Consider the following 54,993-nt stretch of genomic DNA (forward strand, 5'->3'; position numbering starts at 1 on the left):
GCCCGGGCGTTTCCGCCCGGGCCCGCGTCGCAGGGTGGATCAGTCGTGCAGGGCGACCCCCGAGCGGGTCACTCGATCGTCGTCGGGACCGTGATGGTGCCGTCGATGATCTGCTGGGCGTAGCCGTCGATGTCCTGCTGGATGTCGTCGATGTAGCCGCCCGACGTGGACAGGCCGACACCCTCGCCCTCCAGGTCGTAGCGGACGTCGGCAGCGCCCTCCGCGGTGCCCTCGGAGAACTCGTTGATGAAGGCCTCCACCGCGTTGTCGACCCGCTTGAGCATCGAGGTCATGATCACGGCCTGGAGCGCCGGGTCGTCGACCGTCTGGTACTGGTCGGAGTCGACGCCGATGGCGCGCTTGCCGGCGCTGGCGGCGGCCTGGAAGACGCCGACGCCCGAGCCACCGGCCGCGTGGTAGACGATGTCGGCCCCGGCGTCGTACATGCCCTGGGCGACGATCTGGCCGCGGGCCGGGTCGTTGAAGCCGCTGAAGTCACCGGCCGGCGAGATGTACTGCCGGTCGATGACGATCTGCGGGTTGACCGCCTGGGCACCGGCCACGAAGCCGGCCTCGAACTTCTCGATCAGCGGGCTCTCCACGCCGCCGACGAAGCCGATGTGGGCGCTCTCGCTCTTCAGCGCGGCGGCGACGCCGGCCAGGAACGACCCCTGCTCCTCGGCGAAGACGAGCCCGGTGACGTTGTCGCCCTTGGCGCCGTCCTCGTTGGACCCGTCGACCTGCGCGAACGTGGTGTCGGGGAACTGCGGCGCGACCTCGGCGATGACGTCGTCGTAGTTGAAGCCGACGGCGATGACCGGGTTGAAGCCCTGCTCGGCCAGCTGGGTGAGCAGCTCGGCGCGGTTGGACGCGTCGTCGTTGGGGCTGAGCTCCTGCAGCTCGCCGCCGAGGGCCTCGACGGCCGCCGACGCACCGGCGTAGGCGGAGTCGTTGAACGACCGGTCACCGCGGCCACCGGTGTCGTAGGCGAGGCCGACGCGCAGCTCCTCGGCGCTGCCGCCGCCCTCGCCGCCCCCGCCGCCGGCGGCGGGCTCGTCGCTGGCACAGGCCGCCAGGGCCATGCTGCCGGCCAGCAGCAGGGCTGCGGCCTTCATCTTCCGCGCTCGGCGCAAGACGATCTCCTCTCTGGAGGGAGCTGCCCGCGAAGGACGCGGAGGGCGCTCCCGTGGGTCCTGGTCGCGGCCACCCGCAGGCGGCCGCCCGGACGTGGACGACGTCGGCACGCTAACCGCGCTCTCCGGGCAGGTCGCCATGCCTGCGGCGGACCGAGACGGGATCGTTGTGAAGCGGCCGGGATCCCGTGGCCCCCGCCACTGCGCCCGGTCCCCGCAGGTGGCGCCGCCGGGGCTAGCGTCCCCCCGTGCATCGACGACGGGGTGCGCTCGCGGCCGTCCTGGCCGCGCTGGCCGTCCTCCTCGGGGGCGGCCCGGCGGTGGCCGCTCCCGATCCCGCGCGGCCCACCGCCGACCTCGCCGCCCCGACCCCGACCGCGCCGCTGCCCGGCGGCCCGCCGCAGGGCGAGGGCCCCGGTGGGGTCACCGTGGGCGGGGAGGGGCTGGACACCCGCGGCACGGTCGTCGTCGACGGCGCGCCGCCGCTGCCGGCCGACGTCGTCGCGGCCGGGTGGCTGGTGGCCGACGCCGGCACCGGCGACGTCCTGGCCGCCCGCGACCCGCACGGCCGCTACTACCCGGCGAGCACGCTCAAGACGCTGACGCTGCTCACCCTGGCGCACCGGCTGGACCCGGCGGCGGTGGTCGCCGGCACCGTCGAGGACGAGGCGATGGAGGGCAGCAAGGTCGGGATCGTGGCCGGCGGCCACTACCCGGTCGGGCTGCTGTTGCAGGCGCTGGTCATGCAGTCGGGCAACGACGCGGCCAACGCGCTGGCCCGGGCGTTCGGCGGGACGGAGGCGACCGTGGCCGCGATGAACGCCACCGCCCTGGAGCTCGGCGCCTTCGACACGGTGGCGGGCTCGGCGTCGGGCCTCGACGTCGCCGGGCAGTCCGCCTCGCCCTACGACCTGGCGCTGGTCTTCCGGGCGCTGGTCGCCGACCCGCTCACCGCCGGGATCCTGATGACGCCGACGGCGCAGATGCCCGCCGTCGAGGGCCGCTCGCCCGGCTTCCAGATCCAGAACCAGAACCCGCTGGCCGGCTACCCGGGGACGCTGGGCGGCAAGACCGGCTTCACCGACGCCGCCCGGCACACCTTCGTCACCGCCGCCGAGCGCGACGGGCGGCGGCTGGTGGTCAGCGTCATGGGCACCGAGAACGTGCCGCGCCGCGCCGCCGACCAGGCCGCGCTGCTGCTCGACTGGGGGTTCACGGTGCCGCCGTCGCTGGGCGGGGTCGGCACGCTGGTCGACTCCGCCGCCGACGTCGTCCCTCCCGAGCTGACGACCACCGCCGCCCCCTCCCCCGCGGGGCCGGCCGAGGTCGCCGCCGGCCCGGCCGAGCCGGCTCCCCCCGCGGACGACGGCCCGCCGGCCCTGGGCGCGGTGGCGCTCGGCGCGGCGGCGGTCGCGGTGGTGGCCGCGACGCTCATCGGCCGGCGGCGGGCGGTGCGCCGGGCTCCGCGGGCACCGGCGGGTCCTCCGGGTCGGGGCGCCCGGGACCGGCAGGGTCCTCCGGGGCGGTCGGGACCGTCCGCTCCAGGGCCGGGAGGGTCGCCGTCCACGCCGCGGTGAAGAACGCGAACCGGGCCACGAGGTTGATCCACACGAGGATGCCGACGGCGCCGCCGAACGCCGACGAGGTGACGCTGCCGGAGATCAGCGACAGGTAGAGGCTGCCGGCCAGCTTCATCAGCTCGAACCCGGCCGCGCCGAAGACCGCGCCGGGCAGGAGCAGCCGCAGCGGGTGCGACGTCGAGGGCACCACCCGCAGCAGCCACAGGAAGACCACGACGTCGCCGCCGAAGGCGAGCACGATGCCGAGCACGCTGCTGACGGCGCCCCAGCCGGGCGCGTCCTCGACACCGAAGGCCGTCAGGACGCCGTTGGTGGCCTGGGTGGCGAACCCGGTCAGGCCGATGGAGGCCAGGCCGGCCCCGCCGAGGGCGACCAGCGCGACGAGGTCGGCGAGGTTGTCCCGCCAGAACTCGGGCTCGTCGACGTGACCCTTCCAGATGCGCTCCATGCCGATCCGCAGCTTGTCCATCGCGCGCAGCCCGGCGTAGAGGAAGCCCGCGACGCCGATCAGGCCGGTGATGCCGGCCGCGCTGACGGCCGAGCGCAGCTCCCGGACGATCTGCTCCCCGGTCGAGCCGGGGAACGCCTCGCGGATGGCGTCGTAGAGCTCCTGCTGCAGCAGCGCGTCGCCGGAGAGGACCAGCGCGATGACCGACGCGACCAGCAGCAGCACCGGGAACAGCCCGAGGAACACGAAGTAGGTGACGCCGGCGGCCATGAGGTCGCCCTGGGTGCGGGTGTAGCGGCCCCCGGCCCGCGCCAGGTGGTCGAACCAGGGCCGGCGGCGGCGCTGGCCGTCGACGACGGCGGTGATACGGGAGCCGACCCCGGCGACGCGGGACAGAGGCGCGCGGACGACGTCGGCGGCGCGCGACCGTCCGTCCCGGGGTGCACCCACCGGTCCGAGTCTGGTCCCTCGACGGGGGTGCCGCGCGGGGGTCTAGTGCGGCGGGCCGGTGAGGGGGTACTCGCGGGCGACCGCCCAGGTGCCCTCCGGGGTCTGCTCGAACTCGGTGAACGAGGTGACGCGGAACTCCGCGGAGAGGTCGCCGAGGCCGGTGTAGGCCAGCTCGAGCATGTCGCGCGGGACGTCGTGCGCCACGGTCACGTGCGGGTGGTACGGGTAGCTCAGCGAGCGGGCCAGGGGGCCGGACCGGACGTCGGTGGCCAGCAGCTCGCAGTTGCCGATGCCGCGCGCGACGGCGACGAACACGACCTCCGAGACGGGCGTGAACGTGCCGGTGCCCGACAGGTGCATGTCGAAGGACGGGTGCGCCGCGGCGACGCGCACCAGGTGCTCGGTGATGGCCGCCCGGTCGGCGCAGGCCACCTCGGTGGGCGGCAGGAGCGTGACGTGCGGCGGCACGAAGCCCGCCTGCGGGTCGCCCACCTTGGCGCGCCAGTCGGTCAGCAGCTGCGCCCACGGCTCGGGGATCGGCACCAGGACCCCGACGACGGCGGTCTCCGGGGGCGCCAGCCGGCTGCGCGGGACGAACGTGTCGTCGTTCACGACCCCGCCACCGGCGCGAGGAAGCCGACCCGCTCGTAGGCCGTGCGGACGGTCTCCCCGGCCACCTCGCGCGCCCGGGCCGCGCCGGCGGCCAGCAGCCGCTCGAGCTCGGCGCGGTCGTCGAGCAGCTCGTGGGTGCGCTCGCGGACCGGCGTCACGAACTCGGCGACGACCTCGGCGAGCTCCTTCTTGAGGTCGCCGTAGCCGCGGCCGGCGAAGCGCTCCTCCAGCTCCGCGACCGGGGTGCCCGACAGCGCGCTGTGGATGGTCAGCAGGTTGGTGACGCCGGGCTTGGCCACCGGGTCGGCCACGACCTCGCGGCCGGTGTCGGTGACCGCCGAGCGGATCTTCTTCGCCGTCACCTTCGGGTCGTCGAGCAGGAACACGCAGCCGGCCGGCGGCAGGCTCTTGCTCATCTTCTTGTCCGGCGACTGCAGGTCCATGATCCGTGCGCCGCCGGCGGGGACGAGGGTCTCCGGCAGCGTGAAGGTCTCGCCGAAGCGGCCGTTGAAGCGGGTGGCGAGGTCCCGGGTCAGCTCCAGGTGCTGGCGCTGGTCCTCACCGACCGGCACCTGGTCGGCCTGGTAGACGAGGATGTCGGCGGCCTGGAGCACCGGGTAGGTGAACAGCCCGACCGAGGCCGAGGCGGTGCCCTCCCGCTGGCTCTTGTCCTTGAACTGCGTCATCCGGCCGGCCTCGCCGAAGCCCGTGAGGCACTCGAGCACCCACGACAGCTGCAGGTGCTCGGGCACGTGGCTCTGCACGAACAGCGTGCTGCGCTGCGGGTCCACGCCGAGGGCCAGCAGCTGGGCGGCCGAGACCAGGGTGTTCCGGCGCAGCTCCGCGGGGTCCTGCGGCAGCGTGATCGCGTGCAGGTCGACGACGCAGTAGAAGGCCTCGGTCGTCTCCTGCAGCGCGACCCACTGGCGGAGCGCACCGAGGTGGTTGCCGAGGTGGAAGGAGCCCGCCGTCGGCTGGATGCCGGACAGGACACGGGGAAGAGGCACGACGGCCATCAAACCAGCCGCGCGCTAGGCGACCGGCGCGCCGGGGCGCACCGTGTCGGGGGTCGTGGCGGCGAGCACGTCGTCGAGCGCGGCGAGGAACAGGTCGTCCTCCTCGGGCGTGCCGACGGTCACCCGGATGCCCTCGCCGGCGAACGGCCGGGTGATGACGCCGCGGGCCTCCAGCGCCGCGGCGGTCGCGGCGGACGGCTCCCCCAGCGGCAGCCACACGAAGTTGGCCTGGCTGTCGGGCACCTCCAGGCCGCGCCCGCGCAGGGCGGCGGTGAGCCGGTCGCGCTCGGTGACGACGGCGGCGACGCGGCGGCGGACCTCGTCCTGGCTGCCGAGCGCGGCGACGGCGGCGGCCTGGGCGAGCATCGACACGCTGAACGGCACGTGCGTGCGGCGGACGGCGTCGGCGACGGCGGGGTCCTCGGCGACCAGGTAGCCGACCCGCAGGCCGGCCAGGCCCCAGGCCTTGGAGAACGTGCGCAGCACCGCGACGCTCGGGCGCCCCCGCATCAGCTCCAGGCCGTCGGGGACGTCGGGGTCGGTGACGAACTCGCGGTAGGCCTCGTCCAGCACGACCAGCACCGTCGCGGGCACCCGGTCGAGGAAGCGCTCGAGCTCCGCCCGCCGGACCGCGGTACCGGTCGGGTTGTTGGGGTTGCACACGAACAGCAGCCGGGTGTCGTCGTCGACCGCGGCGGCCAGCGCGTCGAGGTCGTGGGTGTCGGGGGCGCCGCCGGGGACCGAGGGCACCAGCGGCACCTGGACGCTGCGCGCGCCGGCGACCTGCGCCAGCAGCGGGTACATCTCGAACGAGCGCCAGGCGAAGGCGATCGCCGTCCCGGGGTCGTTGAAGGCCTGGGCGAGCTGCTGGCAGAGCATGACCGCGCCGCAGCCGGGGACCACCTGCGCCGGGTCGACGCCGTAGTGCTCGGCGAGCGCGGCGGTGAGGACGGCGGCCCCGTTGTCCGGGTAGCGGTAGGTCTCCCCCGCCGTCTCCGCCAGCGCCCGCACGACGGCCGGCAGCGGCGGGAAGGGCACCTCGTTGCTGGCCAGCTTCACCGCGCGGTCGACGCCGAGCTCGCGCGCCAGGTCGGCCGGGTTGCGCCCGGGCTTGTAGGCCGGCAGCGCCTGGACGGCCGGACGGGCAGTGACCACGGGGCTCGACCTCCGCGCGCCCGGTGCTCCCGGGCGCCGACTCCTAGGGTGGCCCCATGCGCGTTCTCGTCGCCGGTGGGGCCGGCTACATCGGCAGCGTAGTCACCGCTGCCCTCCTCGAGGGTGGCCACGAGGTCACCGTGCTCGACGACCTGTCGACCGGGCACGCCGACGCCGTGCCCGAGGGCGCCCGGTTCGTGCAGGCCACGCTGCAGGACTCGGCGCCGGTGCTGGCCGAGGTGCGGCCGGAGGCGGTGCTGCACTTCGCGGCGAAGAGCCTGGTCGGCGAGTCGCAGGTGAGGCCGGAGATCTACTGGGAGCACAACGTCGGCGGGTCGCTGGCGCTGCTCGAGGCGATGCGCGCGGTCGGCTGCCGGCGGATCGTGTTCTCCTCCACCGCCGCCACCTACGGCGAGCCCGAGCAGGTGCCGATCCGCGAGGACGCGCAGACCCGGCCGACCAACACCTACGGCGCCACGAAGCTCGCCGTCGACGCGATGCTCACCTCGTACGCGACCGCGTACGACTTCGCCGCGGTGAGCCTGCGGTACTTCAACGTGGCCGGCGCCGCGTACGGCCTGGGGGAGCGGCACACCACCGAGACCCACCTCATCCCGATCGCGCTGCAGGTCGCGGCCGGGAAGCGCGAGGCGATGACGATCTACGGCGAGGACTACCCGACGCCGGACGGCACCTGCATCCGCGACTACATCCACGTCTCCGACCTCGCCGACGCGCACCTGCTCGCGCTGACCGCCCCGGAGCCGGGTGAGCACCGGATCTACAACCTAGGCAACGGCACCGGGTTCTCCGTGCAGCAGGTGGTCGACGCCGTCCGCGAGGTCACCGGGCACCCGGTGCCGGTGCAGGTGGGCGACCGGCGGGCCGGCGACCCGGCGCAGCTGGTGGCCTCCAGCGACCGCATCCGCGCGGACCTGGGCTGGACGCCGCGGCACCCCGACCTGGCCGGCATCGTGCGCGACGCGTGGGAGGTCGCGAGGAACCGGAGCTGATCGTCGTCGTCGCGCAGAAGCGCGGCTGAGCGGCCTCAGCCGGCCGGGGTGTCCTCCCCGGCCGGCTCGACGTCCGGCGCCCGGGTGACCGAGAGCCGGGCGATCCGGCGCCCGTCGAGCTCGAGGACGGTGAGCGTGCGGCCCTCCACCTCGACGGCGTCGCCGACGTCCGGCAGCCGGCCGAGCTCGGCGAGCACGTAGCCGGCGACCGTCTCGTACGGGCCCTCGGGCAGCCGCAGGCCGGTGACCTGCGCGAAGTCGTCGAGGTTGAGCAGCCCGTCGACGTCGTGCGGCCCGCCGGGCTCCTCGCCGTCCTCGGGGGCGACCCCCTCGTCGTACTCGTCGTAGATCTCCCCGATGACCTCCTCGATGAGGTCCTCGAGGGTGACGATCCCGTCGGTGCCGCCGTACTCGTCGACGACGATCGCCAGGTGCTGGTTCTCCCGGCGCATCTGCGACAGCGCCGTCAGCACGCCCGCGGTGCCGGGCAGCCGCTTCACCTCGCGGGCCATGTCGCCCACGGTCGCCGCGCGCCCGGCCGGGTGGGTGGGCAGCAGCAGGTCCCGGACGTGCACGAACCCGACGACGTCGTCCTGGTCGCGGCCGGTGACCGGGTAGCGCGACCAGCCGGACTCGGCGACCTGCCGGGCGGCGCGGCTGACCGTCGTCGTCGCGTCGAGGAACTCGACCTCGGTGCGCGGGGTCATGACCTCACGCACCTCGCGGTCGCCGGCGCGGAACACCTCGTCGATGAGCCGCCGCTCGTCGCTGGACAGGGACTCGTGCGCGGCGACGAGGTCGCGCAGCTCCTCCTGGCTGATCGCCTCGCCGCTGGCCCTGGGGTCGCCGCCGAGCAGCCGGACCAGCACGTTCGTCGACGCCGAGAGCAGCCAGATGACCGGGCGGGACAGCCGGGCGATGGTGTTGAGCGGCCGGGCGACGAGCAGCGAGAAGCCCTCGGCGCGCTGCAGCGCGAGCCGCTTGGGGGTCAGCTCCCCCACGACCAGGGACACGTAGCTGATCGCGACGGTGACCAGCACGAGGGCCAGCGGGTCGGCGACGCCCTCGCGGAGGCCGCGGCGGACCAGCCAGTCGCTGAAGGGCTCGGCCAGGGTGCTGGCGCCGAAGGCGGCGGACAGGAAGCCGGCGAGGGTGACGCCGACCTGGACGGCGGCGAGGAACCGGTTGGGGTCGCCGAGCAGCCGGGCCAGCGCGCGGCCGCGGCGCCCCCGCTCCGACAGCACCCGGACCTGGGCCTCGCGCAGGGACACGAGCGCGATCTCCGCGCCGGCGAACACGCCGCCGATCAGCACGAAGACGACGACCATGACGATGTCGAGCCAGACGTCGCTCACCGGCGGCGTGCTCCTCGCGTCTCGGGGTGGTGGTCCGTCCATGCTGCCCGGAGGGGGACCCGAAACCCACCGTGCGCCGGGGAGACGTCTCCCACGGCCCTTCCTGTGACCTCGGTCACGTCACCCTCCCGGGTGACCTCCGGCTACGGCTACTCTCCACGAAGTCACAGAAAGCGACTTGTCGACTTCGTGAGGTAGTCAACCCGTGCGCCACCGTTCCTCCCCGCCGTCCGCCCGCCACGCCGCTCCGGTGGCTCCCCATCGCCCGTCGCGGCGCCGGGCCCGCGCGCGTCGCCTGCTGCCGGTCCTGCTGGTCGTCCTCGTCGTGGGCGGCACCGCGCTGCTCGTGCCGCTGATGGCCGCCGGCCGGGGCGCGCTGTCGACGGCGGAGTCCGCGGCGACCTCCGCGGCGGACGCGGTGGAGGACGGTGCCGACGACGGCGCCGAGCGCACCGGCGTGGTCACGATGGGCGTCGACGGCTCCCCGACCACCGCCCCGGGGACGACGGCCGGCGCGCCGGGCTCGTCGGCACCGGGCTCGTCGGCACCGGGCTCGTCGGCACCGGGCTCGTCGGCTGCGGGCTCCCCCGCGCCGGGCTCGTCCGCGGCGGACACCTCCGCGCCGGGGACCTCGTCGTCGGCCGGCCGCTCCACCGCTGCCGGCGGGGACCCGTCGCCGGCGCCCTCGTCGTCGGCCGGGTCCTCGTCCGGGTCCTCGTCCGGGTCCTCGTCCGGGTCCTCCTCGTCCGCGTCCCCGGCGGGCACGTCGTCGGCTCTGCCCGGCTCCGCGGCCCCCTCGTCCGCTGGGTCCTCGTCGGCCGGGTCGTCGGCCGGGGCCTCGTCCGCGTCGGCGGCGGGTGCGGAGACGCCGACCCCGTCGTCGGAGCCGGCGCCCGCGCCGGTGGCCCGCACCGCCGCCCCGGCCGACCCGTCGGCGGAGGCCGCGGTGCTGACCCTGGTCAACCAGGAGCGCGCCGCCGCCGGGTGTGCGCCGGTGGTCGCGGACGCGGCGCTGGCCGCCGTCGCCCGGGCGCACAGCGCGGACATGCGCGACCGCCGCTACTTCTCGCACGACACCCCCGAGGGGCTCGACCCGTTCGACCGGGCCCGGGCCGCGGGCGTCGGCAACGCGCGGGCGGAGAACATCGCCCAGGGCCAGCGCGACCCGGCCGCGGTGATGGCGGCGTGGATGGACAGCCCCGGCCACCGGGCGAACATCCTGAACTGCTCGCTGACGAAGCTGGGCGTGGGCGTGGCCGAGGGCTCCGGCGGGCCCTGGTGGACCCAGCTCTTCGGCGCCTGAGCCCTCACCGCGCGAGCGCCTCGACGACGCGGGCGACCACGGCCTCCGGGGCGCGCAGGTCAGCAGCGGTCACGAAGACCACCCGCCATCCGGCGGCGGTGAGTCCGTTCAGCCTGCGCCGGTCTCGCCTCAGCTGACCGGGCTCCCCGTGCCAGGCGCCGTCGTACTCGACCGCCAGGCGGTGTTCGGGGAAGGCGAGGTCCACTCGCGCGACGAAGCCCCCGTCGTCGTCGCGGACGGTGTACTGCGGCACGGCGGCCAGGCCGGCGAGGGCGAGGAGCACACGCACCCGGGACTCCTGCGGGGACTCGGCGCGCGGATCGGCCAGCTCCACCGCCCGTCTCGCCCGCCTCGCCCCTCGGGAGGACGGCGACGTCTCCAGCGACCGGCGGAGAGCGGCACGGTCCACCACACCCCGCGCGAGCAGCACGTCCAGGGCCGCCACCGCCTCCCCGAGCGGCTCGCCGCGAGCGATGTCGATGGCCGTCCGTGCTCCGCTGGTGCACGGACGGCGGCGCACCTGGACGACGTCGACGGGTGGGAGCACCGTCCGACGGACCCGCAGGCCGGCGACCGGTCCGAACCGCACGTCGTCCGGGACCGACACCTCGACCGGCATCGTCGCGTCCGCGAGCCCCGTGGCGCCGTGGAGGTGAGCCGCCGTCCGGCCGCTGAACACGGCCGTGGGAGGGACGAGCAGGCACGCGCCACTGATGCGGACGTCGACATCGTCCGGCAGGACGGCGTCTGCGTAGACACCGCGGTAGAGCCGACGCCAGGAACGGCTCCGGAGGGCGGACGGGGTCAGCAGCCCTGCGGCGACGACGTCCCGTGCCCGGAACACACGGCCGCGGAGGACGGTGGGTCGCTGGGGCCGTGGCACCGGGCGAGCCTGCCGTGGATCGGCACCTCGACGCTCACGCCGTCCACAGGCCCGCGACTGCGGGGAAGTCGTCGTTCCTGAGCCGCCGCGGACGACGACTTCCCCGCACCTGCGAGGGCCACGTCGACCCCCGAGACGCGAGCGGCCCCCTCACCCGGGGGTGAGGGGGCCGCCGCGGCGACTACGTCAGGCCATGGCCTTCTGCAGGTTGGTGTCGATGGCCGCCAGGAAGTCCTGGGTGGTCAGCCACGGCTGCTCCTTGCTGATCAGCAGCGCGAGGTCCTTGGTCATCTGACCGCCCTCGACGGTGTCGATGCAGACCTTCTCGAGGGTCTCGGCGAACCGGGTGACCTCGGGGGTGCCGTCCAGCTTGCCGCGGTGGGCCAGGCCCCGCGTCCAGGCGAAGATCGACGCGATCGGGTTGGTCGAGGTCTCCTTGCCCTGCTGGTGCTGGCGGTAGTGCCGGGTCACCGTGCCGTGGGCGGCCTCGGCCTCGACGGTGCGGCCGTCGGGGGTCATGAGCACCGAGGTCATGAGGCCCAGCGAGCCGAAGCCCTGCGCGACGGTGTCGGACTGGACGTCGCCGTCGTAGTTCTTGCACGCCCAGACGTAGCCGCCCTCCCACTTGAGGGACGCGGCGACCATGTCGTCGATCAGCCGGTGCTCGTAGGTGATGCCGGCCTGCTCGAACTGGTCCTTGAACTCGGTCTCGAAGACCTCGGCGAAGATGTCCTTGAACCGGCCGTCGTAGGCCTTGAGGATCGTGTTCTTCGTCGACAGGTACACCGGGTAGCCGCGCTGCAGGCCGTAGTTCATCGAGGCCCGGGCGAAGTCGCGGATGGACTCGTCGAGGTTGTACATCGCCAGCGCGACGCCGGCGCCGGGCGCCTGGAAGACCTCGTGCTCGATGGGCGCGGAGCCGTCCTTGGGCGTGAAGGTCACCGTCAGGGTGCCCTCGCCGGGGAAGCGGAAGTCGGTGGCGCGGTACTGGTCGCCGAAGGCGTGACGGCCGACGATGATCGGCTTGGTCCAGCCCGGCACCAGCCGCGGCACGTTCTGCATGATGATCGGCTCGCGGAAGATGACGCCGCCGAGGATGTTGCGGATCGTCCCGTTCGGGGAGCGCCACATCTTCTTGAGGCCGAACTCCTCGACCCGCGCCTCGTCCGGGGTGATGGTGGCGCACTTGACGCCCACGCCGTGCTTCTTGATCGCGTTGGCGGAGTCGACGGTGACCTGGTCGTCGGTGGCGTCGCGGTGCTCGATGCCCAGGTCGTAGTACTCCAGGTTGACGTCGAGGTACGGCAGGATCAGCTGGTCCTTGATGAACTGCCAGATGATCCGGGTCATCTCGTCGCCGTCGAGTTCGACGACGGTGCCCTCGACCTTGATCTTGCTCACGTCAGACATTCCCTCTCTGCAGCCCCGGCCCGTCGGGCCGGGAGTCGGTCAGGTCGCGGTGCAGTCGCTCTACAGCTCCGCGACGTCGGCCTGCTTGGCGCGCACGGCCTCGGCCGCCTCGCGCAGCCCGGCCAGCTCGCTCTCGGTGAGGTCCCCCTCGACCACCCGGCGCACACCCGCACGCCCGATCTCGGCCTCGACGCCCAGGTAGACGCCGGAGATGCCGTACTCGCCGTCGACCCAGGCGCACACCGGCATCACGGCGCCGGAGTCCTCCATGACGGCGCGCGCCATCCGGGCCGCGGCCGCCGACGGCGCGTAGTACGCCGACCCGGTCTTGAGCAGCGCGACCACCTCGGCGCCGCCGTTGCGGGTGCGCTGCACGAGGTGCTCGACGCGGTCGGGGGCCAGGACGTCGGCCAGCGGCTTGCCGTCGACGGTGCAGCGAGAGGGCACCGGCACCATCGTGTCGCCGTGCGAGCCGAGGGTCAGGGTGCGCACCGAGGACACCGGGACGCCGAGCTCCTCGGCGACGTTGTTGGTGAACCGGGCGGTGTCGAGCATCCCGGCCTGGCCCATCACCCGCTCCTTCGGGAAGCCGGTGGCCAGCTGCGCCAGGGCGGTCATCTCGTCCAGCGGGTTGGACACGACGATGACGACGGCGTCCGGCGAGGTCCGGGCGACGTTCTCCGACACGTCCCGGACGATCTTCGCGTTGGTCTCGATGAGGTCCATGCGGCTCATGCCGGGCTTGCGTGGGAGGCCCGCGGTGATCACGACGACGTCGGACCCCTCGGTGCCCTCGTACGAGCCGCCGCCGACACCGACGACCCTCGTCTCGAAGCCCTCGATCGGGCGGGACTGGTTGATGTCGAGAGCCAGGCCCTCGGGCTTGCCCTCGACGATGTCGGTGAGGACGACGGTCCCGAAGACGTCGTACTCCGCGAGCCGGAGGGCGGTGGTGGAGCCGTAGAAGCCGGCACCGACGACGGTGACCTTGCCGTTCCTGGGCTGCTCTGCCATGGCCGTCAACCTAGACCCGGGACCCCGGTCGCCGCGCCCGCGGGCCGACCCGCTCAACTGCCCGGGACGACGAGGGTCAGCGCCGACAGCGCGACCCCCGTCCCGGCCATGAGGACGACGTCGACCGGCCGGCTGCGGACGGCGAGGAAGCCGACCCGGCGGACGGGGAGCACCAGCCGCAGCACGGCCGCGCCGACGAGCGCCAGCCCGACCACCAGCAGGCCGCGCCGCCAGTGCTCCAGCGCCACCATCCCGAGCCCCACCGCGACCACGACCAGCACCGCGAACAGCGGCAGCTGGCGCAGCAGCCCGGCCAGGAACGGCCGGCGCAGGTACAGCGGCGGGCGGGTCACGCGTCCTCCTCGCCGGCGCTCGTCGACCACGTGCCCAGGGGTGCTCTGCTCCCGCGTGACCTCGCGACCTCGGTCACGATGCCGTGAGCACCTCGTCCGCGGCGGCCCGCTCGGCGGCCAGCACCACGTTCTGCAGCAGCATCGCCCGGGTCATCGGGCCGACCCCGCCGGGGTTGGGCGCCACGTGCCCGGCCACCTCGACGACGTCCTTGGCGACGTCCCCGGCGATCTTCCCGTCGACCCGGCTGACGCCGACGTCGAGCACCGCGGCGCCCGGCTTGACGACGTCGGCCGTGACGAGCCCGGGCACGCCCGCGGCGGCGACGACGACGTCGGCGGTGCGCAGGTGGGCCGCCAGGTCCCGGGTGCCGGTGTGGCACAGCGTCACCGTGGCGTTCTCGGTGCGCCGGGTGAGCAGCAGCCCAAGCGGGCGCCCGACGGTGATCCCGCGCCCGACGACGACCACCTCCGCGCCGGCCACCGGGACGTCGTAGCGGCGCAGCAGCTCGACGATGCCGACCGGCGTGCACGGCAGCGGCCCGTCGACGCCGAGCACCAGCCGGCCGAGGTTGACCGGGTGCAGGCCGTCGGCGTCCTTGGCCGGGTCCATCGCCTCGAGGACGGCGTACTCGTCGACCTGGCGGGGCAGCGGCAGCTGGACGATGTAGCCGGTGCACGCCGGGTCGGCGTTGAGCTCCTCGACGACGGCGAGGACGTCGGCGAGCGTGGCGGTGGCGGGCAGCTCGCGCTGGATGCTGGCGATGCCGACCTGCGCGCAGTCGGAGTGCTTGGCGTTGACGTACCAGCGGCTGCCCGGGTCGTCGCCGACCAGCAGCGTGCCGAGGCCCGGCCGGTGGCCGGCCGCCGTCAGGGCCGCGACCCGGGCGGTGAGCTCCTGCCGGATGGTGGCTGCGGTCGCCTTGCCGTCGAGGATCGTCGCGGGCACCCCGACAGTGTGCCGGAGGCGCCTCCCGGCCGACCGCCGCGGCCCTACGCTTCGGGGCGAGCCCCCGCACGGCCGGATCCCTCGAGGAGAGCTGATGACCGAGCGCGACCCGTCCACCCGGCAGCTCGGCGCCGACTGGCGGGAGCAGACCACGCCCGGTCTGGCGCCCGTGGCCGGCTCGTCCGCAGTGGGCCCCGGCGCGTACGGCCAGGCGGCCCCGAACCCGTACACGACGCCCAGCTACTCCGACCGGCCGGTGCCGGTGCGCGGGCCGGACTCGCTCGGCGGGCTGCTGCTCATCCTGGCCGGCATCGCCGCCGCGGTGAGCCTGCCGCTGCGCTGGCTGGCGCGGGGCGACACCGGCTGGGGGCTCGTCCGGCGTGGCTTCGACGAGGCGGGCGCCGGCTTCGGCTCGCTGGTGGACTCCGGCTTCTGGCAGCCGCTCGCCGTCGTCCTGGGCGGGGGCGTGCTGTTCCTGCTCGGGATCCTGCTGTGGCTGCCCGCGCGGACGCACCGCCTCCTCGGCGTCCTCGCGCTGCTCGTCAGCGCGCTGGCGATCGCCGCGGTGCTCGTGCCGTTCGCCGCGGAGGACTGGGACCCGTCGGCGTTCGGTCTGGGCTTCTGGTTCGCCTGCGCCGTCGGCGTCCTCGGCCTGCTCGGCGCGCTCAAGGCGATGCTCACCGGCCCGCGCTACCGATGACGTCGTCGGCCTACCGGCCGACACCGCGGCCAGGAGCGGTCCCCGACCCGCGCTGAGCCGCTGCCGGCGCTCGATCGCGGGAGTCTCCGGCCCCCACTCCTCCCGCCGCCTCGCAGGGCGGCTCGCTCACCCCTCGACGAGGGCGCCGTGGGCGCGGGCGACCTGCACCGCCTGCACGAGGTCGATGCGGACGCCGGTGAGGTCCAGGCCCCGCCACGGCCAGGCCTCGGTGGCCGCGCCGCGCAGGTCGGTGCCGCGCAGCTTCGCGCCCTGCAGGCGAGCGCGGTCGAGGTCGGCGCCGTTGAGGTCGCACTCGCGCAGGTCGGCGTCGGTGAGGTCGGCCTCGCGGAACCGCTGACCGGACAGGTCGCTGCCGGACAGGTCGACGCCGCGCAGCGACGTCCAGCTCCAGTCCGAGTCGGTGCTGGTCAGCGGCCGGACGACGGCGCCGGGGAACTGCGAGCCGGTGAGCTTGCAGCCCTCCCACACGGCGTCGATCAGCCGGGCGCGGTCGAACCGGCAGGACAGGAACGCGCTGCCTCGGTGCCGCGAGCCGCTCATCCGCACGCCGGTGAGGACGCAGGAGTCGAACACGCAGCGGCGGGTGACCAGCTCGGTGAGGTCGGCGTCGTCGAACCGGCAGCGGGTGAAGGTGACGCCGTCGAGCTCGCCACCCCACCAGTCGACGCGGGCGAGGTCGGCGCCCTCCAGCTCCTCCCCCGGCCCGGGCGGGCCGACGTGGGGCCGGCCCCTCGATGCGCCCGGCCTCAATGCGCGAAGTGGCGGGTGCCGGTCAGGTAGAGCGGGACGCCGGCCGCGCGCGCCGCGGCGACGACCTCCTCGTCCCGCACCGACCCACCCGGCTGCACCACCGCGCGCACCCCGGCGTCGAGCAGCACCTGCAGGCCGTCGGCGAAGGGGAAGAACGCGTCCGAGGCGGCCACCGACCCGGCGGCCCGCTCCCCCGCGCGCGTGACCGCCAGCCGCGCGGAGTCCACCCGGTTCACCTGGCCCATGCCGACGCCGACGGTCGCCTTGTCGTGGGCGAGCAGGATCGCGTTGCTCTTCACCGCGCGGACCGAGCGCCACGCGAACACGAGGTCGTCGAGGCCGGCGGCGTCCAGCGGCTCCCCGCAGGCCAGCGTCCACGTGGTCGGGTCGTCGCCGGCGGCGTCGACGCGGTCGGCGCTCTGCAGCAGCAGCCCGCCGCCGACCGGCCGCAGCTCGACCGGGGGCCGCCCGGCCTCGGGGAGCCGCAGCAGCCGGATGTTCTTCTTCGCCGTCAGCACCTCGACGGCGTCGGCGGTGAACGACGGCGCGACGACCACCTCGGTGAACACGCCGGCCACCTGCTCGGCCATCGTCAGGTCGACCTCGCGGTTGGCCGCGATGACGCCGCCGAAGGCCGAGACCGGGTCGCAGGCGTGCGCCTTGCGGTGGGCGGCGGCGACGTCCGGGCCGACGGCGATGCCGCACGGGTTGGCGTGCTTGATGATCGCCACGCAGGGGTCCTCGTGGTCGTGCGCGGCCCGCCACGCGGCGTCGGTGTCGACGTAGTTGTTGTAGGACATCTGCTTGCCGTGCAGCTGCTCGGCGTGCGCCAGGCCCGGCTGGCCGCTGCGGTACAGCGCCGCCCGCTGGTGCGGGTTCTCCCCGTAGCGCAGCACGTCGGCGCGCTCCCAGGACGCGCCGACCCAGGACGGGAAGCCCGACCCGTCGTCCGGCGCCAGCACGTTGCCCATCCAGGAGGCGACGGCGATGTCGTAGGTGGCGGTGTGCCGGAAGGCGGCCACGGCCAGCCCCTGCCGCTCGGGGAGGGTGAAGCCGCCGGCGGCCACGGCGGCGAGGACGTCGCCGTACCGGGCGGGGTCGACGACGACGGCGACCGACGGGTGGTTCTTCGCGGCCGCGCGCACCATCGCCGGGCCGCCGATGTCGATCTGCTCGACGCACTCGTCCGGCGTCGCCCCGGAGGCCACGGTCTCGGTGAACGGGTAGAGGTTGACGACGACGAGGTCGAAGGCGGCGACGCCGAGCTCCTCGAGCTGCGCGACGTGCTCTGACTTCCGCCGGTCGGCGAGGATGCCGGCGTGCACGGCGGGGTGCAGCGTCTTGACCCGCCCGTCGAGGCACTCGGGGAAGCCGGTGACCTGCTCGACCGGCGTGACCGCGATCCCGGCGTCGGCGATGCGCCGCGCGGTGGCCCCGGTACTCACCAGCTCCACGCCGGCGTCGGCCAGGCCGCGGGCGAGCTCCTCGATCCCGGTCTTGTCGTAGACGCCCAGCAGGGCACGGCGCACCGGCGTCCGGGTGTCGCTCATCGGGGGCTCTCCTCCGTCGTCCCGGTGACGAGTCGCGCCACCGTCTCCACCAGGAGCGTCCGCTCCACGGCCTTGATGCGTTCGTGCAGGCGGTCCTCGTCGTCGCCCGGCAGCACCGGCACCTCGCGCTGGGCGAGCACCGGGCCGGTGTCGACGCCGGCGTCGACCAGGTGCACCGTGCTGCCCGTGACGTCCACGCCGGCGGCCAGCGCGTCGCGGACGGCGTGAGCGCCCGGGAAGGCCGGCAGCAGCGCGGGGTGGGTGTTGACCAGCCGGCCCTCGTAGCGGGCCAGGACGGCGGGGCCGACGATCTTCATGAAGCCGGCGGACACCACCAGGTCGGGCTCGTGCGCGGCGATCGCCTCGGTCAGCGCGCGGTCCCAGGCGGCCCGGTCGGGGAAGTCGCGCAGCGCGACGGTGAAGGTCGGCAGGCCGCGGCGGCGGGCGTGCGCGAGCCCGGCGGCGTCGCGGTCGGCGCCGACGGCGACCACCTCGGCCGGGTAGCCGGGGTCGTCGGCGGCCTCGAGCAGTGCCGCGCACAGCGAGCCGGTGCCCGAGATCAGCACGACGACCCGCGCCCGCGGGGATGACTCGGGGCCGGGCACGTCCGCGACCCTATCGACGGCGCCGGACCCCTCAGCCGAGGGACCGCCACCGCGCGGTGGCCGCCCCGACCGCCGCGGCGATGCCGGCCTGCAGCGCGACGGCGAGCGCGGTGGCCACCGGCGGGGCGCCGACGTCGGCGAGCGCGCCGTCGCCCAGCGACCCGCCGGCCACCGCGGCGAGGACGCCCACGGCCACCCCGAGGGCGGCGCCGGCCGGCACGCCCCACAGGCCGGCGACCACCGAGCCGCCGTCGTCGTCGGTCATGCGGCGGCCCAGCGCCACCCCGGTGACCAGGCCGGCCAGCGCCGGGACCGCCTGCGAGACGAACGCCAGCAGCGGCACCGCCTGGGTGTCGGGCAGCGCGGCCAGCAGCGGCAGCGCCGGCACCGGACCGAGGCTGATGCCGTGCACCGAGACGACGGTGCCGGCGCCGACGGTGAACCCGGGCCCGGCCGCCACGCCGAGCGCGGCCGCGGCGGCGTTGGGCAGCAGCAGCGCCCCGAGCGCCAGGGTGCCCACCGCGCCGGCGCCCGAGCCGCCGAGGGCGCCCGCGACCGCCGCGTACCCGGCGGCGTCCGCGGCCAGCGCGACGGCGACGACGGCGAGGCCCAGCGCCCCCGCGGCGAGCAGCCCGGCGAGGACGGCGGGCAGCAGCGGGCGCACCGGCCCGGGCAGCCGGTCGAGGACGCCGTCGAGCAGGTCGCCCTCGCGCAGCACGCCCCAGCCGGCGGCGACCGCGGCGAGGACGGCGGCGCCGACGGCGCAGCGCAGCAGGTCGGTGCGGGCGCCGGGCCCGTCGACGGCGAGCCCGAGCAGGACGGCGAGCAGCGCGTGCACCGCGACCGCGGTCGCCACGACACCGGCGGCGGCGCGGGCACCGGCCGGCTCGGCGACGCGCACCACGCCCCGCCCGGCGCGGTCGAGCCCCCAGGCGACGGCGAGGGTGAGCAGCAGCGGCGCGAGGACCAGCGGCCCCGACGGCAGGTCCAGCCCGCCGCCGTTGGCGAGCAGCCACAGCCGGCCACCGACGCGGGCCGCGCTGGGGACCGACAGCCCGCCGGCCGGGTCCAGCGTCTCGACGACGAGGACCGCGAGGCCCAGCCCGAGCAGCCCGAGCAGCGTGACCGCGGCGGTGGCGGCGGCGGTCAGCGCGGCCGGGTACCAGGGCCGCCCGGCACCGGGGCCGCGCTGTCCCGGCAGGGGCAGGCGCGCCAGCAGGGAGACCACGCCCCCCACTCTCGCAAGCGTCCCCGCCGTCTGTCCGCCGCACGCGCCGGGAGGCCCCCGAGACGCCGACGAGGGCCGGCGGCAGGTGCCGCCGGCCCTCGTCGGGACGGTGCGCCCCTGACGGGGCGCGGTCGGGTCAGGACTGGCCGTGGCCCGAGGCGGAGGAGCCGCCGTGCTGCCCGGAGGACTGCTGACCGGGGTCGGTGGCCGGCGACGGGGTGTACGGCTGGCCGTGGCCCGGGTGCCCGGGCTGCCCCGGCTGGCCCCACGGCTGCGCCGGCCGGCCGCCGTAGGGGGCGGGCTGGCCGTACGGGCCCGGGGCGCCGTACTGGCCGGGGGCCGCGGGCGGGCCCGGGGCGCCGCCCTGGCCGACGCCGAAGTCCGGCGCCTGCTGGTTGGCCCACTGCGCAGCGCCGGCGAAGGCGCCGGGCAGCGCCGGCCTGGTGCGCATCTCCGGCAGCAGCCGCAGGAAGGCGAAGACGGCGACCGCGACGGTGACCAGGAAGCCGAGCAGCGCGAAGACCGAGAAGCCGGCGTCGAAGGTCTGGATCCAGGCGATCAGGGTGAGCAGCGCGGCCAGCCCGGCCAGGCCCACGGTGATCCAGCTGCGCGGGAAGCCCAGGTCCAGGGGCACGACCGCCGGCAGCAGCGCCCACACGGCGGCCAGGAGCAGCAGCACGAAGCTCGAGGTCACCAGGCCGCTGACCTCGAAGCCGGAGAAGCTGTAGCTGATCTCCGGGACGTCGAAGCCGGGGACGTCGAAGCCGAAGTCGTCGCTGCTGGAGAAGGTCGCCCACGGCAGCAGCGCGAGGACCAGGTAGACCAGCGCGCCGGCGGCGACGACGTAGTCGGCGATCTTCAGGCGCTTGAGGTCCAAGCCCGGACCGGCCGGGCGCGGGGCCTGGCCGTACGGCGAGGGGGCGCCGGGCGGCGGCTGCTGGCCGTACGGCTGTCCGTAGGGCTGCGGCGCGCCGTAGGGCTGCTGCTGGCCGTAGGGCGGCTGCTGCCCGTACGGGGCCTGCTGGCCGTAGGACGGCTGCCCCTGGGGAGCTCCGTAGGGGGGCGGCTGCTGCCCGTACCCCGGCTGGCCGTACGCCGGCTGGCCGCCCGGTCCCGGCTGCCCGGGCATCTCGGGCAGCTGAGGCGGCTGACTGGACGTCATCGTTCGACTCTCCCTCGTCACATCGGTACGGCGTCGCGGATGCTCTCCCCCGCCGTCGTCGGGCTGCAACCTCGCCACGCTCGCCCCTCACCAGCACGGGCGAGATCGTGACCGCCCCGCAACCCGTCCCCGGGAAGCGGAACTGCCCCGGCTCCTGGGGAGGGGCCGGGGCAGTTCACGCAGGTGGCGCTCAGGCGCCGACGATCTCCCGCATGAGGCGGGCGGTCTCCGACGGCGTCTTGCCGACCTTGACCCCGGCGGCCTCGAGGGCCTCCTTCTTGGCCTGCGCGGTGCCGGCCGAGCCGGACACGATGGCGCCGGCGTGGCCCATCGTCTTGCCCTCGGGCGCGGTGAACCCGGCGACGTAGCCGACGACCGGCTTGGTCACGTTCGCCTCGATGAAGTCGGCCGCGCGCTCCTCGGCGTCGCCACCGATCTCACCGATCATGACGATGGCCTCGGTCTCCGGGTCGTCCTGGAAGGCCTGCAGGCAGTCGATGTGCGTGGTGCCGATGACCGGGTCGCCGCCGATGCCGACGCAGGTGGAGAAGCCGATGTCCCGGAGCTCGTACATCATCTGGTAGGTCAGCGTGCCGGACTTGCTGACCAGGCCGATCCTGCCCTGCTTGGTGATGTTGGCCGGGATGATGCCGGCGTTGGAGCGCCCGGGGCTGATCAGGCCGGGGCAGTTCGGGCCGATGATCCGGGTGGCGCCGCCCTGGGCGTGGGCCCAGAAGTAGGTCGAGTCGTGCACCGGGATGCCCTCGGTGATGACGACGGCGAGCCCGATCTGGGCGTCGACGGCCTCGATGACCGCGCCCTTGGCGCCGGCCGGCGGCACGAAGATGACGCTGACGTCGGCGCCGGTCTCCTTCATGGCCTCGGACACGCTGCCGAACACCGGCACGCTGGCGCCCTCGAAGTCGACGCGCTCACCGGCCTTCTTCGGGTTCACGCCGCCGACGATCGCGGTGCCGGAGGCGAGCATGCGCTGGGTGTGCTTGCGCCCCTCCGAGCCGGTCATGCCCTGGACGATGACCTTGCTGTTCTCGTTGAGGAAGATCGACATCTCTTCAGGTCCTGTCGGGAGTGGGCGGTCAGGCGGCGAGCTCGGCGGCCCGGCGCGCGGCGCCGTCCATCGTGTCCACCAGGGTCACCAGCGGGTGGTTCGCCTCGGCGAGGATGCGCCGGCCCTCCTCGACGTTGTTGCCGTCGAGCCGGACGACCAGCGGCTTGGTGGCCTCGTCGCCGAGGATGCCCAGCGCGTGCACGATGCCGTTGGCGACCGCGTCGCAGGCGGTGATGCCGCCGAAGACGTTGACGAAGACGCTCTTCACGGCCGGGTCGGACAGGATGATGTGCAGTCCGTTGGCCATCACCTCGGCCGAGGCGCCGCCGCCGATGTCGAGGAAGTTGGCCGGCTTGACCCCGCCGAACTCCTCGCCCGCGTAGGCGACGACGTCGAGGGTGCTCATGACGAGCCCGGCGCCGTTGCCGATGATCCCGACCTCGCCGTCGAGCTTGACGTAGTTGAGGTCCTTCTCCTTGGCCGCGGCCTCCAGCGGGTCGGCCGAGGCGGTGTCCTCGAGCTCGGCGTGCTGGGGGTGCCGGAAGGAGGCGTTCTCGTCGAGGGTGACCTTCGCGTCGAGCGCGAGGACGGTGCCGTCGGGCGCCTTGGCCAGCGGGTTGACCTCGACCAGGGTGGCGTCCTCCTGGGCGAAGGTCTCCCACAGCTGGACGGCGATGGCGATCACCTGGTCGCGCACCTCGGGGGCGAACCCGGCGGCGTCGACGATCTCGGCGGCCTTCTGCGCGTCGACGCCGGTCGTGGCGTCGACGGGGACGCGGGCGAGGGCCTCGGGCCGCTCGACGGCGAGCTGCTCGATCTCCATGCCGCCCTCGACGCTGGCCATGGCCAGGAAGGTGCGGTTGGCACGGTCGAGCAGGTAGGAGAAGTAGTACTCCTCGGCGATGTCGCTGGCCTGGGCGACCATCACGCGGTGGGTGATGTGGCCCTTGATGTCCAGCCCGAGGATGTCCTGGGCCCGCGCCCTGGCCTCGTCGGCGTCGTCGGCCAGCTTGACGCCGCCGGCCTTGCCGCGGCCGCCGGTCTTGACCTGCGCCTTGACGACGACGGTCTGCCCGATCTCGCGGGCGATCGCCTCGGCCTGGTCGGGTGTCTCGGCCACGCCGCCGGGCAGCACGGGCACGCCGTGCGAGGCCAGCAGGTCACGCGCCTGGTACTCGAAGAGATCCACGAACAGGCACCGTAAACCTCGCCCGTCCCGGCCGCCGCACCGGCACCGGGCCCCGTGCGCGGGGTCACAGACCCCCGGAGAGCCGCCGCAACACGGCCACGACGTCGTCGGGCGGGGTGCCGTCGGGGAAGCGGCGCACGCCGGTGGGCAGGTCGCCTCCGCCGTCGTCGTCGCCGTCCCCGAGGACGAAGGCGGTGACGTCGTCGGCGCCGGCGGCGGACAGCCGGTCGAGCAGCTCGCCGAGCAGCCCCCGCGGCGCCCCGGCCACGCCGACGGCGTCGGCGTCCTCCTGCACGACGGTGGCAGCCAGCCGACCGGCCGAGGCCACCTCGCCGGTCAGCACGACCTCGGCGCCGGTGTCGCGCAGTGCGCGGGCGAGGGCGACCGCGCGCGGGTCGTCCTGCCCCTGGGGCCCGGCGACGACGACGCGCAGCCGCTCGCCGGCCGTCACCGGGCGGTCGTGCGGCGCAGCCGCCAGGCGAGCACGGTGAGCAGCGCGTAGCCCAGCCCGGCGGCGAGCAGCCCGGCGCCGGGGACGGTCCACTCCAGCTCGTCGGAGGCGAGGGCGTCGCGCAGCCCGCCGAGCCCGGCGGCGAGCACGGTCACCGCGACGGCGAGGAAACCGCCGACGGCGGCCAGCCGCGGTCGCAACGAGGGCGCCAGCACCGAGGCGAGCAGGACGGCGCCGGCCAGCAGCAACCCGCCGAGCAGCGCCAGCCCGGGCCGCTCGAGCAGCGCCTGCGGGCCCTGCTGCTCGACGACGACCTCCAGGCCGGTGGACGGGTCGGCGACCAGCCGGTCGGGGACGTCGGCGGCCGGCAGCGCCAGGCACAGCACAGTGAGGACGCCGAGCAGCACCGCCGCGCCGGCCAGCGCGCCGCGGGCGGGGTCGAGCGCGCCGCGGTCCTCCATGACCGTGCGGCTCCACGCCGCCGCGGCGCACCCGCCGGCCAGGACGGTCAGCGCGAGCCCGGCGACCTCCAGCCACCAGCCGGCCCCGGTCTGCACGGAGCTGGTGAGCACCCGCTCCCCGGCCAGCACCTCGACGCCGGGACGGACGGTGGAGGCGCTGCCGCGGTAGACCTCGATGAGCAGGGAGCCCACCGCCAGCACGCCGCCGACGCCGGCGTAGGCCAGCCCGAAGCGCGGCACCCGGCCGGCGGCGAGCCCCGCGCCCACGCCGACGGCGGTCAGCGGGACGACCAGGCCGACCAGCGCGCCGCCGAGCCCGCCCGCCAGCGACAGCTCCCGGCCGCCGACGACGAGGTAGGTCGGGAACAGCGCGGCGACCCCGGCCAGGCCGGCGAGCACCAGCAGGACACCCGCGGCGTGGGCGCTGCCGGGCCGGTGGCCGACGACCAGACCGTCGTCCGGGACGGGAGGGGCGGCCGGCGTGCGGGCCGGGCGCCGGTCCGCGGCCGGGCGGGCGCCGGTGCGCCGCGCCCCGGCGGCCGCGGACCCGGTGCGGCGGGCGGCACCCGCGGCTCCGGGCCGCCGCGCGCCGTCCCGGGTCCGGTCGTCGCGGGCAGCACTCTCACGGCCGGCCACGGGTCCCCCTTCGTCGAGATGTGTCGCGTTCCGGTCTCGATCTCGTCGAGATCTCCGCATCGTCTGTGTGACGGTCGCCACACCAGGGCATTACCGTCGCGTGAACCGAGCACCACTGCGGTGCTCCGCCGCTGACGGGCCCGGGTCCCTGGACACCGCCGGCGGCAGTCGAACGGGAAGGACGTCCATGCGCGCGACCGGCGACCCCGGGTGCCGTCCAGAGTGGCACACCGGAGAGCCCTCCCCGGGTACGCCACGGGACGCTCTGCGGGCGCTGGTCTCCCCCACCACCGTCGCCGGCGGGCTCACCGAACTGGCCTGGGTCGGGGCGCACGCCCTGCTCTACCCGCTCGGCGCGCGGAACGAGGCCCTGCTGCTGGACCCGCGCCGCCGCCCGGGCGTCCAACCGGCCGCCGTCCGCGCGCTGTTCGCCGCCGACCCGCTCGCCGCGCGCGTCCCGGTGCTGCTGGTGCACGGGCTCATCGACAACCGGTCGATCTTCACCGTCATGCGCCGCCGACTGCGGCGGCGCGGGTTCACGCAGGTCTGCACCTGGAACTACAGCCCGCTGCTGGGCGACGTCGCCCAGGGCGCGCGCGACCTGGGGGAGCACGTCGAGCGGATCTGCGCCCGCACCGGCCACGACCGGGTGCACCTGGTGGGACACAGCCTCGGCGGCCTCATCGCCCGGCACTACGTGCAGCGCCAGCGCGGGGGCCGGCGGGTGGAGTCGCTGGTGACCCTCGGCACGCCGCACGGCGGCTCGGTGCTGGCCCACCTGCTGCCGACGCCGATGGTGCGCCAGCTGCGGCCCGGGTCGCCGGTGCTCCAGGAGCTCGCCGAGCCGGCGCCGGACTGGTCGACCCCGATGACCGCGGTCTACAGCAACCTCGACCAGATCGTCGTCCCCACCGTCGCCGGCCGGTGCGACCACCCGGACCTGCGGGCGCGCAACGTCCTCGTCCGCGGCGTGGGGCACATGTCGCTGCCGTTCCACCGCGGCGTCGTCGACGAGGTGGCCGCGACGCTGGCCGGACTCCGCCCGGCCGCCCCGGCGCCGCTCGCCGCCGCCGCCTGAGCCCCCGGGTGGACATGGCGACACGCAGCGTCGCTTCCCACGGTCGGCCCTGACGGAACGTTACGGTCCGATCACGGCGCCGGTACCCACCGGCGGGCGTCTCGCAGGCGCCTCCACCGCCGTCGCTCCCCCGACGGACTGCCCCGCGCAGCGGTCCCGGGAGCGTGGACGAAGGGTGCCCCGTGACCTCGCTCCTCGAGCCCGCGGCGACCGGCCGCCGGGCGACCGGGCCCGACGCGACCGGCCGCATCTCGTCCGGCCCGCTGGGGACCCCGGCCGTGCCGCCGGTCCCGCGGCCCGCGGTGCCGAGCACCGTCCTCCCCGCTCGGGTGGTCGCCCCCGGCGCCGCTCCGGCCGAGGACGCCGAGGTCGAGGACGCCGCCGTCGAGGCCGCCGCCGAGGTCGCCTCCGAGCCGGCCGGCACCGAGCCCGCCGCGCGGCGCACCGTCCGCCGCCCGCCCGGCCGCCGCGGCCCGCTGTGGCTGGGCGCGCTCGTCGCCGGTGCGCTCGTCGCCGCCGTCCCCGCCCTCACCGGCGGCACCCCGGCCCCGCCCGCCTCGGTGAGCGCAGCCGACTACGGCCTCGGCGCCGCCGACATCGGCCTGACCGGGGACATGGAGGACGCCGGCGTCCGCCAGGGCATCACCCAGGCCGAGGCCGCCGTCCGGCTGTCCGAACTGGCCGCCTCCCGCGCCGCCCGCGAGCCGCGGACCGTCGCGCCGACGACGGGCCGGATGACCACCTGCTTCTGCCAGCGCTGGGGCTCCATGCACTGGGGCATCGACCTGGCCAACTCCCTCGGCACGCCGATCCACTCGGTCACCGACGGGGTCGTGCTGCGCGCCGGCCGGGCCTCCGGGTACGGCAACGCCGTCTACATCCAGGACGCCGACGGCAACGTGCACATCTACGGGCACATGCGCTACTACGACGTCTCGGCCGGCGACATCGTGCACGCCGGCGACGAGATCGCCAGGATCGGCAACGAGGGCCAGTCCACCGGCCCGCACCTGCACTACGAGATCCACCGCGGCGGCATGACCGGCCGGCCGATCGACCCCGAGGAGTGGCTCGCCGACCACGGCGTCACCCTCTGACCCCGGCGCACCGGCCCCCTGGGGCGCTCCTCGCGCTCCCGGGGGTGCTGCAGGACTCGTGGACGTCGTAGCCGCCCCCAGGAGCGGACCTCCTGCGGCTTCCCACCCGCTCCTGCGGTGCTGCACGACCGCAGGAGCCGACGGAACACCGCAGGAGCGCGGCGGAACGCCTGCCTAGAGCTTGACGAGGGGGGCGTAGCGCAGGACGAGGCGCTTGGTGCCGCCGGAGCCGAAGTCGACCGTGGCCTGCGCCTTGTCGCCGGCGCCGCTGACCTCGACCACCGTGCCCAGGCCGAACGCGTCGTGGCTGACCCGGTCGCCGACCTCGACCGAGATCACCGGCCGGTTGCCGCGGCCGCCGCGCAGCCCGCCCGTCGACAGCCCGGTCGCCGCCACCCGCTGCTGCGCCGACGAGCCGGTGCTCGGCGCCGGCGTCGGGTCGGTGCGCGCCCAGTGCACGGTGTCCGAGGGCAGCTCGTCGAGGAACCGCGACGGCGGGTTGTAGGCCGGCTGCCCCCAGCTGGTGCGCACCGTGGCGCGGGAGAGGAACAGCCGCTGCCGCGCCCGGGTGATGCCGACGTAGGCCAGCCGCCGCTCCTCCTCCAGCTCCCGCGGGTCGCCGAGCGCCCGCAGGTGCGGGAACACGCCGTCCTCGAGGCCGGTCAGGAACACGACCGGGAACTCCAGGCCCTTGGCGGTGTGCAGCGTCATCAGCGTGACGACGCCGGCCTCGTCGCCGGAGACGGGGATCTGGTCGGCGTCGGCCACCAGCGAGACCTGCTCGAGGAAGTCGGTGACGGTGCCGCCGGGGTTGGCCGCCTCGAACTCGGCGGCCACCGAGATGAGCTCGTTGAGGTTGTCGACGCGGCCCTCGTCCTGCGGGTCGGTGCTGGCCTCGAGCTCGGCGAGGTAGCCGGTGCGGTCGAGGATGCTCTCCAGCAGCGCGGCCGGGCCCGAGCCGGTCTCGACCAGCTGCTCGAATTCCTCGAGCAGCGCGACGAACTCCTGGATCACCTTGAGCGACCGCGGCGCCAGCGTGGTGATCTCCGGGCAGCGGCGCAGCGCCGACGGGAACGCGATCCGCTCGCGGTCGGCGAACTGCTCGATGCAGGACTCGGCCTTGTCGCCGATGCCGCGCTTGGGCGTGTTGATCACCCGGCGGAGGCTGACGACGTCGGCCGGGTTGGCGACCACCCGCAGGTAGGCCAGCGCGTCGCGGACCTCCTTGCGCTCGTAGAAGCGCACCCCGCCGACGACCTTGTAGGGCATGCCGACGCGGATGAACACCTCCTCGAACACACGGGAGGCGTTGTTGGTCCGGTAGAAGACGGCGATGTCCGCGGGCCGGACGGTGCCGGCGTCGACCAGCGCGTCGATCTGCTCGGCGACCCAGGCGGCCTCGTCGTGCTCGTTCTCGGCGACGTAGCCCTCGATCAGCTCGCCGTCGCCGGCGTCGGTCCACAGGTTCTTGGGACGGCGGCCGGTGTTCTTCGCGATGACGGTGTTGGCCGCCTTGAGGATCCGCTGCGTGGAGCGGTAGTTCTGCTCGAGCAGGATCGTCGTCGCGTCGGGGTAGTCGCGCTCGAACTCGTCGATGTTGCGGATCGTGGCGCCGCGGAAGGCGTAGATCGACTGGTCGGCGTCGCCGACGACGCACAGCTCGGCCGGCGGCACCGGTCCCTCGCCCGTGCCGACCAGCTCGCGGACCAGCACGTACTGCGCGTGGTTGGTGTCCTGGTACTCGTCGACCAGCACGTGCCGGAACCGGCGCCGGTAGTGCTCGGCGACGTCGGGGAAGGCCTGCAGCAGGTTGACCGTCGTCATGATCAGGTCGTCGAAGTCCATGGCGTGCGCCTCGCGCAGCCGCCGCTGGTAGAGCGTGTAGGCCTCCTTGAGCACCTTCTCCGGCGCCGTCTGGGGGCTGAACGCCTCCTCGTCGACCAGCTCGTTCTTGAGGTTCGACACCTGGGCGGCGAGGCTGCGGCCGGGGTAGCGCTTGGCGTCGAGGTCGAGGTCGCGGGCGACCATCGTCATCAGGCGCACCGAGTCGCCCTGGTCGTAGATCGTGAACGACGACTTCAGGCCGAGCTTGGCCGACTCGGCGCGCAGGATCCGCACGCACATCGAGTGGAACGTGGACACCCACATCGCCCGGGCGCGCGGCCCGACCAGCTGCGCGACGCGCTCCTTCATCTCGCCGGCGGCCTTGTTGGTGAAGGTGATCGCGAGGACCTCGCCCGGCTGCACCCCGCGGGCGCCGAGCAGGTAGGCGACGCGGTGGGTGAGCACCCGGGTCTTGCCCGACCCGGCACCGGCCACGATGAGCAGCGGGCCGCCCTCGTGGACGACGGCCTGACGCTGGGGACCGTTGAGTCCGGCCAGCATGCGGTCCAGTTCCCGGCCGGCCGAGCCGGGAGCGGAACGCTGGAGCGCGGCGGTTCCGGGGAGGGCCTGCTGCACGCTGCTCATAGCCACACCACTGTAGTTCGGACCGACGACGGACCCGCCCGCGCCGGACCGCCCCTCGTGGCCGCCGGGCGTGCTGTGGCACACTCGGCGACGTGCTGCTCGCCACCGTCAGCTTTTACTACGGGCACCGGGTTCCGGTGTCCGTCGCCGCCGGCTGAGCAGCCGCCGCAACGAACGCCCCGGGCCCGAGGAGCCCGGGGCGTTTCTCGTTCCCCGGGGTCCGACGGCCCCTCCCCGCCCCGGAGGAACCCGATGACCGCCACCCTGCCGCCCACCGACGCCGACACCCGCATCGCCGAGCTGCGCGGCGAGATCGACGCCTGCGACGCCGAGCTGATCGCCCTGGTGCAGCGCCGGCTCGCCGTCTCGCAGCAGATCGGCGAGCTGCGCCGCTCCACCGGCGGCACCCGGCTCTCGCTGTCCCGGGAGCAGCAGGTGATCGACCGCTTCCGCACCGCGCTCGGTCCTGACGGCGCCGCGCTCGGGATGCTGCTGCTGCGCCAGGGCCGCGGCCACCTGTAGACGGAGGACCCCCTCGCGCGGCGGGCCCCTGCAGGGGGCCGCCCTGTCACGTCCCGGGCGGCTGCGTCGTCTCCATGGACACCCACCGGAGAGGACGCCGCCGTGACCGAGACCCGCACCGCCCGCATCCCGCTCGACCCGCCGCGCACGCTGCTCACCCGCCTCGTCGACCGGTACTCGCGCCGCCGCTTCGGTACGACGCTGGAACCCGCCGCGGCGTTCGGCCACCACCCCCGGCTGCTGTTCACCCACCTGCGCCACGAGCAGTCCCTCGCGAGGTGGGACCGGCTCGACCCGACGCTCAAGTCGCTCGCCGTCATGTCGGCGGCGGTGACGGTCGGCTGCTCGTGGTGCGTCGACTTCGGCTGGTGGGTCGGGACCGCGCACGAGGGCGTGGACCCGGCCAAGCTGCGCGCCGTCCCCACCTGGCGGGACAGCGACGCGCTCACCGACCTCGAGCGGCGCGTCGTCGAGTACGCCGAGGCGATGAGCACCACGCCGATGGGCGTCACCGACGAGATGGTCGCCGCCCTGCGGCGCGACCTCGACGACGCCGCCCTGGTCGAGCTCACGATGATGGTCGCCGTGGAGAACAGCCGGGCGCGGGCCAACAGCGCCCTGGGCCTGACCAGCCAGGCCTTCCGGGACCGCTGCGAGCTCCCGGCCCCGGCGTGACCGGCCCGCTGCCGGCGTTCGACGCGCACCGGCGGCTGCTGTTCACCGTCGCCTACCAGATGCTGGGCAGCGTCGCCGACGCCGAGGACGTCGTCCAGGACGCCTGGCTGCGCTGGTCGGCCGCCGGCCGCGACGACGTCGCCGACCCGCGTGCCTACCTGGTCCGGGTCACCACCCGGCTGGCGCTGGACCGGCTGGACTCCGCCCGCGCGCGCCGGGAGGCCTACGTCGGCCCGTGGCTGCCCGAGCCGCTGCTCACCGACGCGGCCGCGGACCCGGCCGACGAGGCGGTGCTCGGGGAGGAGGTGTCCCTGGCGCTGCTCGTCGTCCTGGAGAGCCTGTCCCCCGCCGAGCGGGCGGTGTTCGTCCTGCGCGAGGTGTTCGGGCTGCCCGCCGCGGAGGTGGCCGCCGTCCTCGGCCGCTCGGAGGCCGCGGTCCGGCAGATCGGGCACCGGGCGCGGGAGCACGTGGCCGCCCGCCGTCCGCGGTTCGACGCCGACCGGGCGACCCACCGCGAGGTCACCGAGCGGTTCCTCGCCGCGTGCGCCGGCGGCGACGTCGACGCGCTGCTGGCCGCGCTGGCCCCGGACGCGGTGCTGCTGACCGACGCCGGCGGCCGGGCGAAGGCGGCGCGGCGGCCGATCACCGGCGCGGACAAGGTGGCCCGCTTCCTCGCCGCCGTCATCCCCGGAGGGGTGTCGCAGCCGGGACTGCGGATGGTGCTGACCGAGGTCAACGGCCGGCCCGGGGTGGCGGCGTGGACCGACGGGGAGCCCCTCGTCGCGGTCTCGCTGGTCGTCACCGACGGCCTGGTCCAGCAGGTCCTCGTGGTGCTCAACCCGGACAAGCTGGCGGGTCTGCGGGTGGGCGCGTCCCCTGCATAGGCTCGCGCGGTGACCGCCGTCCCGCCCCGGAAGCCCGCCGAGCACGTCGAGCGCGTCCTGTGCGTGCTCGCCCACCCCGACGACGTCGACTTCGGCAGCGCGGGCACCGTGGCGACCTGGACCGCGGCCGGCACCGAGGTCGTCTACTGCATCGTCACCGACGGCGACGCGGGCGGCTTCGACGAGACCCCGCGCGACCGGATGGGCCCGCTGCGGCGGGAGGAGCAGCGCGCCGCAGCCGCCGCCGTCGGGGTCACCGACGTGCGATTCCTCGGCTACCCGGACGGCCGGCTCGAGCTGACCCTCGACCTGCGCCGGGACATCAGCCGGGTCATCCGGCAGGTGCGCCCGCACCGGGTGCTCACCAGCTCCCCGGAGCGCTGGTACGAGCGGGTCGGTGCCAGCCACCCCGACCACATGACCGTGGGCGAGTCGACGCTGCGCGCGGTCTACCCCGACGCCCGCAACCCGTTCGCGTTCCCGGAGCTGCTGGCCGACGAGGGCCTGGAGGCGTGGACGGTGGAGGAGGTGTGGCTGGGCGCCAGCCCGCGGGCCGACCACGCCGTCGACGTGACCGACGTCGTCGAGCTCAAGTTCGCCGCACTGAAGAGCCACGTGACGCAGGTCAGCCACCTCGACGACCTGGAGTCCTTCGTCACGGGCTGGATGGCGCAGACCGCCCGCCGCTTCGGCCTGCCCGACGGCCGGCTGGCCGAGGCCTTCCACGTCGTCCACACGGCCTGACCTCCGGCCGCCTCCCGGCGGGACCTCCGCCTCCTGCCGTCCGGAGCCGTCCCCGGCCACCGTGGTCGGGGACGGCTCCGGACGGAGGGGACGATGACCGCGACGCACCGCCTCGACCGCTGGATGTACCGCGGCCACCGGCCCAACCGGCTGGCCCGCACCCTCAACCGGGCCTGGGCGGCCCTGGCCGGCGCCGGCCTCGGCCCGTCCCGGCTGGTGACCCTCGAGGTCACGGGACGGCGCAGCGGCCGCGTGATCGCCTTCCCGGTGGTCGTGGCCGACCTCGACGGCGAGCGCTACCTGGTGTCGATGCTCGGCGAGGACGCGAACTGGGTGCGCAACGTCCGGGCCGCCGGGGGACGGGCGGTGCTGCGCCGCCGGCGCCGCTCCTCCGTCCGGCTCGAGGAGGTCCCTCCCGGCGACCGCGTCCCGGTGCTGCGCCGCTACCTCGAGCTCGCGCCGGGCGCCCGGGCGCACGTCCCGGTGGCGGCGTCCGCCCCGGACGAGGACCTGGCGCGGATCGCCCCCCGGCACCCCGTGTTCCGTGTCACCGGCGGCTGACCGGGGTCAGAGCAGGCGGTTGGTCGCCGCCCAGCGGGTGAGCTCGTTGCGGTTGGACAGCTGCAGCTTGCGCAGCACGTTGGACGCGTGGGACTCCACCGTCTTCACCGAGATGAACAGCCGCGAGCCGATCTCCCGGTAGGTGTAGCCGCGCGCCAGCAGCTGCATGACCTCGCGCTCGCGGGCGCTGAGCAGGTCCAGGCCGGGGTCGGTCGCCGGGTCCTCGGCGGGTGCCGCCGACGGGGCGCTCGCGGCGAAGGCGTCGAGCACGAAGCCGGCCAGCCGGGGGCTGAACACGACGTCGCCCTCGGCCACCCGCTGCACCGCCGACACCAGGTCCGGCCCGGAGATGGTCTTGGTGACGTAGCCGCGGGCGCCGGCGCGGATGACCGCGATGACGTCCTCGGCGGCGTCGGACACCGACAGCGCCAGCCAGCGCACGTCGGGCAGCTCCGCGCGCAGCGTCTCGAGCACGGTGCGGCCCCCGCCCCCGGGCATGTGCACGTCGAGCAGCACGACGTCGGGGACGGTGGCCCGGATCCCGGCGACGGCGGAGTCGACGTCGGCCGCCTCGCCGACCACGGTGACGGCGCCGCCGAGCTCGGCGCGGACGCCGGCGCGGACCATGGCGTGGTCGTCGACGACGAAGACGCGGGGGACGCTCACGCGGCCGCCTCGCGGGGCAGCACGAGCTCGACCTCGGTGCCCTCGCCCGGCGCCGAGCGCACCGTCGCCGTCCCGCCCAGGCGGGTGAGCCGGCCGGACACCGAGTCGCGCAGCCCGCGGCGGTCGGCCGGGACGGCGGACGGGTCGAACCCGGCGCCGCGGTCGCGGACGAACACCGACACCGACTGCGCGCCCACCTCGGTGTAGAGGTCCGCGGAGGTCACGCCGGCGTGCTTGGCGGCGTTGAGCAGCGCCTCGCGGGTGGCCGCGCCCAGCGCCGCGAGCGCGTCGTCGACCGGGGCGTCGCCGACGACCACCGGGTCCACGGTGAGCGCGTGGTCGCCCTCCACCTCGGCGACCATCTCCGTGACCAGCGCGGCCCAGGTGCCGCCGCCGACGGACGACGCCGGCTCGTACAGCCAGCTGCGCAGCTCGCGCTCCTGGCTGCGGGCCAGCCGGGCGACCGCCTGCTGGTCACCGGAGTTCCGCTGGATCAGCGCGAGGGTCTGCAGCACCGAGTCGTGCAGGTGCGCGGCGACGGCGGCCCGCTCCTCCGAGCGGATGCGGGCGGTGCGCTCGGTCTCGCGGGAGTCCAGCAGCCGCCGCCAGAACGGGGCGGTGGCCAGCACGACGCCGACCATGATGACCAGGGTGGCGACGAAGCCGTTGCGCGCCGCGGCCAGCTGCCCCGTCGTCGCGAGCAGCAGGACCAGGCCGATCGCGGCGAGCGCCGCGCCGCCGGCGAGCACCCAGCGGACGCCGGGCCGGGTCAGCGTGCGGTCGGTGTCCAGCTGCCGCCAGATGACGGCGAGCCCGCCGCCGACCAGCAGCAGCGGGGCGATGAGGTCGTTGTTCCCCCAGGTCGCGAGGTTGGTGACCAGCACCAGCGCGCCGAGGCCGAAGAAGACCAGGCCGACGGTCTGCCGGCGGCTGGGCCGGGCCGTCGTGTCGGGGGCGACCTCGCCCAGCGGCACGAAGAACCACAGCAGCGCGTAGGCGATGACGCCGATGCCGGTCACCGCCAGCGCGACGAACGCCGCGCGGACGACCAGCGGGTCGGTGCGCAGGTGCGCCGCCGTCCCCGCCGCGACGCCGGCGAGCATCCGGCCCTGCCGGGGGCGCACGAGCGGCGGCCGGGTCCCGGCCGGGCGGGTCGCCACGGCGGTGGCGCCCGCGGGGGCCGGCAGGGTCTCCGGGGGCTGGGGGGTCTCGGTGGGCACGTCGACGGGGCCGGCCGGCGGGGCGCCGGCCGGCAGCCCGCCCGTGCTGGGCGCCGTCCTCGTCACGGCACCGATCGTCGCACCGCGCGCCCCTCCCCCGGTACCGGGAGACCCCCGGACGGGCAGGACCAGGGTCGGATGGGGGCCTTCCCCGATGTCGCGGCGGGCGCCCGCTCGGCACGCTCTCTGCCATGACCGCCGCCTCCCCTCCTCCCGCCCCACCCTTCGACCCCCCGCCCGCCCCACGCCCCACGCTCCGGCGCAGCCGCTCCGACAAGGTGCTCGGCGGCGTCGCGGGCGGCCTCGCCGAGTACAGCGGCGTCGACGCGCTGCTGTGGCGGGTCGGCTTCGTCGCCCTGACCCTCGCCGGCGGCACCGGTGTCGTCGTCTACGGACTGCTCTGGCTGCTCATGCCCCGCGGCCCGCGCCGGGCCGTCGACGGCGCGCCCGCCGAGCCGCCGGCGCCCCGCTCCCCCGTCGCCGGGATGACGATCGCGGGGCTGCTCATCGTCGTCGGCCTGATGGTCCTGGTGACCCGGTACACCGACCTCGACCTCGGCCCCCGCGGGTTCCTCGCCGGCGCGCTTCTCGTCGTCGGCCTGGGGCTGGTCGTCTCGGCGCTGACCCGCGGCCGCACGCCGCGCGGCGGGCTGATCGCGCTGGGCTCGGTGCTCACCCTGGCGCTGCTGTTCACCTCGTCCGTCCCCACCTGGGACGCCGACGACCGCTTCGGGCCCGGCGGCGGCGTGGGTGACCGCGACTACCGCCCGGCGACCGTCGAGGACGTGCGTCCCGTCTACCGGCTGGGCGCCGGTGACATGGACGTCGACCTCTCCCGGATCGACGTCGCCGACATCGACGAGCCGGTCGAGGTGCGCATCGACCACGGCGTCGGCGACCTCGACGTCACCGTCCCCGCCGACGCCGACGTGCGCGTCGACGTCGAGAACGGCATCGGCAACGCCGAGCTGTTCGACCAGGACGGCGAGGACGGCGGCTACTTCCGCGCACCGGGCGGCGACAGCCGGCCCGAGTTCGTCCTGACCATCGACCACGGGGTCGGCGACCTGGAGGTGTCCCGTGCCTGACTACAGCGAGTTCCCCACCACCCCCACCGGCTGGCAGGAGCGCGCGCTGGCCGCCGACTGGCAGCACACCAGCGCCCTCCCGGTCGAGGCCGCCGCGCCGAAGCGGCGGGTGGACCTGGTCGCGCTGGTCCCGGGCGTCGCGTTCGTCGTCCTGGCGCTGGTCTTCCTCGCCGGGGTGACCGTGCCGCTGGGCTTCCTCGCCGACGGCGGGCTGCTGTGGCTGCTGCTGGTCGGCGTGGGTGTCGCGCTGATGGTGAGCGAGCTGCGGAGGGCGCGCCGCGGCCGCGGCTGACGGCACGGGGGCGGCCGTTCGGAGGGCCCGGGGAGCGAGGAGCTCCCCGGGCCCTCGCCGTGTCAGCCGGCGACCCGGTCGACGAAGGCCAGTGCCCGCGTCCAGAACGACCCGGTGGCCTCCGGGTCGTACTCCGCCGGGAGGGACGGGTCGGTGAACAGGTGTCCGTGCCCCGGATAGCGGAAGACCTCGAGGGTCGCGCCGGCCGCGGCGACGTCGGCGGCGAACGCCTCGTCCCACTCCGCGGAGCGCTTGGGGTCGTCCGTGGTCCGGTGCAGCTGCGCGGGCAGCCCGGCCGGCCAGCCCGGCACCCCGAGGACCGCCACCGGCAGCGCCCCGGAGACCAGCAGGACGCCGCTGCACCGGCGCTGCGTGGCCACGTGCTCGGCCATCCCCGCGCCGTTGGAGAAGCCTGCGGCGACGAACCCGTCGGGCAGGTCCCGGACGGCGTCGACCGCGCCGGCCATGAGCGCCGGGAAGCCGACCGTCTCGACGTACGCGCCGGCCTCGGCGTAGTCGTCGAAGACCCGCCCGCCGTACTGGTCGACGACGCGGACCTCGTGGCCGGCCGCCCGCAGCCGGTCCGCGGCGTCGGTGACCCCGGGCCGGACGCCGAGGACGGAGTGGAAGAGCGCGATGGTCGTCATGGACCCACGGTGGCGGGTCCTCGGTGACACCGTCCTGTCACCGACTCCTGCGAGGATCCGCGCCGTGAACCGCACCGACCGGTTGCACGCGCTCACCGAGGAGCTGCGTCGCGCCGGGCCGCGCGGGCGGACGGCGCAGCGGCTGGCGGCGTGGCTGGAGGTGTCCACCCGCACGGTCAAGCGGGACGTCAGCGCCCTGCAGCAGGCCGGCGTCCCGATCTGGGCGAGCTCCGGTCCCGGCGGCGGCTACGTCCTCGACGCCGCGGCCACGCTGCCGCCGGTGAACCTGGCGCCCGCGCAGGCCGTGGCGGTCGCCGTCGCCCTGGCCGGCGCGGCGGACGCGCCGTTCGCCGCCGACGGCCGCGCGGCGCTGGAGAAGGTGCTCGACGTCCTCGGCCCGCAGGCCCGGGCGGAGGTGGAGCGGCTCGGCGGGCGGGTGTGGGTGCGGGCGCCCTCCGGCCGGCGCCCGGACCCGGCGCCGGTGGTGGAGGAGGCGCTGGCCCGGCGCCGCGTCGTCGCGATCACCTACCGGGACCGGGCGGGGACGGCGTCCCGGCGGCGGGTGGAGCCGCACCTGCTGGCCCGTACCGGCGACCGCTGGTACCTCATCGGCTGGTGCCGGGAGCGGGACGCGCCGCGCTGGTTCCGCTGGGACCGCATCGAGGCCGCCGCCCTGACCACCGACCCCGCCCCGGAGCGGGACCCCGCGGTCTACGGCACTCCCCCGCCCGACGCCCACGCCGTCAGGTGAGGCTTATTCCCACTCGATCGTGCCCGGCGGCTTGCTCGTCACGTCGAGGACGACGCGGTTGACCTCGGGCACCTCGTTGGTGATGCGGGTGGAGATCCGGGCGAGCACGTCGTAGGGCAGCCGGGTCCAGTCGGCGGTCATGGCGTCCTCGCTGGACACCGGGCGCAGCACCACCGGGTGGCCGTAGGTGCGCCCGTCGCCCTGGACGCCGACCGAGCGGACGTCGGCCAGCAGCACCACCGGGCACTGCCAGATCTCGGAGTCGAGCTTCGCCGCGCTGAGCTCCTCGCGGGCGATCGCGTCGGCCCGCCGCAGCACGTCGAGCCGCTCGCGGGTGACCTCGCCGACGATGCGGATGCCCAGCCCCGGCCCGGGGAACGGCTGGCGCTGCACGAGCCGGTCGGGCAGGCCGAGCTGCCGGCCCACCTCGCGCACCTCGTCCTTGAACAGCGTGCGCAGCGGCTCGACCAGGGTGAACTGCAGGTCCTCGGGCAGCCCGCCGACGTTGTGGTGGCTCTTGATGTTGGCCGTGCCGGTCCCGCCGCCGGACTCGACGACGTCGGGGTACAGCGTCCCCTGCACGAGGAAGTCGACGGTCTCGCCGTGCGCCTGGGCGTCGGCGACGACGTCGGTGGCCGCCTGCTCGAACACCCGGATGAACTCGCGGCCGATGGTCTTCCGCTTCTCCTCCGGGTCGCTGACCCCGGCCAGGGCGGACAGGAACTGCCCGCTCGCGTCGACCACCCGCAGGTCGGCGCCGGTGACCTCGGCGAAGTCGCGCTCGATCTGCTCGGTCTCGCCCTGCCGCATGAGCCCGTGGTCGACGTACACGCAGGTGAGCCGGTCCCCGATGGCCCGCTGCACGAGCGCGGCGGCCACCGCGGAGTCGACGCCGCCCGACAGCGCGCACAGCGCCCGCCGGTCGCCGATCCGCTCCCGGATCCGCTCGACCTGCTCGTCGACGACGTTGCTCATCGTCCAGGTGGGCTCGAGGCCGGCGATGTCGAACAGGAAGTGCTCGAGCACCGTCTGGCCGTGCGCGGTGTGCCGCACCTCGGGGTGGAACTGCACCCCGGCCAGCCGCCGGTCGACGTCCTCGAACGCCGCCACCGGCGCGCCGGTGGAGGTGGCGGTGACGGTGAACCCGGGCGGCGGGACGCTGACGGCGTCGCCGTGGCTCATCCACACCGACTGCTCCACCGGCAGGTCGCCGAACAGCCGGCCCTGCGTGGTGACCGTCAGCGGGGTGCCGCCGTACTCGCGGTCGCCGGTGTGCGCGACGGTGCCGCCGAGCGTCTGCGCCATCGCCTGGAAGCCGTAGCAGATGCCGAAGGCGGGCACGCCGCCCTCGAACAGCGCCGGGTCGACCTGCGGCGCGCCGTCGGCGTAGACGCTGGAGGGACCGCCGGAGAGCACGATCGCCGCCGGCTTCCGCGCCAGGACCTCCTCCGCGGGCACCGAGGACGGGACGATCTCGGAGTAGACGCCGGCCTCGCGGATGCGCCGGGCGATGAGCTGGGCGTACTGCGCGCCGAAGTCGACGACCAGGACGGTGGGGAAGTCCATCAGTCGGGTCGACCGCCGATCACCAGGTCCACGCGCTGGAACTCCTTGAGGTCGCGGTAGCCGGTCTTGGCCATCGTGCGGCGCAGCGCGCCGAACAGGTTGGTCCGACCGTCGGCGGTCTCGGCCGGCCCGAGCAGCAGCTGCTCCAGCGAGCCGGCCGCCGGGACCGGCGCCGATGTGCCGCCGCGGGGCAGCCGCGGGTGGGCGGCCACCGAGTCCCACCAGACCCCGCCGCCGGGGGCCTCCCGCGCCGCGCGCAGCGGCTCGCCGACCTGGACGGCGTCGGCGCCGCAGGCCAGCGCCCGCGCGATCGCGCCGCTGGTCTCGATCCGGCCGTTGGCGATGACGTGCACGTACCGGCCGCCGGTCTCGTCGAGGTAGTCGCGGCGGGCGGCCGCGGCGTCGGCGATCGCGCTGGCCAGCGGCACCCGGATGCCCATCACCGCGTCGCCGGTGGAGAAGCTGTCCGCGCCGACGCCGACGATCACCCCGGCCGCGCCGGTGCGCATGAGGTGCAGCGCCGTCGTGTAGTTCGCCGCGCCGCCGACGATGACCGGGACGTCGAGGTCGGCGATGAACGACTTGAGGTTGAGCGCCGCGCCCTGGGTGGTCACGTGCTCGGCGGAGACGATCGTGCCCTGGATGACCAGCAGGTCGACCCCGGCGGCGAGCACCGCGGGCGCGAGCTGCTCGGTGTGCTGCGGCGAGACGCGCACCGCCGTCGTCACCCCGGCGTCGCGCATCTCCTTGATCCGGGCGGTGATCAGGTCCGGCTTGACCGGCTCGGCGTAGACCTGCTGCAGGAGCGACACCGGCGGGGGCGCCTCGGCGGCGGCGTCGCGCAGCTGCCGGTAGACCGGCAGCGGGTCGTCGTAGCGGGTCCACAGCCCCTCGGCGTTGAGCACGCCGAGGCCGCCGGCCCGGCCGACGGCGATCGCCGTCGCCGGGCTGACGACCGCGTCGCTGGGGCTGGTGACCAGCGGGATGTCGAACCGGAAGGCGTCGATCTGCCAGGCCGTGGAGACGTCGTCGACGTCGCGGGTGCGGCGGGACGGGACGATCGAGACCTCGTCCAGGTCGTAGCCGCGGCGGGCGAAGCGGTTGAGGCCGATCTCGACGGTGTCGCGGGCGGGCATCGTCACCGCCCCCGGTAGTTCGGCGCCTCGACGGTCATCTGGATGTCGTGGGGGTGGCTCTCCACGAGACCGGCCGAGGTGATGCGGGTGAGCTGCCCGCGGTCCTGCAGGTCGGCGACGGTGCCCGCGCCGGCGTAGCCCATGGACGCGCGCAGGCCGCCGACGAGCTGGTGGGCCACGGTCGCCAGCAGGCCGCGGTAGGGCACCTGGCCCTCGATGCCCTCGGGGACGAGCTTGTCGTCGGAGAGGACGTCGTCGGCGAAGTAGCGGTCGCGGCTGTAGGACTGGTTGCCGCGCTTCTGCATGGCGCCGAGCGACCCCATGCCGCGGTAGGTCTTGAACTGCTTGCCGTTCATGAAGACCAGCTCGCCCGGGGCCTCCTCGACCCCGGCGAACAGCCCGCCGATCATGACGGTGTCGGCGCCGGCGACGAGCGCCTTGGCGATGTCGCCGGAGTACTGCAGGCCGCCGTCGGCGATGACCGGGACGCCGGCCGGCTTGCAGGCCAGGCTCGCCTCGTAGATGGCGGTGATCTGCGGGACGCCGACGCCGGCGACCACGCGGGTGGTGCAGATCGAGCCCGGGCCGACGCCGACCTTGACCGCGTCCGCGCCGGCGTCGACCAGCGCCTGGGCGCCGCCGCGGGTGGCGACGTTCCCGCCGACCACCTGCACGCCGCCGTCGCCGCCGAAGTCCTTCCGGACCCGGGCGACCATGTCGAGGACGGCGCGCTGGTGGCCGTGCGCGGTGTCGACGACGACCACGTCGACCCCGGCGTCGACCAGCAGGCCGACCCGCTCGTAGGCGTCCTCGCCCACGCCCACCGCCGCGGCGACGACGAGCCGGCCGTCGGCGTCCTTGGTGGCGTTCGGGTACTGGTCGCGCTTGACGAAGTCCTTGACGGTGATCAGGCCGCGCAGCCGGCCGGACCCGTCGACGATCGGCAGCTTCTCGATCTTGTGCTGGGACAGCAGCCGCAGCGCGGTGTCGGGGTCGACGCCGACCGGGGCGGTGACCAGCGGCATCTTGGTCATGACGTCGCGCACGAGCCGGTTCTGGTCGGTCTCGAAGCGCATGTCGCGGTTGGTGACGATGCCGACGAGCACGCCCTCGTCGTCGACGACGGGCGCGCCGGAGATGCGATAGCGGGCCGACAGGGCGTCGACCTCGGCGAGGGTGTTGTCCGGCGAGCAGGTGACCGGGTTGGTGACCATGCCGGCCTCGGAGCGCTTGACCAGGTCGACCTGGCCGGCCTGCTCCTCGGCGGCGAGGTTGCGGTGCAGCACGCCGACGCCGCCGACCCGCGCCATCGCGATCGCCATGCGGGCCTCGGTCACGGTGTCCATGGCGCTGGAGACCAGCGGCACGGCCAGCCGGATGCCCCGGGTGAGCCGGCTGCTGGTGTCGACCTCGGCGGGGACGACGTCGGACTCGCCGGGGATGAGCAGGACGTCGTCGTAGGTCAGGCCGAGCGGGGCGAACTTCGCCGGCAGCTCGGGACGGTGCCCGTCAGGTGCGTGGTCGTCGGGCTGCATGGTGCCGCCACCCTCTCCGTCGGCTCGGCCCCCGGCCGGGCGCGCGGGAACCCCTCCGATCGTAGGCCGGGCGCCGCGGCGCCCGGGACGCCGCCGGGTGCACGCATGGGAAGCGTCGGCGCGGGCGGCTACCGTGGGTCCCCGGACGGGCGAGCCCGCGCGTCCGGGCCGGGACGCCCGCGCCGCCAGCACGAGGGAGGAGGCACCCGTGAGTCCCTTCGACGACGCCCCGGGGCCCGACTTCGACTCGCCGTCGGACCCGCCACCGCTGTCGATGGAGGAACGGGCCGGCGTCCTCGACGACCTGGCCGAGCTCGAGGTGTTCCGCACCCTGCTCGAGCCGACGGGGATCAAGGGCATCGTCGTCGACTGCCCGGACTGCGACGAGGAGCACCACGTCGACTGGGCGCTGATGCAGGCCAACCTGCGCCAGCTGCTCGAGGAGGGGCAGACCGGCCGGCACGAGCCGCCGTTCGACCCCGACCCCGACGACTACGTCAGCTGGGACTACGCCAGCGGCTACGCCGACGGGGTGGCCGCGATGGCCGAGCGCGAGGAGCCCGGCTCCGGCCGCACCGGCCGCCACGCCCGCGACGACTGAACGGGAACGCACCGAGGGCCCCCTCCGGCGATCGGAGGGGGCCCTCGGCGTGTGTGTCGGGTCAGGACATCATGCCGCGGCGGAAGCCGGTGGCCACGGCCTCGGCGCGGTCCTTCGCGCCGAGCTTGCGGAACAGCCGGCGGGCGTGGGTCTTGATGGTGTCCTCGGACAGGTAGAGCTCCCGGCCGATCTGGGCGTTGCTCTTGCCCTGGCTCATCCCGGTGAGCACCTGCATCTCGCGCATCGACAGCGCGACCGCGGGCGCGGCCTCGCGGACGGGGGTGCTGACCACGCGCGGGCCGGCGCCGTTGAGCGGCGTCGCCCAGGCGGGCACCGGGGCGCCGACGGAGTTCAGCGGCACCGGGGCGGGCGCCGGCTGCGGCGGGCGGCCGTCGGCGCGCAGGCCCACGCGGGACAGGCCGAGGCCCATCTCCAGGGCGCTGGCGTCCCAGCGGAGGTAGCCGCGGGCCCCGACGGCGACCGCGGCGCGCACCGTCTCGGCGTCGTCGGGCGCGCCGAGCACGAGCACCGGGACGGTGGGGTGGGTGCGGATGACCTGGGTGGCGACGGTGAGGCCGGTGTCCACCGCGCGCTGGGTGCCGACCAGCAGCACGTCGGGCTGGCGGGTGGCCAGGCGCTGGACGAGGGCGGCGGCGTCCCCGACGACCTCGACCCGGCCCACGAAGGGCAGGGCCACCAGGCGGGCGGCGACGTCGTCGCGGACACGGCGGCGCTCGTCGTACACCCACACGGTCGTGGCCCCGTGGCCCGGACCGCGCATCCTGTCGTCGATCACGTGGTTCTCCTCGTCTCCCCCGGCCGTGGAGGGCACCCGGGTCCCCACGACCCGGAACGGCTACGGCCTGGAACGACCATGACCGGCGGTGACGAGGCGCAACACCCGTGATCACCCTGCGGGGGGAGACGCGGACCGGGAAAATGTCCGATCCCCCTGTGTTTGACCACGGGACCCCTCGGGCACCGGCTCCCGTGCGACCGGACCGCCCCCTCCGGCTCGCACCGAGCCGAGGAGGACCGACATGGCCGACATCCGCCGTCTCCCGACGCCCGTTGCCGAGGTGTGGGACTGGCAGCTGCACGGCGCCTGCCGTGGTGAGAGCACCGCGCTGTTCTTCCACCCCGACGGCGAGCGCGGCCCCGCGCGGGCCCGTCGCCAGGCCGCGGCCAAGGCCGTGTGCGCGAAGTGCCCTGTCGTCGAGGCCTGCCTGAAGCACGCCCTGAGCGTCCGTGAGCCCTACGGCGTCTGGGGCGGCATGAGCGAGGAGGAGCGGGCCCGGCTGATCGCCGCGGAGCCCGCCGCCGTCGCCGCGGGGGTCTAGAGGAAGACCCCCTCCTCCCCACGACTCGCAGGCTCGCGGCGGGACCCGAGAGGGGGCCGCACCCGGCACTCGCGGACGAGAGGGCCGGTCCAGCACCCGCTGGACCGGCCCTCTCGTCGTCTGCGCTCAGCCCGTGCGCTCGGCGGCCATCAGCTCGTCGTGCACCCACGTGCTCCCCCGGTCGTGCGACGTCTCCGCCGACCAGGTGAAGGAGCCCGGGCGGACGTCGGTGAACCGCCAGCGCAGCCACGGGTCCTCCTCGTCGCTGAGCAGGACCACCCCGCCGTCCTCCGTGGGCCGGCCCACGAAGCGCCGGACGCGCCCGTTGACGGGTTCCATCCAGATCGAGCGCCAGGTGCCCGGCGCGTGCGGGTCGGGGAAGCGGACCGTCGTCCCGTGGAACGCCCGCGGCGGGACTCCGGCGCCGGGCTCTCCCCGGCCGGGGACGATCCACACGTCCTGCACCGCGCGGCCGCCCAGCACGCGCCCGACGTGCAGCTCGCCGACCGCCGTCGACCAGGTGCCGTCCGGCTCGAGGCCCCGCCAGTGCAGCCGCCAGGCGCCTTCCAGCCGCCCGAAGAGCCCCAGGTCGTCGGGTCCCTCCGGCGAGGGGTCGTGCAGGGCGTCCGGGAGCATCGGGTCCTCCTCCGCCGGTCGGTCGCGGGGACGACGGTGCCGCGCCGGCCCGCCGCGCGTCCAGGGGGCGGACATCGAGAGGGCCGGTCCAGCGTCTGCTGGACCGGCCCTCTCCTCGTGCGGTGGCCGTCCTGGCTCACCGCCGCGCGTCCTGGCTCACCGTCGGCGGTGGGCCAGGACGCAGCACGATCAGCTCGGCTGATCGTGCGCGGCGGCGCCGTTCAGTGACTGTGGCCGTGGCCGTGCGAGTGGCCGTGGGTGTGGTGCCCGGCCCCCGCGTGCTCGTCCTCCTCCTCCGGCGCCTCGACGACGGCGGAGTCGGTGGTGAGCACCATCGCGGCGATCGACGCGGCGTTGCCCAGCGCGGCCTTGGTGACCTTGACCGGGTCGATGACGCCCTGGGCGGCCAGGTCGCCGTACTCGCCGGTGGCGGCGTTGAAGCCCTGGGCCCCGCCGAGGTCGCGGACCTTGCTGACGACGACGCGACCCTCGAAGCCGGCGTTGTCGGCGATGCGGGCCAGCGGGGCCTCCAGCGCACGCCGCACGGCACGGGCGCCGGTGAGCTCGTCGCCGGAGAGGTCCAGCGCGTCGATCGCGGCGGCGGCGTGCACGAGCGCCGAGCCACCACCGGGGACGACGCCCTCCTCGACCGCGGCCTTGGTGGCGGCGATGGCGTCCTCGATGCGGTGCTTGCGCTCCTTGAGCTCGACCTCGGTGGCCGCGCCGACCCGGATGACGCCGATGCCGCCGGCCAGCTTGGCCAGCCGCTCCTGCAGCTTCTCGCGGTCCCAGTCGGAGTCGGTGGCCTCGATCTCGCGGCGGATCTGGGCAACCCGGTCGGAGATCGCGCCGGCCGTGCCGCCGCCGTCGACGATCGTCGTCGTGTCCTTGGTGACGGTGACGCGGCGGGCGGTGCCGAGCACCTCGAGGCCGACCTGGTCGAGCTTGAGGCCGACGTCCTCGCTGACCACCTGGCCGCCGGTGACGACGGCGAGGTCGGTCATGAACGCCTTGCGGCGGTCGCCGAAGTAGGGCGACTTGACCGCGACGACCTTGATCGTCTTGCGGATGGAGTTGACGACGAGGGTGGACAGCGCCTCGCCCTCGACGTCCTCGGCGACGATCAGCAGCGGGCGGGCGCCGTTGCCGAGGACCTTCTCCAGCAGCGGCAGCAGGTCGGCCAGCGCGCCGACCTGGCCCTGGACCAGCAGCACGAGGACGTCGTCGAGGACGGCCTCCATCGCCTCCTGGTCGGTGACGAAGTAGGGCGAGAGGTAGCCCTTGTCGAACTGCACGCCCTCGGTGACGTCGAGGTCGGTGGAGAGGGTGTTGCTCTCCTCGACGGTGATGACGCCGTCCTTGCCGACCTTCTCCATCGCCTCGCCGATCAGGCGGCCGACCTCGGCGTCCTGCGCCGAGATGGTCGCGACGCCGGCGATGGCGTCCTGCTCCTCGACCGGGGTGGCGACCTCGTCGAGGGCGGCCCACACGGCGTCGACGGCGGCGCGCATGCCGCGGCCGAGGCCCATCGGGTTGGCGCCGGCGGCGACGTTGCGCATGCCCTCCTTGACCAGCGCCTGCGCCAGCACGGTCGCGGTGGTGGTGCCGTCACCGGCGACGTCGTTGGTCTTGGTGGCGACGTTCTTGGCCAGCTGGGCGCCGAGGTTCTCGTACGGGTCCTCGAGCTCGACCTCGCGGGCGATGGTGACGCCGTCGTTGGTGATGGTCGGGGCGCCGAACTTCTTGTCGAGGACGACGTTGCGCCCGCGCGGGCCGAGGGTCACCTTGACGGCGTCGGCGAGCTTGTCCACGCCGCGCTCGAGCGCGCGGCGGGCGTCCTCGTTGAACTTGATGATCTTGGCCATGGGGCCCTTCCGATCGGGGTTGCTACGGGGTGAGACGGCGACCGCCCCGGGACCCGGTCATTCGGGTCGCCGGGGCGGTCGCGTCGAGCTGTCGTGCGGCCCCCTGCAGGGGCCCGCGGCGAGCGGGCGAGCCGTGGGGGGCAGGGGGTCCTTCTACTTCTCCACGACGGCGAGCAGGTCGCGGGCGGAGAGCACCAGGTACTCCTCGCCGGCGTACTTGACCTCGGTGCCGCCGTACTTCGAGTAGATGACGACGTCGCCGACGTTGACGTCGAGCGGCACGCGGTTGCCGTTGTCGTCGATGCGGCCGGGGCCCACGGCGATGACCGTGCCCTCCTGCGGCTTCTCCTTGGCGGTGTCCGGGATGACCAGGCCGGAGGCGGTGGTGGTCTCGGCCTCGTTGGCCTGGACGACGACGCGGTCCTCGAGCGGCTTGATGTTGACCTTGGTAGCGGTCGTCACGAGGTGACGCCCCCTTCGGGATCGGACGGCGGGTGGTCTCTCATGCTGTGGCACGGGGGCCGGGCCTGCCGTCGCGGGGGTCAGGCGCCTGCCCGTGTCGATTGGCACTCTACCCACGAGAGTGCCAGCCCCTCAACCGGGTCGCCGGGTCGGGCGACGCCGCCCTGCGGGAGGCTGGACGCCGTGCCCGACGACGCCGGCCCGGTGGCCCTCCTGCGCACTCCGGAGGGGGCCGCGGCGACCGCGCGGGCGGCGGCGCTGCTGGCCGAGGGCGCCGACGTGCTGGCCGGCGTGGCCCGGCTGCGCGCCGAGGTCGGCCCGGAGCTGGTCGGCCCGGCCTGGGAGCTGGCCCGGCTGCGCGCGCGGGCCCGCCCGGTGTTCGGTGCCGACGCCGACCGGCTGTTCCTCACCGCCGACACCCTCGAGCAGGCCGGCCGTCCCGAGCTGGCCGCCCGCCGCGCCGCCCGGCTGCTCGCCGACGGCACCGACTCCGCCGCCGACCTCGGCTGCGCGGCCGGCACCGACACCGTCGCGCTGGCCCGGGCCGGCGCGCGGGTCCTCGCCGTCGACCGCGACCCGGTGGCCCGGGAGCTGACCGCCGCCAACGCCGCCGCGCTCGGGGTGGACGACGACGTGTGGGTGGTCGCCGGCGACGTCGTCGAGCTGGTGGACGCCGCCCGCGGCGGGGAGGTGGCCGGGTGCGGGGCCGCCGTCCTCGACCCCGCCCGGCGGGCCGGCGGACGGCGGCGGCTGGACCCCGACCGGTGGTCGCCGCCCTGGTCGACGGTGGCCGCGCTGCTCGACCGGGTGCCGCGCTCGGTGGTCAAGGTGGCGCCCGGCCTCGACCACGACCGGGTGCCCGACGGCGTCGAGGCCGAGTGGGTCTCGGTCCGCGGGTCGGTCGTCGAGGCGCTGCTGTGGGGCCGCGGACTGTCGGAGGTGTGGCGGCGGGCGGCCGTCGTCCGCGACGGCGTCGTCCACGAGCTGACCGCGGACGCCGACCCGGGTCCCGCCGACGCCGGCCCGGTCCGCGGGTGGCTGCACGAGCCCGACCCGGCCGTGATCCGCTCGGGGCTGGTGTCCCTGGCGGCCGCGGACCTCGGCGCCACGCTGGTCGACCCGACGATCGCCTACCTGACCTCCGACGCCCCGGCCGGCTCCCCCTGGGCCACCTCGTACCGGGTCGACGAGGTGCTGCCGTTCTCCCTCAAGCGGCTGCGCGCGCTGCTGCGGGCGCGCGGCGTCGGCCGGGTGGTGGTGAAGAAGCGCGGGTCGGCGATCGAGCCGGAGACCCTCGCCCGGCAGCTCCGCGGCCCGGGCGCCGGCAGCGCGACCGTCGTCGTCACCCGGGTGGCGGGCGCCCCCACGGCCCTCGTGTGCGACGTCATCAACCCGGGTTGACGAACGGATCGCATCAACCTAGGTTGATGGCGTGGCGGTCGAACCGGTCTCCGTACCCGGGCCCGAGGACCCCGAGGCGGCCCTGGCCGCCGTCGTCGCCCTGCGCCGGCTGGCGAGCCGGCTGGAGGTCGAGGCGGTGGTCGAGGCGGTCGGCCGGGGCTGGACGTGGGCCCAGGTCGGCGAGGCGCTCGGCATCAGCGCGCAGGCCGCCCACAAGAGGTTCGCCCCCGAGGTCCGCGCGCGGCGCGGTCACCGACCAGGAGGAGAGAGCTGATGGGGATCGTCACGGCGGTGCGGGACCTGCGGACGGTGAGGGCGCTGCTCACCGGCGCCGAGGCCGAGGCACGCGGCGGCGGGGAGGCGACGCCCGGCCCCGAGCACCTCCTGCTCGCGGCCACCGCGCTCCCCGACGGCACGGCCGCCGCCGCGCTCGCCCGGGTCGGGACCGACGCCGACCGCCTGCGCGCGGCCGTCGAGGCGGCGCACGCCGCCGCGCTCGCGTCGGTCGGGGTCGGCGCCGGGACCGGGGAGCCGGCGCTGCGCGGGCCCGCCACCGGCCCGATGCGCTCGACCCCGCAGGCCCAGCAGGTCTTCCGGGCCGCGGTCGCGGCGGCGAAGGCGGCGCGCTCCCCGCTGCGCGGCGCGCACGTCGTCGCCGCGGTGTGCGACCTCGAGCGCGGCACCGTCGTCCGCGCGCTGGCCGACCTCGGCGTCGACCGCGCCCGGCTGCGCGACGCGGCCCGCGCGGTCAGCTGACCGCGGCAGAAATGGCCATTTCTGCCGCCTACCGGCTGACGACGTCGATCGGCAGCGAGCTGTCGGCGCCCAGCTCGGGCGCCGACGGCTCGACGCCGGCGGCGACCAGCCGCGAGCCGAGCGCGGCGACCATCGCGCCGTTGTCGGTGCACAGCCGCGGGCTGGGTACCCGCAGCACGATCCCGGCCGCGGCGCAGCGCTCCTCGGCCAGGGCCCGCAGCCGCGAGTTGGCCGCCACTCCCCCGCCGAGCACCAGGTGGTCGACGCCGTGCTCGCGGCAGGCCCGCACCGCCTTGGCGGTCAGCACGTCGGCGACCGCCTCCTGGAACGACGCCGCGACGTCGGCCACCGGCACCGGCTCCCCCGCCGCCCGCCGGGCCTCGACCCACCGCGCGACGGCGGTCTTGAGCCCGGAGAAGCTGAAGTCGTAGGGCGCGTCGCGGGGGCCGGTGAGCCCGCGCGGGAAGTCGATCGCCGCCGGGTCGCCCTCGCGCGCGGCCCGGTCGATCGGCGGGCCGCCGGGGAAGGGCAGGCCCAGCACGCGGGCGACCTTGTCGAAGGCCTCGCCGGCGGCGTCGTCGATCGTGCGGCCCAGCGACTGCACCTCCTGGGCCAGGTCGGGCACGAGCAGCAGCGAGCTGTGCCCGCCGGAGACCAGCAGCGCCAGGGACGGCTCGGCGAGGCGGCCGTGCTGCAGCTCGTCGACGGCGACGTGCGCGGCCAGGTGGTTGACCCCGTACAGCGGCTTGTCCAGCGCGAGCGCGTACGCCTTGGCGGCGGCCAGCCCGACCAGCAGGGCGCCGGTGAGCCCGGGCCCGGCGGTCACGGCGACGGCGTCGACGTCGGACGCGGACACCCCGGCCTCGGCCAGCGCGCGGTGCACGGTCGGGACCATCGCCTCCAGGTGCGCCCGCGAGGCGATCTCGGGCACCACCCCGCCGAAGCGCTCGTGCTCGGCCATCGAGGTGGCGAGCGCGTCGGCGAGCAGCGTGTGCCCGCGGACGACGCCGACGCCGGTCTCGTCGCAGGAGGTCTCGAACCCGATGACCAGCGGCTCGTCAGCCACGGAGCCTCTCCCTCTTCATCACGACTGCGTCGGTGTTGCTCGGCTGGTAGTAGCCGCGCCGCCGGCCGATCTCGGTGAACCCGCGCCGCCGGTAGAGGCCCTGCGCGAGCTCGTTGTCGGCCCGCACCTCGAGCAGCACGACCGGGCTGCGCCGGTCGGCCTCGGTGAGCAGCGCGTCGAGCAGCCGCGCCCCGATCCCCTCGCCCTGCCGGTCCCGTGCCACGCCGATGGTCGCCACGTGCGCCTCGTCGTCGTAGGCGATGAGCCCGGCGTAGCCGACCACGGCGCCGTCGTCCTCGGCGACCAGGTAGTGGCGGGTGTCGGTGCGGGCGAGCTCGTCGCGGTACATCGCGCGGGTCCAGGTGTCGGGCGCGAAGAGCTCCTCCTCCAGCGCGAGGACGGCGTCGAGGTCGGCCAGCCGCATCGGCCGCAGCCGCGCGCTCACGCGGTGGTCACCGGCTTGAACGACGTCGGCGGGACGGCGTCGGGCCGGCGGAGGTACAGCGGCACCAGCGGCCCGGCGGACGACGGGTCGTCGAGCAGGGATGCCGCCGCGCGCAGCAGCCCGGCGGTGGTCACCTCGGCGGGCCCGACCGGCGCGCCCAGCCGGTCGGCGAACCGCGGGTCGCCGACCAGCGGGCCGGGGAACCCGGCCTCCTCGGGCCGGACGACGCCGGGACCGTCCACGCGCGCGCCGGCGTCGTCGTAGGCGGCCCAGTAGACCTCCTTGCGGCGGGCGTCGGTGACCACGGTGCGGCGCCCGGAGCCGACCGCGTCCAGCGAGCAGACCCCGACCGCGGGGACGCCGCGCGCGTCGGCGAGCGCCGCGGCGGTGACGACGCCGACCCGCAGTCCGGTGAAGGGCCCGGGGCCGAGGCCCGTGACGACGGCGTCGACGTCGGCGAGGGTCAGCCCGGCCGCGGCCAGCGCCTCGCGGACGGCGGGGACGAGCAGCTCGGCGTGCCGGTTGCCCGAGGGCACCGCCCGCTCGGCGAGCACCTCGACGTCCCCGGCGGTGCGGCGGGCGACCCCGGCGACGAGGGTGGGGGTCGCGGTGTCGAGGGCGAGGACGAGCACGACTCGCCAGGTTAGTCCGGCCGGTCGCCGTCGAGCCGGGCCTCCCAGCCGGGGCCGTGCGGGACGAGCACGGCGGTGCGGACGTCGTCGTCGCGGCGGTCCAGCCGGACCTCGAGGTGCTCGTCGGCCAGCCGCTCGACCAGCCCGGCGCCCCACTCGACCACGGTCACCGACTCCTCGGTGGAGGCGTCGAGGTCGAGGTCGTCGACGTCGGCCACGCTGCCGAGCCGGTAGGCGTCCACGTGCACCAGCGGCAGCCGCCCGCCGCGGTGGACGCGGGCGATGACGAACGTGGGCGAGGTGACCGGCTCGGTCACGCCGAGTGCGGCGCCGAGGCCCTGGGTGAGCGCGGTCTTGCCCGCCCCCAGCGGCCCGGTGAGGACGACGAGGTCGCCCGGCCGCACCACGGCGGCGAGCTCCGCGCCCAGCGCCCGGGTGTCCTCGGGGGTGGGCAGCTCGTGCTCGCGCCTCACCGGGCCAGGCTCCGCGCCACCGAGGTGAGGTCCTCCAGCAGCCCGGCCCGCGGCGCCCCCGCCGGGCCGAACCGGATCGCCGCCGACGGGTGGTAGGTCGCCCACACCGCGCGGCCGCCGACGTCGTGCGGGCGGCCGCGGGCCTCGGCGAGCACGGTCCGCGGCCCGAGGAACCACTTGGCCGACGACAGCCCGAGCGCCACGACGACGGGCGGGTCGAGCAGCTCGAGCTGGCGGCGCAGCCAGCCGCTGCAGCGGGCCACCTCGGGGGTCCTCGGCGTCCGGTTGCCCGGCGGCCGGCACTTCACGATGTTGAGCACGGCCGCGTCGGCGCGGTCCAGCCCGGCCTCGGCGAGCAGCAGGTCGAGCAGCTGCCCCGACTTCCCCACGAAGGGCCGCCCGGTCTCGTCCTCGTTCGCGCCGGGCGCCTCCCCGACCAGCGCGAACCGGGCGCGGCCGCGCACCGGCGGGTCCCCGACGACGACGTGCTGCCGGGTGGTGGCCAGCTCGGGGCAGGCGACGCAGGGGGTGGCGGCCGCGGCCAGCTCGGACCAGTCGGCGGCCGCGGCGGCGGTGCGCGCGACCTCCGCGGCCGCGGCGTCGAAGCGGGGCGGACGGGGGGCGGCCACGCGCCGACCCTACGGGGGCCGCTGCGGCCGGGCCTCCGGGCTTCCCTCCACGGCCCGGGAGGCTCACCCTGTGCTCGGGACCCCGCGCCGGGAGGAGCCGCCATGACGCCGCAGCCGGACGTGTACGACGTCGCCTGCCTCGCCGGCGGGACGCAGCGGGTGGTCGACACCGCCCTGGTGGCCCTGGTGGTCACCGGCCGGGTCCGCGCGGTCGCCCCGGGCGAGCTGCAGGTGGTCTCCCCTCGCCGTCGCCACCCGGTCGAGGCCGCGGTCCTCGACGCCGTCGGGGCCCGCGGCCGCCGCTCGGTCGAGACCGTCCGCTGGCGGGCGCTCGGCGACGACCGGGTGGCCGAGGTCGCGCGGCGACTGCGCCACGAGGGGCTGCTCGGCCGGCTGCTCGGCCCGACCGCCGCGGGCCGGCGGCTGCTGCGGGACGCGCGGGCCGGCGACGCCGACCCGGTGCGCCGGGCGGCGCTGGACGGCGCGCAGCAGCTCCCCGACCCGGCGCTGCGGGCGGCGGTGCTGGAGCCCCCGCGCCGTCCGGTCGTGCCCGGCGCCGGGACGCCGTGGGAACTGACCTTCGCCGACGGCTGCGAGGTCGCCCACCGCACCCGCGACGAGCTGATGGGCCGCCTGTACGACGCCCGCGGCTGAGGGTCAGTCCCGGACGGGCGTCCCGGCGGCGACGCGGCGCAGCAGGCCGGACAGGGCCCGGGTGACCTCCTCGGGCCGCTCCAGCGGGACCAGGTGCCCGGCGTCCGGCACGACGACGTACTCGACCATCGGGCTCTCGCCGCCGAGCAGCTCCACGAGGGTGTCGCTGTGCGCCCGCGGGATCATCTTGTCCGCGTCGCCGGTGAGCACCAGCGTCGGCACGCCGCGCAGCGGCTCGAGCGCGCCCGTCTCGTCGAGGCCGGCCAGCGCCGGGTAGAACTCCGCGATCACGTCAACCGGGGTGCCGCCGATCATCGCGTCCACGTAGCGGCCCAGCCGCGGGTCGACGTCGGTGGAGGAGAACGACAGCGACCAGGTGGCCGCGGAGACGACGTCGGCGGCCAGCCGGCGGGTGCGCTCGGCGAACGCCGGCCGGCGGCGCATCGTCCAGGCCGCGACCGGCAGCACCGCGGCGCGCACGCGGGTGAGGAACTCCGGCAGGCCGAAGTCCAGCTCGGCCAGGTTGCCGCTGGACGTCGACACCAGGGCCGCGCCGACGACCCTGGTGCCGAACAGCTCCGGGCGCAGGTCGGCCAGGCCCATGACGGTCATGCCGCCCATGGAGTGCCCGACGAGCACGACCGGGCCCTCGGGCACCCGGGTCTCGATGACGGCGGCGAGGTCGTCGGCGAGCTGCTCGATCGTCGAGTTCTCGGCCGGGCCGCGGCTGGAGCCCCCGTGGCCGCGCTGGTCGTAGAACACCAGCCGGGCCGCGGGGCGGTGCCCGTTGGCGGTGGCGAGCTGCGCGCCCAGCGACCGCCGCTGGAACGTCCACGACGCCATCGACAGCGTGTAGCCGTGCACGAAGACGACGGTCAGCGGCGCGTCGAGCGGGCCGACCTCCTCCACCGCCAGCAGCACGCCGTCGTCGGCCTGGACGAACGCGGTGCGGTCGGCCCGGCGGGAGGCCGGGCCGAGCGGGTCGTCCTCGCGCAGCTCGGCGGCGGTGGCGCCCTCGGGCAGCGCCCCTTCGGGGCTCAGCCGCTCGGCGCGCACCCGCCGGGTGGCGATCCGGGCGACGGCCACGCCGACGGCGGTGGTCGCCGCCGCCAGGCCGACGACGGCCCCGGCGACCCCGGCGGCCGGGTGGCGCTCCAGCGCCCCGGCGACACCGGACCGCGCCGGGGCGGCCGCGCGCCGCACCGGTCTCCTGCTGCGTGCCATCAGACCGCCCCCGCGGACCCGACGTGCCGGCGGGTGAACCGCCCGCCGACCCGGGTGACCAGCTCGTAGTGGATGGTGTCGACCGCGTCGGCCCACTGCTGGGCGGTGGGCTCGCCCCGGTCGCCGGGACCCCAGAGGACCACCTCGTCGCCCGGCGCCACGGCGGCGTCGCCGACGTCGAGCACGAACTGGTCCATGCACACCCGCCCGGCGATGGTGCGCTGGGCGCCGCCGGCGAGCACCGGCGCCCGGTTGCCCGCCGCCCGCGGCACCCCGTCGGCGTACCCCACGGGCACGAGCGCGAGCGTGGTCTCGGTCACCGGCGAGTAGGTGTGGCCGTAGGAGACGCCGACGCCCGCGGGCACCCGCTTGGTCAGCGCCACCCGCGCGCGCACGGTCATCGCCGGCCGCAGGCCGTGCACCGCCGGGTCGCCGCCGAGCGGGTCCAGCCCGTAGAGGGCGATGCCGGGGCGGACCATGTCGTACCAGGTGTCCGGCAGCGCCACGGTGGCCGCGGAGTTGGCCAGGTGCCGCCGCCCGTCCAGCCCGGCGCCGCGGGCGAGGTCCACGGCCTCGTCGAACACCCGCACCTGGGCGCCGATCGTCGGGTGGGTCGGCGCGTCGGCGTAGGCCATGTGGCTCCACAGGCCGACCACCTCGACCTCGCCGTCGGCCTGCGCGCGGGCGGCCGCGGCGACCAGGCCCGGCCAGTCGGCCGTCGTGGCCCCCTCGCGGGACAGGCCGGTGTCGGCGAACAGGTGCAGCCGCGCGGTCCGGCCGGTGGCGCGAGCGGCGGCGACCACCTCGGCCAGCCCCCACTCCGCGTTCACCGACACCTCGACGTCGGCCTCCAGGGCCGGGGCGAAGTCGGTGCCGGGGGTGTGCAGCCAGGCCAGCAGCGGCGCGGTCACCCCCGCGGCGCGCAGCGCCAGCGCCTCCTCGAGGACGGCGACGCCGAGCGCGTCGGCACCGCCGGCCAGCACCGCCCGGGCCGCGGGCACCAGCCCGTGCCCGTAGCCGTCGGCCTTGACCACCGCCATGAGCGGCCGGCCGACCCGTTCGCGGAGCACGGCGGTGTTCGCCGCGATCACGTCGAGGTCGACGACCACCTCGGCCCGGGGTTCGCTCACACCCCCGAGTCTCGCAGGCCGGTGCTCCGCACCCGGCCCACCGTCTCGGAGAGCCGCCGCACCAGGTCGCCGGCGACCACCGGCCCGGCCTCCGCGGCGACCTGACCGGCGCGGCCGTGCAGGTGCGCGGCCGCCGCCGCGGTCTCCGCGGCCGGGCTGCCGGTGGCCAGCAGCGCGCCGAGGATCCCCGACAGCACGTCGCCGGTGCCGGCGGTGGCCATCTCCGGGGTGCCGGTGCCGTTGACGAACGCGGTC

At 75.8% G+C, this 54,993-nt stretch carries 59 protein-coding genes and 1 pseudogene (1 of these 60 only partly in view); 20 read left to right on the forward strand and 40 right to left on the reverse strand.

Going from position 1 to position 54,993, the window contains the following annotated elements:
- Positions 1-68 precede the first annotated feature (68 nt).
- The gene (locus tag ACI8AR_RS17300; RefSeq protein ID WP_457052119.1) at positions 69-1,133 is read right to left on the reverse strand and encodes a BMP family lipoprotein; all 1,065 of its coding nucleotides are present in this window, start codon (positions 1,131-1,133) and stop codon (positions 69-71) included.
- Positions 1,134-1,381: 248 nt separating this feature from the next.
- Between ACI8AR_RS17300 and ACI8AR_RS17305 the strand changes: the two genes are divergently transcribed.
- Positions 1,382-2,710, forward strand: coding sequence for a D-alanyl-D-alanine carboxypeptidase family protein (locus tag ACI8AR_RS17305; RefSeq protein ID WP_457052120.1), 1,329 nt, complete (start codon positions 1,382-1,384; stop codon positions 2,708-2,710).
- Positions 2,711-2,741: 31 nt separating this feature from the next.
- Here the strand turns inward: ACI8AR_RS17305 and ACI8AR_RS17310 are convergent.
- The 4 genes and pseudogenes from ACI8AR_RS17310 to hisC form a co-directional block, all read right to left on the reverse strand.
- Positions 2,742-3,431: pseudogene (locus tag ACI8AR_RS17310) on the reverse strand (YihY/virulence factor BrkB family protein); the annotation flags it as partial.
- Positions 3,432-3,653: 222 nt separating this feature from the next.
- On the reverse strand, positions 3,654-4,223 hold the full coding sequence (locus ACI8AR_RS17315) for a 2'-5' RNA ligase family protein (RefSeq protein ID WP_457052121.1): 570 nt from the start codon (positions 4,221-4,223) through the stop codon (positions 3,654-3,656).
- Positions 4,220-5,239, reverse strand: a complete 1,020-nt coding sequence (gene trpS, locus ACI8AR_RS17320; RefSeq protein WP_456935596.1) for a tryptophan--tRNA ligase — start codon at positions 5,237-5,239, stop codon at positions 4,220-4,222. The genes ACI8AR_RS17315 and trpS overlap by 4 nt, the downstream gene beginning before the upstream one ends.
- A gap of 15 nt (positions 5,240-5,254) precedes the next feature.
- Positions 5,255-6,394: a histidinol-phosphate transaminase gene (gene hisC, locus ACI8AR_RS17325; RefSeq protein ID WP_457052122.1), complete on the reverse strand. Its 1,140-nt coding sequence runs from the start codon at positions 6,392-6,394 to the stop codon at positions 5,255-5,257.
- Positions 6,395-6,450: 56 nt separating this feature from the next.
- Here hisC and galE point away from each other — a divergent pair, with 56 nt between their 5' ends.
- Positions 6,451-7,407, forward strand: a complete 957-nt coding sequence (galE, locus tag ACI8AR_RS17330) for a UDP-glucose 4-epimerase GalE (RefSeq protein ID WP_457052123.1) — start codon at positions 6,451-6,453, stop codon at positions 7,405-7,407.
- A gap of 35 nt (positions 7,408-7,442) precedes the next feature.
- Here the strand turns inward: galE and ACI8AR_RS17335 are convergent, their stop codons facing one another.
- On the reverse strand, positions 7,443-8,762 hold the full coding sequence (locus ACI8AR_RS17335) for a hemolysin family protein (RefSeq protein ID WP_457052124.1): 1,320 nt from the start codon (positions 8,760-8,762) through the stop codon (positions 7,443-7,445).
- A gap of 198 nt (positions 8,763-8,960) precedes the next feature.
- The gene (locus tag ACI8AR_RS17340) at positions 8,961-9,725 is read right to left on the reverse strand and encodes a hypothetical protein (protein WP_457052125.1); all 765 of its coding nucleotides are present in this window, start codon (positions 9,723-9,725) and stop codon (positions 8,961-8,963) included.
- Between ACI8AR_RS17340 and ACI8AR_RS17345 the strand changes: the two genes are divergently transcribed.
- On the forward strand, positions 9,709-10,065 hold the full coding sequence (locus ACI8AR_RS17345; protein WP_457052126.1) for a CAP domain-containing protein: 357 nt from the start codon (positions 9,709-9,711) through the stop codon (positions 10,063-10,065). The two genes, ACI8AR_RS17340 and ACI8AR_RS17345, sit on opposite strands and share 17 nt — an antisense overlap.
- Positions 10,066-10,069: 4 nt before the next feature.
- Here the strand turns inward: ACI8AR_RS17345 and ACI8AR_RS17350 are convergent, their stop codons facing one another.
- From ACI8AR_RS17350 to ACI8AR_RS17370, 5 genes are all read right to left on the reverse strand, one after another.
- Entirely contained in the window at positions 10,070-10,684 is a 615-nt protein-coding gene (locus ACI8AR_RS17350) for an endonuclease domain-containing protein (protein WP_457052127.1), read from the reverse strand.
- Positions 10,685-11,134: 450 nt separating this feature from the next.
- Complete coding sequence (locus ACI8AR_RS17355) at positions 11,135-12,349, reverse strand: NADP-dependent isocitrate dehydrogenase (RefSeq protein WP_456930210.1); 1,215 nt, start codon at positions 12,347-12,349, stop codon at positions 11,135-11,137.
- A 69-nt stretch (positions 12,350-12,418) separates the two neighbouring features.
- Positions 12,419-13,372 carry a malate dehydrogenase gene (gene mdh, locus ACI8AR_RS17360; protein WP_457052128.1) on the reverse strand — a complete coding sequence of 318 codons (954 nt, stop codon included), beginning with the start codon at positions 13,370-13,372 and terminating at the stop codon, positions 12,419-12,421.
- Between the two features lie 53 nt (positions 13,373-13,425).
- A complete protein-coding gene (locus ACI8AR_RS17365) occupies positions 13,426-13,725 on the reverse strand; it encodes a DUF3017 domain-containing protein (protein ID WP_456930212.1) in 300 nt (99 codons plus the stop codon).
- 73 nt (positions 13,726-13,798) lie between these two features.
- Positions 13,799-14,671: a bifunctional methylenetetrahydrofolate dehydrogenase/methenyltetrahydrofolate cyclohydrolase gene (locus tag ACI8AR_RS17370; protein WP_457052129.1), complete on the reverse strand. Its 873-nt coding sequence runs from the start codon at positions 14,669-14,671 to the stop codon at positions 13,799-13,801.
- A gap of 94 nt (positions 14,672-14,765) precedes the next feature.
- Between ACI8AR_RS17370 and ACI8AR_RS17375 the strand changes: the two genes are divergently transcribed.
- On the forward strand, positions 14,766-15,371 hold the full coding sequence (locus tag ACI8AR_RS17375) for a hypothetical protein (RefSeq protein ID WP_457052130.1): 606 nt from the start codon (positions 14,766-14,768) through the stop codon (positions 15,369-15,371).
- Positions 15,372-15,497: 126 nt separating this feature from the next.
- On the opposite strand, the gene ACI8AR_RS17380 is transcribed toward ACI8AR_RS17375, so the two are convergent.
- From ACI8AR_RS17380 to ACI8AR_RS17420, 9 genes are all read right to left on the reverse strand, one after another.
- Entirely contained in the window at positions 15,498-16,142 is a 645-nt protein-coding gene (locus ACI8AR_RS17380) for a pentapeptide repeat-containing protein (protein ID WP_457052131.1), read from the reverse strand.
- Positions 16,139-17,692, reverse strand: a complete 1,554-nt coding sequence (gene purH, locus ACI8AR_RS17385; protein ID WP_457052132.1) for a bifunctional phosphoribosylaminoimidazolecarboxamide formyltransferase/IMP cyclohydrolase — start codon at positions 17,690-17,692, stop codon at positions 16,139-16,141. The genes ACI8AR_RS17380 and purH overlap by 4 nt, the downstream gene beginning before the upstream one ends.
- Positions 17,689-18,297 (reverse strand): phosphoribosylglycinamide formyltransferase, encoded by a 609-nt coding sequence (purN, locus tag ACI8AR_RS17390; protein WP_457052133.1) that lies wholly within the window; start codon positions 18,295-18,297, stop codon positions 17,689-17,691. The genes purH and purN overlap by 4 nt, the downstream gene beginning before the upstream one ends.
- A 31-nt stretch (positions 18,298-18,328) precedes the next feature.
- On the reverse strand, positions 18,329-19,525 hold the full coding sequence (locus tag ACI8AR_RS17395; RefSeq protein ID WP_457052134.1) for a cell division protein PerM: 1,197 nt from the start codon (positions 19,523-19,525) through the stop codon (positions 18,329-18,331).
- A 136-nt stretch (positions 19,526-19,661) separates the two neighbouring features.
- Positions 19,662-20,687, reverse strand: a complete 1,026-nt coding sequence (locus ACI8AR_RS17400) for a hypothetical protein (RefSeq protein WP_457052135.1) — start codon at positions 20,685-20,687, stop codon at positions 19,662-19,664.
- A 190-nt stretch (positions 20,688-20,877) separates the two neighbouring features.
- The gene (sucD, locus tag ACI8AR_RS17405; protein WP_457052136.1) at positions 20,878-21,756 is read right to left on the reverse strand and encodes a succinate--CoA ligase subunit alpha; all 879 of its coding nucleotides are present in this window, start codon (positions 21,754-21,756) and stop codon (positions 20,878-20,880) included.
- A gap of 28 nt (positions 21,757-21,784) precedes the next feature.
- On the reverse strand, positions 21,785-22,945 hold the full coding sequence (gene sucC, locus ACI8AR_RS17410; RefSeq protein WP_457052137.1) for an ADP-forming succinate--CoA ligase subunit beta: 1,161 nt from the start codon (positions 22,943-22,945) through the stop codon (positions 21,785-21,787).
- A gap of 64 nt (positions 22,946-23,009) precedes the next feature.
- Positions 23,010-23,396, reverse strand: a complete 387-nt coding sequence (locus ACI8AR_RS17415; RefSeq protein ID WP_457052138.1) for a cobalamin B12-binding domain-containing protein — start codon at positions 23,394-23,396, stop codon at positions 23,010-23,012.
- Positions 23,393-24,493, reverse strand: coding sequence for a hypothetical protein (locus tag ACI8AR_RS17420; protein WP_457052139.1), 1,101 nt, complete (start codon positions 24,491-24,493; stop codon positions 23,393-23,395). Before ACI8AR_RS17420 ends, ACI8AR_RS17415 begins: the two co-directional genes overlap by 4 nt.
- Before the next feature lie 187 nt (positions 24,494-24,680).
- On the opposite strand from ACI8AR_RS17420, the gene ACI8AR_RS17425 reads away from it, so the two are divergent.
- Together ACI8AR_RS17425 and ACI8AR_RS17430 are read left to right on the forward strand one after the other, a co-directional pair.
- Positions 24,681-25,571 carry a lipase family alpha/beta hydrolase gene (locus ACI8AR_RS17425; RefSeq protein ID WP_457052140.1) on the forward strand — a complete coding sequence of 297 codons (891 nt, stop codon included), beginning with the start codon at positions 24,681-24,683 and terminating at the stop codon, positions 25,569-25,571.
- 182 nt (positions 25,572-25,753) lie between these two features.
- Positions 25,754-26,668 carry a M23 family metallopeptidase gene (locus tag ACI8AR_RS17430; protein ID WP_457052141.1) on the forward strand — a complete coding sequence of 305 codons (915 nt, stop codon included), beginning with the start codon at positions 25,754-25,756 and terminating at the stop codon, positions 26,666-26,668.
- A gap of 174 nt (positions 26,669-26,842) precedes the next feature.
- Here the strand turns inward: ACI8AR_RS17430 and pcrA are convergent, their stop codons facing one another.
- Complete coding sequence (gene pcrA, locus ACI8AR_RS17435; protein ID WP_457052142.1) at positions 26,843-29,137, reverse strand: DNA helicase PcrA; 2,295 nt, start codon at positions 29,135-29,137, stop codon at positions 26,843-26,845.
- Positions 29,138-29,389: 252 nt separating this feature from the next.
- On the opposite strand from pcrA, the gene ACI8AR_RS17440 reads away from it, so the two are divergent.
- From ACI8AR_RS17440 to ACI8AR_RS17460, 5 genes are all read left to right on the forward strand, one after another.
- Positions 29,390-29,659, forward strand: a complete 270-nt coding sequence (locus ACI8AR_RS17440; RefSeq protein WP_456937872.1) for a chorismate mutase — start codon at positions 29,390-29,392, stop codon at positions 29,657-29,659.
- A 102-nt stretch (positions 29,660-29,761) separates the two neighbouring features.
- Entirely contained in the window at positions 29,762-30,334 is a 573-nt protein-coding gene (locus ACI8AR_RS17445; protein WP_457052143.1) for a carboxymuconolactone decarboxylase family protein, read from the forward strand.
- Positions 30,331-31,218, forward strand: a complete 888-nt coding sequence (locus ACI8AR_RS17450) for an RNA polymerase sigma-70 factor (protein WP_457052144.1) — start codon at positions 30,331-30,333, stop codon at positions 31,216-31,218. Before ACI8AR_RS17445 ends, ACI8AR_RS17450 begins: the two co-directional genes overlap by 4 nt.
- A gap of 9 nt (positions 31,219-31,227) precedes the next feature.
- Entirely contained in the window at positions 31,228-31,962 is a 735-nt protein-coding gene (locus ACI8AR_RS17455; RefSeq protein ID WP_457052145.1) for a PIG-L deacetylase family protein, read from the forward strand.
- A gap of 93 nt (positions 31,963-32,055) precedes the next feature.
- Complete coding sequence (locus ACI8AR_RS17460; protein ID WP_457052146.1) at positions 32,056-32,523, forward strand: nitroreductase/quinone reductase family protein; 468 nt, start codon at positions 32,056-32,058, stop codon at positions 32,521-32,523.
- A gap of 6 nt (positions 32,524-32,529) precedes the next feature.
- On the opposite strand, the gene ACI8AR_RS17465 is transcribed toward ACI8AR_RS17460, so the two are convergent.
- Entirely contained in the window at positions 32,530-33,189 is a 660-nt protein-coding gene (locus ACI8AR_RS17465; RefSeq protein WP_456930232.1) for a response regulator, read from the reverse strand.
- The gene (locus ACI8AR_RS17470) at positions 33,186-34,475 is read right to left on the reverse strand and encodes an ATP-binding protein (RefSeq protein ID WP_457052147.1); all 1,290 of its coding nucleotides are present in this window, start codon (positions 34,473-34,475) and stop codon (positions 33,186-33,188) included. The genes ACI8AR_RS17465 and ACI8AR_RS17470 overlap by 4 nt, the downstream gene beginning before the upstream one ends.
- A gap of 125 nt (positions 34,476-34,600) precedes the next feature.
- On the opposite strand from ACI8AR_RS17470, the gene ACI8AR_RS17475 reads away from it, so the two are divergent.
- Together ACI8AR_RS17475 and ACI8AR_RS17480 are read left to right on the forward strand one after the other, a co-directional pair.
- Positions 34,601-35,497, forward strand: a complete 897-nt coding sequence (locus tag ACI8AR_RS17475; RefSeq protein WP_457052148.1) for a PspC domain-containing protein — start codon at positions 34,601-34,603, stop codon at positions 35,495-35,497.
- A complete protein-coding gene (locus ACI8AR_RS17480; protein ID WP_457052149.1) occupies positions 35,490-35,789 on the forward strand; it encodes a hypothetical protein in 300 nt (99 codons plus the stop codon). The genes ACI8AR_RS17475 and ACI8AR_RS17480 overlap by 8 nt, the downstream gene beginning before the upstream one ends.
- A gap of 62 nt (positions 35,790-35,851) precedes the next feature.
- Here ACI8AR_RS17480 and ACI8AR_RS17485 read toward each other — a convergent pair whose 3' ends face one another.
- Complete coding sequence (locus ACI8AR_RS17485) at positions 35,852-36,436, reverse strand: dienelactone hydrolase family protein (protein ID WP_457052150.1); 585 nt, start codon at positions 36,434-36,436, stop codon at positions 35,852-35,854.
- A gap of 64 nt (positions 36,437-36,500) precedes the next feature.
- Between ACI8AR_RS17485 and ACI8AR_RS17490 the strand changes: the two genes are divergently transcribed.
- Entirely contained in the window at positions 36,501-37,187 is a 687-nt protein-coding gene (locus ACI8AR_RS17490) for a helix-turn-helix transcriptional regulator (RefSeq protein WP_457052151.1), read from the forward strand.
- A gap of 3 nt (positions 37,188-37,190) precedes the next feature.
- On the opposite strand, the gene guaA is transcribed toward ACI8AR_RS17490, so the two are convergent.
- Genes guaA through guaB form a run of 3 tightly spaced genes read right to left on the reverse strand, consistent with a single transcriptional unit; the run spans position 37,191 to position 41,424 of the window.
- The gene (gene guaA / locus ACI8AR_RS17495) at positions 37,191-38,753 is read right to left on the reverse strand and encodes a glutamine-hydrolyzing GMP synthase (protein ID WP_457052152.1); all 1,563 of its coding nucleotides are present in this window, start codon (positions 38,751-38,753) and stop codon (positions 37,191-37,193) included.
- The gene (locus tag ACI8AR_RS17500; protein ID WP_456929456.1) at positions 38,753-39,889 is read right to left on the reverse strand and encodes a GuaB3 family IMP dehydrogenase-related protein; all 1,137 of its coding nucleotides are present in this window, start codon (positions 39,887-39,889) and stop codon (positions 38,753-38,755) included. Before ACI8AR_RS17500 ends, guaA begins: the two co-directional genes overlap by 1 nt.
- Before the next feature lie 2 nt (positions 39,890-39,891).
- Positions 39,892-41,424, reverse strand: a complete 1,533-nt coding sequence (gene guaB / locus ACI8AR_RS17505; protein ID WP_456937862.1) for an IMP dehydrogenase — start codon at positions 41,422-41,424, stop codon at positions 39,892-39,894.
- 208 nt (positions 41,425-41,632) lie between these two features.
- On the opposite strand from guaB, the gene ACI8AR_RS17510 reads away from it, so the two are divergent.
- Complete coding sequence (locus tag ACI8AR_RS17510) at positions 41,633-42,025, forward strand: DUF5319 family protein (protein ID WP_456929458.1); 393 nt, start codon at positions 41,633-41,635, stop codon at positions 42,023-42,025.
- Positions 42,026-42,086: 61 nt separating this feature from the next.
- Here the strand turns inward: ACI8AR_RS17510 and ACI8AR_RS17515 are convergent, their stop codons facing one another.
- Complete coding sequence (locus ACI8AR_RS17515; RefSeq protein WP_457052153.1) at positions 42,087-42,821, reverse strand: response regulator transcription factor; 735 nt, start codon at positions 42,819-42,821, stop codon at positions 42,087-42,089.
- A gap of 244 nt (positions 42,822-43,065) precedes the next feature.
- Here ACI8AR_RS17515 and ACI8AR_RS17520 point away from each other — a divergent pair, with 244 nt between their 5' ends.
- Positions 43,066-43,365 (forward strand): WhiB family transcriptional regulator, encoded by a 300-nt coding sequence (locus ACI8AR_RS17520; RefSeq protein ID WP_387987654.1) that lies wholly within the window; start codon positions 43,066-43,068, stop codon positions 43,363-43,365.
- 126 nt (positions 43,366-43,491) lie between these two features.
- Here the strand turns inward: ACI8AR_RS17520 and ACI8AR_RS17525 are convergent, their stop codons facing one another.
- The 3 genes from ACI8AR_RS17525 to groES form a co-directional block, all read right to left on the reverse strand.
- Complete coding sequence (locus ACI8AR_RS17525; protein ID WP_457052154.1) at positions 43,492-44,001, reverse strand: hypothetical protein; 510 nt, start codon at positions 43,999-44,001, stop codon at positions 43,492-43,494.
- A gap of 221 nt (positions 44,002-44,222) precedes the next feature.
- A complete protein-coding gene (gene groL, locus ACI8AR_RS17530; RefSeq protein ID WP_457052155.1) occupies positions 44,223-45,866 on the reverse strand; it encodes a chaperonin GroEL in 1,644 nt (547 codons plus the stop codon).
- Positions 45,867-46,019: 153 nt separating this feature from the next.
- On the reverse strand, positions 46,020-46,328 hold the full coding sequence (gene groES / locus ACI8AR_RS17535) for a co-chaperone GroES (RefSeq protein ID WP_110005357.1): 309 nt from the start codon (positions 46,326-46,328) through the stop codon (positions 46,020-46,022).
- A 183-nt stretch (positions 46,329-46,511) separates the two neighbouring features.
- On the opposite strand from groES, the gene ACI8AR_RS17540 reads away from it, so the two are divergent.
- Genes ACI8AR_RS17540 through ACI8AR_RS17550 form a run of 3 tightly spaced genes read left to right on the forward strand, consistent with a single transcriptional unit; the run spans position 46,512 to position 48,485 of the window.
- Positions 46,512-47,729 (forward strand): class I SAM-dependent methyltransferase, encoded by a 1,218-nt coding sequence (locus ACI8AR_RS17540; RefSeq protein WP_457052156.1) that lies wholly within the window; start codon positions 46,512-46,514, stop codon positions 47,727-47,729.
- 31 nt (positions 47,730-47,760) lie between these two features.
- Entirely contained in the window at positions 47,761-48,003 is a 243-nt protein-coding gene (locus ACI8AR_RS17545; RefSeq protein WP_456937858.1) for an RNA polymerase subunit sigma-70, read from the forward strand.
- Positions 48,003-48,485, forward strand: coding sequence for a Clp protease N-terminal domain-containing protein (locus tag ACI8AR_RS17550; protein WP_457052157.1), 483 nt, complete (start codon positions 48,003-48,005; stop codon positions 48,483-48,485). The genes ACI8AR_RS17545 and ACI8AR_RS17550 overlap by 1 nt, the downstream gene beginning before the upstream one ends.
- Positions 48,486-48,513: 28 nt before the next feature.
- Here the strand turns inward: ACI8AR_RS17550 and tsaD are convergent, their stop codons facing one another.
- From tsaD to ACI8AR_RS17575, 5 genes are read right to left on the reverse strand one after another with little or no spacing between them, the layout of a single operon-like run.
- Positions 48,514-49,551, reverse strand: coding sequence for a tRNA (adenosine(37)-N6)-threonylcarbamoyltransferase complex transferase subunit TsaD (gene tsaD / locus ACI8AR_RS17555; protein WP_457052158.1), 1,038 nt, complete (start codon positions 49,549-49,551; stop codon positions 48,514-48,516).
- A complete protein-coding gene (gene rimI, locus ACI8AR_RS17560) occupies positions 49,544-49,996 on the reverse strand; it encodes a ribosomal protein S18-alanine N-acetyltransferase (RefSeq protein ID WP_457046021.1) in 453 nt (150 codons plus the stop codon). The genes tsaD and rimI overlap by 8 nt, the downstream gene beginning before the upstream one ends.
- Positions 49,993-50,628 (reverse strand): tRNA (adenosine(37)-N6)-threonylcarbamoyltransferase complex dimerization subunit type 1 TsaB, encoded by a 636-nt coding sequence (gene tsaB, locus ACI8AR_RS17565; protein ID WP_457052159.1) that lies wholly within the window; start codon positions 50,626-50,628, stop codon positions 49,993-49,995. Before tsaB ends, rimI begins: the two co-directional genes overlap by 4 nt.
- Before the next feature lie 11 nt (positions 50,629-50,639).
- Complete coding sequence (gene tsaE, locus ACI8AR_RS17570; protein ID WP_456929467.1) at positions 50,640-51,101, reverse strand: tRNA (adenosine(37)-N6)-threonylcarbamoyltransferase complex ATPase subunit type 1 TsaE; 462 nt, start codon at positions 51,099-51,101, stop codon at positions 50,640-50,642.
- On the reverse strand, positions 51,098-51,730 hold the full coding sequence (locus ACI8AR_RS17575) for a uracil-DNA glycosylase (RefSeq protein ID WP_457052160.1): 633 nt from the start codon (positions 51,728-51,730) through the stop codon (positions 51,098-51,100). Before ACI8AR_RS17575 ends, tsaE begins: the two co-directional genes overlap by 4 nt.
- Before the next feature lie 102 nt (positions 51,731-51,832).
- Between ACI8AR_RS17575 and ACI8AR_RS17580 the strand changes: the two genes are divergently transcribed.
- Positions 51,833-52,384, forward strand: a complete 552-nt coding sequence (locus tag ACI8AR_RS17580) for a TIGR04222 domain-containing membrane protein (RefSeq protein ID WP_457052161.1) — start codon at positions 51,833-51,835, stop codon at positions 52,382-52,384.
- Positions 52,385-52,387: 3 nt separating this feature from the next.
- On the opposite strand, the gene ACI8AR_RS17585 is transcribed toward ACI8AR_RS17580, so the two are convergent.
- The 3 genes in view from ACI8AR_RS17585 to ACI8AR_RS17595 are tightly spaced (at most 20 nt apart) and all read right to left on the reverse strand, a layout consistent with a single transcriptional unit that may run on beyond the window.
- Positions 52,388-53,587: an alpha/beta fold hydrolase gene (locus tag ACI8AR_RS17585; RefSeq protein ID WP_457052162.1), complete on the reverse strand. Its 1,200-nt coding sequence runs from the start codon at positions 53,585-53,587 to the stop codon at positions 52,388-52,390.
- A 20-nt stretch (positions 53,588-53,607) separates the two neighbouring features.
- Entirely contained in the window at positions 53,608-54,738 is a 1,131-nt protein-coding gene (gene alr / locus ACI8AR_RS17590; protein ID WP_457052163.1) for an alanine racemase, read from the reverse strand.
- Positions 54,735-54,993: the final stretch of an NAD(P)H-hydrate dehydratase gene (locus ACI8AR_RS17595; protein ID WP_457052164.1), read on the reverse strand. It continues 1,196 nt past the right edge of the window; only the last 259 of its 1,455 coding nucleotides appear in the window; the start codon falls outside the window, past its right edge; the stop codon is at positions 54,735-54,737. Before ACI8AR_RS17595 ends, alr begins: the two co-directional genes overlap by 4 nt.

Source organism: Geodermatophilus sp. SYSU D01036 (assembly GCF_054050435.1).

Excerpts from the sequence above, each read along its gene's own strand:
- guaB (WP_456937862.1), bottom strand. The coding sequence starts at position 41,424 with ATGCAGCCCGACGACCACGCACCTGACGGGCACCGTCCCGAGCTGCCG.
- ACI8AR_RS17500 (WP_456929456.1), bottom strand. The coding sequence starts at position 39,889 with ATGCCCGCCCGCGACACCGTCGAGATCGGCCTCAACCGCTTCGCCCGC.
- ACI8AR_RS17350 (WP_457052127.1), bottom strand. The coding sequence starts at position 10,684 with ATGCCGGTCGAGGTGTCGGTCCCGGACGACGTGCGGTTCGGACCGGTC.
- ACI8AR_RS17520 (WP_387987654.1), top strand. The coding sequence starts at position 43,066 with ATGGCCGACATCCGCCGTCTCCCGACGCCCGTTGCCGAGGTGTGGGAC.
- mdh (WP_457052128.1), bottom strand. The coding sequence starts at position 13,372 with ATGGCAGAGCAGCCCAGGAACGGCAAGGTCACCGTCGTCGGTGCCGGC.
- ACI8AR_RS17460 (WP_457052146.1), top strand. The coding sequence starts at position 32,056 with ATGACCGCGACGCACCGCCTCGACCGCTGGATGTACCGCGGCCACCGG.
- ACI8AR_RS17485 (WP_457052150.1), bottom strand. The coding sequence starts at position 36,436 with ATGACGACCATCGCGCTCTTCCACTCCGTCCTCGGCGTCCGGCCCGGG.
- ACI8AR_RS17525 (WP_457052154.1), bottom strand. The coding sequence starts at position 44,001 with ATGCTCCCGGACGCCCTGCACGACCCCTCGCCGGAGGGACCCGACGAC.
- pcrA (WP_457052142.1), bottom strand. The coding sequence starts at position 29,137 with ATGAGCAGCGTGCAGCAGGCCCTCCCCGGAACCGCCGCGCTCCAGCGT.
- ACI8AR_RS17550 (WP_457052157.1), top strand. The coding sequence starts at position 48,003 with ATGGGGATCGTCACGGCGGTGCGGGACCTGCGGACGGTGAGGGCGCTG.
- ACI8AR_RS17475 (WP_457052148.1), top strand. The coding sequence starts at position 34,601 with ATGACCGCCGCCTCCCCTCCTCCCGCCCCACCCTTCGACCCCCCGCCC.
- ACI8AR_RS17400 (WP_457052135.1), bottom strand. The coding sequence starts at position 20,687 with ATGACGTCCAGTCAGCCGCCTCAGCTGCCCGAGATGCCCGGGCAGCCG.
- ACI8AR_RS17580 (WP_457052161.1), top strand. The coding sequence starts at position 51,833 with ATGACGCCGCAGCCGGACGTGTACGACGTCGCCTGCCTCGCCGGCGGG.
- sucD (WP_457052136.1), bottom strand. The coding sequence starts at position 21,756 with ATGTCGATCTTCCTCAACGAGAACAGCAAGGTCATCGTCCAGGGCATG.
- ACI8AR_RS17425 (WP_457052140.1), top strand. The coding sequence starts at position 24,681 with ATGCGCGCGACCGGCGACCCCGGGTGCCGTCCAGAGTGGCACACCGGA.
- ACI8AR_RS17375 (WP_457052130.1), top strand. The coding sequence starts at position 14,766 with ATGACCGAGCGCGACCCGTCCACCCGGCAGCTCGGCGCCGACTGGCGG.
- trpS (WP_456935596.1), bottom strand. The coding sequence starts at position 5,239 with ATGGCCGTCGTGCCTCTTCCCCGTGTCCTGTCCGGCATCCAGCCGACG.
- galE (WP_457052123.1), top strand. The coding sequence starts at position 6,451 with ATGCGCGTTCTCGTCGCCGGTGGGGCCGGCTACATCGGCAGCGTAGTC.
- purH (WP_457052132.1), bottom strand. The coding sequence starts at position 17,692 with ATGAGCGACACCCGGACGCCGGTGCGCCGTGCCCTGCTGGGCGTCTAC.
- guaA (WP_457052152.1), bottom strand. The coding sequence starts at position 38,753 with ATGGACTTCCCCACCGTCCTGGTCGTCGACTTCGGCGCGCAGTACGCC.
- ACI8AR_RS17440 (WP_456937872.1), top strand. The coding sequence starts at position 29,390 with ATGACCGCCACCCTGCCGCCCACCGACGCCGACACCCGCATCGCCGAG.
- groL (WP_457052155.1), bottom strand. The coding sequence starts at position 45,866 with ATGGCCAAGATCATCAAGTTCAACGAGGACGCCCGCCGCGCGCTCGAG.